Origin of the sequence: Psychrobacillus sp. AK 1817 (genome assembly GCF_008807035.1) — a bacterium.
Lineage (GTDB): Bacteria > Bacillota > Bacilli > Bacillales_A > Planococcaceae > Psychrobacillus > Psychrobacillus faecigallinarum.
The window spans coordinates 3,171,928-3,229,598 of record NZ_CP031739.1; the positions used below are offsets into that span (position 1 = coordinate 3,171,928).

Sequence of the window (57,671 nt, forward strand, 5' to 3'; positions counted from 1 at the left end):
TTAACTCGGTAGCAATGTTCTCAGGTATGATTTTAACACCGGCGTATGTACAAAATGTACGTGGCATTTCACCTCTTGACTCAGGTTTAATGATGCTACCTGGAGCAATTATTATGGGAATCATGTCTCCGATTACAGGGAAATTATTTGATCGGTTTGGACCACGTCTTTTAGCGATAATCGGATTAGTTATTACAGCAATTTCGACGTATGAATTGTCCACGTTACAAATAGATTCTTCATACTTATATATTATTTCTATTTATACAACTCGCATGCTTGGGATGTCTATGGTTATGATGCCTATCATGACCAATGGTTTGAATCAGTTACCAACACGCTTAAACCCGCATGGTACAGCTGTTAATAACACTGCTCAACAGGTTGCTGGTTCTATAGGTACAGCAGTTCTAGTATCAATCATGAATTATGTGACTACAAAAGAAGGGGAAAGTCTGATGTCTAAAGTAGACCCTGCTACTCTTACTGAGCAATCTATGGGATTATTAGGTCAACAAGCCCTCCTAGCAGGTATTCAATATTCTTTCCTTGTAGCATTGGTTATGAACATAATCGCATTAATATTAGCCTTCTTCTTAAAACGAGTAGATGTAAGCCCTGCTGCACTTCGTAAGCTAGAAGAAGAAAATCAAGTAGAAACAACAAAATAAAGTATATAATTTTGGCCTCCTTCTATATAGAAGGAGGCTTTTTATATGTAAGTGCAAAGTTCTATTTAGGTAATGGAAGTACGCTTAGCCCATAAAAAACAGGATTTAACTAGAGAAAAATAGGGTACATGAAAAATACAACAAAAGTAAAGGAGGACATACTATGAATCACTTAAAAGCACTTCTTATTAAATTTGTCATGATTGCAGTAGTCCTTATTGTGGTTTTGACGCTCATTTTTGATGTTCCATTTATGGATTCTATTTGGACTAGCTTAGTATTAACTGTATTAGCTTACATTTTAGGAGACTTTCTATTATTCCGTCTTGCGGCAAATCGCTCCAGTCAGAATGTCCGTAATATGATAGCGACAGGCGGAGATATTATTATTGCGTTTCTAACTATTTGGTATATGCAAGTTGCTCTAGTAGATGCCAACGGATCTATTGCACTTGGTTCATTTATCGCTGCGGTTATTATCGGTGCAGGCGAATGGTTCTTCCATAAATACTTGGATGGAAATGTAGTTTCTAAAAACACTCGAACAACAGCTGATTTAGAAGCAGATTATAAAAAATAACCTTAAAAAATCCCTTTCAGAAATTCGAAAGGGATTTTTTTAACATAAAGTAAGAAAAGACTTCTAGTGAAACAGGATTGTAGTAAAAAACTTCTGGATTGTAGTAAAATACGGCATGATTGTCGTAAAAAATGAAGGAATTGTCGTAAAAGGTGAGTGGAAACTTCTAGTGGAACTGGATTGTCGTAAAAACCGCTGGGATTGTAGTAAAATACGGCACGATTGTCGTAAAAAGTGAAGACATTGTAGTAAATAAGAGCAATCCTTAGGTAAATAGCTCTCAACAGTTGGTTTATTCCTCTGCAAATTATTTGAAGTTCTTTTAAAAACTTACTAGCCAAAACCTACAACAAAATAGAATCCACTTTATCAGGAATTAAAAATAAGGGCTATCCCCCAGAATGCGAGAATAGCCTTTAATTTGTATAACCTTCATAAATCTTCTGTAATCTCTCTTCGAATTGACTCATATGGACAATACGCGCTTCCCGTAAATATTCTTTCCCATCTATAAATAGAAGCAGCGCAGGGACTGAAAAAACAATGAACCGTTCTGCAATCTCTTCCACTTCTGCGGAATTGATATGTGCAAGCTGTATTTCCGGAAAATTTTCCATTAGTTTCCCGACCTGTGGTAAAAGGGCATGACAAACACTACAGTCTGTATGCGAAATATAAATAAAGGATAATGGATTGCTGGAAATGAAACTGTCCACAGCTTCAATTGTGTGCAACTCCTCGAAAGTTCTCATTTTGCTCCACCTTTCTGTGCATAGTTTAGCCACCCATTAGACAAAAGTAAAGAAATCTACAGGAAAACTCATTCTCCGTAAATCAACCTTGCTCTTCAACAGAGCTGTTAAAAGACTCACTTTTACTTTCATCAATTCCTACAGCTCAATACCCACTATTTCAAGCTAACTGTTTTTTATTTAGCTTACCTAAAGCGGTATATGGTAATTGATCGACGAACACTATTTCTTTTGGCAGTTGAAGACGAGAGACCCTTAGGCTAAGCCATTCTATTAAGATGTCCTTTGTTACATACTCAGTACTGCTCTTTAATTCTACATATGCTACTAATCTTTGGCCGTACTGCTCGTCAGGTATGCCAACAATAGCAACTTCCTCTACTGAGGGATGAAGTATTAATACTTGTTCCACTTCAATGGGATAAATATTGACTCCAGCAGAGATAACTAAATCGTCTGTTCTTCCACACAAGAAATAATAACCATTCGAATCTCTATAGCCCAAATCTCCGGTTTCTATCCAGGACGCACCTTTGTTTTTCATAGACCATTTATTTTTTATACAAAACTGACCAACCTGTCCTTCCTTTAACGGCTTCCCGTTGTGGATGGTCTGTAGTCGCACTCCTTTAACCAATCGGCCGATAGTGTAAGAGGAGTATTGTAAATCCTGAGGAGTAGCAATTATATTAAGCCCTGCCTCCGACGTTCCATAAAGGTTGTACAATACTTGCCCTAATTTGTTGTTAACCTCAGCTATCAGCTTAGCATTTAGCTTGGCTCCACCTGAAGCAATACATTGTAGAGAGCTTAAGTCATTGGAAGAAACCTGAAGTAATTTATGAATCATAAGCGGAACGACTGTGATTACTTCGACCTTATGCTCACTAATAATTTTACTTGCCTTTTCTGCTCGAAAGTTCTCGGAAATTATCGTTTTTTTCCCTAATGCAATAAACGTAAGCAATATAGCTATTCCATAACCATGGTATAGTGGCGTCGCTATATAAGCTGTTTGGTATTGCATTAACTTCAAGCGTTTTAAAAGGGTTAAAAACGGATTTAAGTAATTAAGAATAGAAGGTTTATGGATTGCTTCTTTAGGTGTACCAGTTGTGCCTCCAGTTAGTAAGACGAGACTACTTTTAGAGGACTTTTTGAGTGGTACTTCTCTCATTTTTATATTTTCATTAATATTGCTAGCAAAGTTACTAATAATAGCTTGATGGGATAGATGATGCTCGTCTATGAGTGAAAATGCTTCTTCATCGTGTATGTATAAGTCAAAATTATAGGCATCAACCAATTGTTTAAACTGATTCTTACTTATATCAGGATTAAGTAAATAAATGTTCGCTCCAAGGCGAGAAACAGCAAAAATAGATTGCACAAAATAGTGATGATTCTTACAGAGAAAGGCAACTCGTAGCTCAGTGCCTATATGGTAATTGTTTTTTAAATAAATCGAAGCTACTTCGCATTGCTTAGCTAGTTGGCTATAAGTAAAGCTTTCCTTGTCACTGACTAACGCGATTTTATTTCCATATTTTTTTTCCGCCAGTCGCACTAAAACCATTAAGTTAATACCTTCTGTATAAATAGTAGAGATTAAACTAAATAATCCAAGAGGTGAGAGGAGGCCCATCTTCCATAATACTTGTAATAAGGAACCAATCATTTGTTCAACCCTCTTTTCAGTAAAAGCCTAGGTAATATTTTTTCCAAAATTCTTCGACCAATCAACGAACCAATCTGACCAATGAATAGCCACCATGGCTTATAGATTTTGTTTTTGGTATACATGGATTTCGCAATAATATTCGCTACATGAACTGGACTCATGGCAGGAGTATTCCGGTAAGCGGCAGTAGGCTCGATCATTGGAGTCTTCACTAATGGAAGATAAATGGAGGTAGTCGAGATACCTTTCCCGTTTAACTCTGGAGCAGCTGAGCGAAACCATGTATCAAAGGCAGATTTAGATGCCTGGTAGGCTGCCCAAAAAGGTATAGGAAGAAGTAATGCATTAATGGTAGATACATTTATGATTTGTCCCTTATTCTTTTCTAATAAAGGAACTGTAGACAAGAGTAATTGAACCGGAGCAAAGTAATTAATAGCCATTGTTCGAGTAAAATCATGATAACGTTCTAAGGATTTTTCAATGGATCGGTTGATTGATAATCCAGCATTGCTCACAATAATATCTATTCCATCAGGTTGTCGATGTAAAAAGTATAACAGGTTGTCCATTTCTACTATTTCTCTCAGATCGGCAGAAAAGACACTAACTTTGGCATTGGATTGTTCAATTTCTGCTTTTATTAATAATAGTTGTTCCTCGCGTCTAGCTACTAAAATGAGGTGGGCGTTTATATCTTTTAAAACAAACGCTAGCTCTTTTCCAATCCCCGAGCTGGCTCCAGTGATAAGAATTGTTTTACCTTCAAGCTTCCTATGAAGTTTTTTTTCATTCAAAAGAGTTGAACAAAACAACAATTTTTCTATGTGGTTGTATCTATGCATTAAAACAATCCTTTTTATTAGAAAATTTAGATAGTTATATTTTAACACTTGGATTATAAATAAAGTATAAATAAAATTTAAAGTTAAGAAATGTTGACTTCTAAGTTTTATATATGATATTATTATCTCGAATTAAAGATATATGAAGTTGAGGTAACTTTGATATATATCTCGAATTCGAAATATAAGGGTTAGAATATTTGGCGTTCTAAAACTAGGAGGCTAATAAGTATGAGTTTATGGAATAAACTTTTTGGACAAAATAACAAAGAAAAAGAAATAGGAGGAAAAGAAATGTTAAAAATAGGTATTATTTTAGGGTCAACTCGTGAAGGACGCTTAAGTCCACAAGTAGGTAACTGGGTGAAAGAATTAGCAGACAAACGTGGAGATGCTCAATATGAGATTATTGATATTGCTGACTTCAAACTTCCATTATTAGGAGAAGCTGGCGGAGACGCTTCAGGTGCTGCTGCTTGGTCTTCAAGAGTAGCTGATTGTGACGGATTCGTATTCATCGTTCAAGAATATAATCACTCTATTACTGGTGCATTGAAAAATGCTTTAGATTATCTTCGTGTAGAATGGAACAACAAAGCTGCAGGTATCGTATCTTACGGTTCAGTAGGTGGAGCTCGTGCAGCTGAACACTTACGCGGAATCTTAGGGGAATTACTAGTTGCAGATGTTCGCGTACACCCAGCTTTATCATTATTTACTGATTTTGAAAATGGTACTGATTTCAAACCAGCTGCAGTTCAAGCAGATTCTGTAAATCAAATGTTAGACCAAGTTATTCCTTGGGCAACAGCTCTAAAAACAATTCGATAATAAGAAAAGCGCAAGCACCTATTACTGCCCCGACAAGCAAATGGGGAAAAGCGAGGAGGCAGTTCCTCAGCCACCGGAGCTTTTAACCATTTGACCTCGAGGGGCAAGGCAGCTTTTCAGTAAAAAATCCACACTTCTAGAAAATAGAAGTGTGGATTTTTTTGTGTTTAAAATAGCGATAAGAATGACTTTTATTTGAGTATAGGTAATTCTTCAGGTGGATGAGATAATTGATAAGTGGAGCACAAATAACTGCGAACAAAAGAAGAATGTGTCATAGTAGAGAAAACTAGTATTATTTTTGCAAAAGGAGTTCCAAATGTCTTATTTAGAAATTGGGAGAATAACGATTCCTGCGATATGGATAATTGTAATAGGAGCAGTCTTTATAAGTTCTTTTCTCTATCGAGTTGCTTTAAAAGAAAAAGTAGGAGAATGGGTTAGTAATGCATTTTTTACTTATATTCTTGTGTGGAAGCTATCCTATATTTTATTTAACTTTTCGTTAGTTAGCCAAATGCCGCTATCAATCGTTTATTTTAATGGAGGAACTAAAGGGCATTTTCTTGGTATCCTTGCAGTAATTATCTATGTGATAGTTGTTGCTAAAAAGAAACCCCGGCTATATATGGAGGTACCGTATTTTCTGTTGTTATTTTTTGCTACTTATGAATTCATGAACAATATAGCAAACGAAAATATTATAATAGCTATACTATTTCTAGTAATTATCATAATCCAAATTGTTTTACATAGAAAAAAAGCAGAGTGGATGAGGGAAGCATTTACACTGTTATTTGTTGTTCAGCTTTTGCTAGTCACTATAAATGATTCGATCTTTTCCATCAAAGCCTTCACTTTTATAGGCTTTTATTTACTTTCAATGTGGATTAAATTTTTCAGAGAATAAGGCAGTTCCATTTAATGTGGGCTGCCTTTTTATTTGTTTGTTCCTTTGTATATAGACCGGACAGACTTCTTTGCAATTTAAGGTCATTATCTTCAACATATCTTATGGTAACTTTTGTATATAATACACGACTAATGCAAAAAGGGGGGACAATTATTTGAAGGTAGCACTTTTAGTGATGACAGCTGTCCTAAATCTGTTTTATTGGTCCGGAGAAGGGGAGAAGATAGCATCTATAAAGAAAAAAGAACAATTGGATCAGTCTGTGATTAGACAAAAACCACCGAAGCTAGCTGTCACTATAGGAGAAATCCCCATTAAAGTCTTTCTGTCTGGCTATGGATGGAGTTACAAAGATTCAAATGGTGATTGGATGACAGTAGAGACCCATGCTATAGAACCTACGAGTGTAAAGAATATAGAGAAAGCACCTGTTGTCGAGGTGGGAGAAAAAATGGAATTCACCTTTGAGATCGCTCCTCAAAGCTTTGATGCTTTTCTATTAGAATCAGAAATTGGTCTAAAAGGGGAGCTATCCGAAATTAGTACTGGCGAACTGAAGGGAAGGGCTTCTTTTCAAGTAATCGCCGAGTGGGAGCAAGGAAGAGGTAGCTATTTGTTTTATGTAGATTTTCAATGAAGGAGCATTTGGATGATGCGTTTATTAATAATAGTCGTTCTATTGTTTGCTGGCTGTAATGTCGAGACTCCCCTCCAAGCTAAAACCTTTCAGACGTTTTATGAAGATGGAAGTACTGGACAAATGAAAACAATAGAAGACCAAGAAAAAGTCAATGAGTTCCTCCATTTAGTGAATGAGGTTGAATTTATACCGCATGAAGATCAGGAAGGAAGCGTTGGCTGGAGATACGCTGTTTACTTGTATGATGGAAAGACAGTTTTTAATACAGACTTATCTAATATCCAAAACCAAGTTTATCATTCCAAACCTAATATTATTCCATTGGTTGATACTTTTTATAAGGAGTTAAATATAGAAGAAAGCCCCATCACAGAATGATGAGGCTGGTTTGAACTATTAAGAAATAAAATATTGTTATCTTTTCGTACCTCGGAAGCCTGCTGCTTCAGCTTCTTCCTTGCTACAAAACATCTCTTCAGCAATTGTCATTTCGTAATATTGTTGTCCAGGTGTATGATAGATTTTTTCACCTTTAGAATTGATATTGCCTTTAATCGTACAACCAGCATCGTTGTTTTTTGTTGAATCTGTTTCAGTAACTTTTTCTGACTCCTCAATCGCCTCTTTATCGTAGCCTCTATCTGTTACATAATTCTCGACAGACCATATGCCAACCGCTTTTTGTTGAGCGGACTTTTGAATAGATTCGAACCAGTCAACATGCATTGTATTCGGGGCGTATATATATGCCACCCGAGCAAGTCCTTCTTTTAATAATTCTTCTTGGACACTCTTGCCATCAGCAGTGTAAATGTAGGCGAGGAGACGATTATACTTATCTCTATAAGAGACGTCAAACTCTAAGAAGACCGTATCTTGTCCCTCTAGTAGCTGTTTCGTAAAATCCTTTGCCTCCTGTCCAAAAGGCTGTACTCCAAGCTTTGGATGATTAGTTTCAGGAGTGTCTACCAATAAAAAACGAACATTTTCATTTGCACCGTTGTATTTTATTTTAATCGTATCTCCATCAATCACGCTGACTAACGGAAATTCTTCAAATTTAGATATATCGTGAATGGTACCTGGTGACGTGACCTTTGTTGGTTCTTTTTCAGTTTGTTGAGTTTCCTCAGTTGGTCCTGTAAATGGAGTTTCTTCCACTAGTTCATCTATACTGCTGCATGCCCCTAACAAAATGGTTAAGGACAACAAATACATAATCCATTTTTTCATATCAATTACCTCTCTCTTTCAATCGGTCACTATCTTAACATACAAATAAAAGGAAGAGGAAGAGAAAATGCAGAATACAGTACGTTAGACGTAGCTTTTTTCCATTAAAAATATATTTTATTTCCATTGAACGTTTTCTTTAAAAAGAGAGTCTAACAGATACGAAAGAGGGGGAGCGAAAATGGAGCACCTAGTTAGGAGAGCAATCGCTGGAGATGACGATGCTTTCTTACAGCTAATGCAAATACATCGTGATGTTTTATATAAAACAGCCTTCATCTATTTGAAAAATGAGCATGAAGTATTGGAGGCTCTTCAAGAGGTGACTTATCGAGCTTATACAAAGCGTCATCAAGTGAAGGAGTCATCTTTTTTTCAAACATGGCTTGTAAGAATACTGTTGAATTATTGCATGGATACATTGAAGAAACAAGGGAAGCTAGCATCCTTAAATGAATATGTAGAAAAAGAAGAAAATACTTCTAACCCAGATCTCAATTTAGCACTTCAAGCCCTGCCAACTGCACAGCGAGAGCTTATTCATTTAAAATACTTTAATGATTTAAAGGTTAGTGAAATAGCTAGAAGGCTAAAAATTCCAGAGGGGACAGTAAAATCAAGGTTACACCATACATTAAAGAAAATTCGTGTGTTCATGGGTGAGCGAGGGGGGATATTTGATGAGCGGTATAAAAAAGGTACAGCAATTAATGGATCAGCAGATGGAGGTAATCCAGGTTAGTCAATCTACTGGAAGTGCCATATTAAATGGTATCAAGCTAGCCCAGAGAAAAAAACAACGCAAAACAAAAATAGTTTTTAGCTTATCAGCAGTAGCCGTGCTGTTCCTTGGCTTTACCTTTATGACCCGAATCTCCCCAGCCTTTGCTCAGGTTTTTGAGAGCATACCTGGCTTAGGTGCTATTGTAGCAATTATTGAATACGACAGAGGGGTAGAAGACAGTGTTCAAAATAACTATTTTGAGGAAATTGGTGTATCCAACACAGAAAACGAGGTTACCTTTACATTAGACGGTGTCATTGCAGATGAAACTGGAATGTTACTTTCCTATACCCTAGAGTCTCCTCAATCCGTTAATGATTATCGCTTAGCTAATACTGTACTGCTACAGAATGAGGAAGAGTTGGGTCTTGTATATGTAACTTCAGATTTTGCGCAAGATGAACAAACCAATGAAATAAAGAACACGATTAGAATTTCTGATCCGAGTAGTGTAATCGATTATTCTAATCCATTCTTTGAATTAGAAGTGTCCGTTATAGGGCAGGAGGAACTAAAATTTGTAATACCTTTTACATTAAATAATAAAATAGCAAAACCAAAGAAATATAATATCAATCAAGAGGTGGTAGTAGCTGGGCAAAAGTTTACGGTTGAACAAGTGAAAATTTCACCCTTGCATGCTGCTATTGAGATAGAAACAGATAACCAAAACGATATGGTCATTTTTGATTTCCTTTCCATTGAATTGCAAGATGGAGATGGGGATATGTGGGGAAATGGATCTTCTTCCATTAGTGGTTTTGGGAGTGCAGATAATACGAAAAGAACGTTTTTTTTGGAAAGCAGTTATTTTCAGGAACCAAAAGAGTTATTTTTAGTCATTGGTGATTTAGTCGCTTTACCAAAGGATGAGCGAGAGGTCGTCATAGATTTTGATAAAAAAGAGGTTGTTTCTATGTCCGAGCAGTATCCGTTACAGCTTGAAAATATAAGCGAAGAAGGATTCGCAGTAAGACTAGATGAACATATACATTATAAGCACACTCTTTTTAATAATGGATTAGATACAAATGGAAAGAATATCGTGCTAAGCGTATCTAATAGATTCTCTGATACGGAGAATTTTCAAGTATTTACCTTAGAAAAAGGAATGTATGAAAATCCAGTGACCTTTGAATTGCAGGGATATCCTAATTATTTGGAGAATGATATAAGCATCAAGATAAAATAGGATGATAAGTAATGGAAGATATAAAAATAAAAAAACTTTTATGGATGTTTCCGATCGTGTTTCTTCTTCATGATGTAGAGGAAATTTTGACAGTAGAGAAATTTATTCTGCCACTTCCCTTTCAAGTAACAGAAGAAGAATTTGCGCTTGCCTTTAGCTTGCTATGGGTGATTGTTACTGTGGGATGTTTAGTCACTGCAGCAAATAAAAGATTTTTAGGGATGGCTCCTAGTTCATTTTTAATGCTGATGGTTGGAGGAATTTTTTTAGCGAATGGAATTGGTCATGTACTTCAAGGTATTTTTTTTCAAAGGTATGTGCCCGGCCTAATTACTGCAGTTATACTTTTAATACCGTTTTGCGTATATAGTATTCGTGTATTGCTAATAACTAAAATGATTAAGGGAAAACAATTACCTCTATATATAATGCTCGGATTTATATTACAAACCCCTTTTGCTTTTACAGCCTTATTGATAGCAAAGTATTTGCTAAGTTAAAAATTAATACCATTTAGTTTCTTTTTATGGGATAATTAGGTAAAAATATTCAGGAGGTTATATGGCACTTTTATTAGGAGTTTTATCTATGCTGTGTGGTTCTCTTTTGATGTCTGTAAAGGTTGAAATGCTTGATAATTCGTTCTTAATGGTTTACGGGGTGGGGCTATTTTTTTTAGGTGCAATGGTACTTAGCTCGAGGAAAACAAGGAGAGTAAAGAAGCCTGTTAACTCCAAAATAATTCGTATATTCATGCTAATTTTGGGGCCAGTCATTGTGCTAAGCGGAGTTTTATTAGGGGAATATCTTTTAATATACTTAGGTTCTTTACTATTTTTATTTGGAGCTATCTTTTTTATCCTGAAAATCGAGCTTTTGGAATGGAATGTTAAGCCACTAGTAATATGCAAATATATGATTATTTTTGGAATGATTATTGTGGTGAGTACAATTATAGGATTGCAAAATGAAAGCTTAAGGTCCTTTGGGTTTATTCAGTTAATATTAGGCGTTATTTTTGCCTTGATTGAAAGCGTGAAGGAAATAAAACCGCCTGCTAAGCAAATGCCATCTTAAGCAAAATAATATATTTTTTCTCCGAATGAGGGTACGCTAAATGTGTAAGGAAAAATGTGTACATAAGGAGAGATTCGCATGCAAGCAATTAAAGGGAAAACGGCATTGATTACTGGTGCAGGTCGAGGCATCGGTCGTGCAACAGCCTTAGCATTCGCTAAAGAGGGGATCAACCTTGGACTTTTGGGAAGATCAATAGAAAATTTAGAGGCAGTTGCAAGTGAATTGCAATCGTACGGTGTGAAGGTTTCTTTAGCTACTGCAGACGTTTCCAATATGGAATCTGTGAATGCTGCAGTTGAGAAAATTCGTGGCGAGCTAGGTCCAATTGAAATTTTAGTAAACAATGCTGGGATTTCAAAGTTTGGCAAGTTTCTTGAAGTAGACCCAGAAGATTGGGCTAAAATCATTCAAGTGAATGTCATGGGTGTTTACTATGTAACAAGAGCAGTATTACCAGATATGATTGAAAAAAATGCAGGAGATATTATCAATATTTCTTCTACTGCTGGCCAAAAAGGTGCTCCAGTCACAAGTGCTTATAGCGCCTCAAAAGCAGCAGTTATCGCACTAAGTGAATCATTAATGCTAGAAGTAAGAAAGCAAAATATCCGTGTAGTAACATTGACACCAAGTACTGTCGCAACAGATATGGCAGTTGAATTAAATCTTACAGATGGCAATCCAGAAAAAGTTATGCAGCCAGAAGACATTGCTGACTTCATGGTAGCCCAGCTGAAGATGAATCCAAGAATTCTACTGAAATCAGCTGGATTATGGTCAACTAATCCATAAATCTTAAATGAAGATCGTGATGAAAATCACGATCTTTTTTGTTTACGACAATATTGATATGGATTACTATAATCCCCCAATAGATTACGACAATACAGGCTTGAATTACTACAATCGCCCAATGGATTACTACAATCATTGCTTGGATTACGACAATCACTCCTCGAATTACTACAATCCCCTCAAAGTGAATTTCATTAAAACTATTTCTTTATTAATGTATAAAAAAAACATAAATATGGAATATTCTGATTCTATCTAGCATATAAATAAGTAGGTTTGTGTTTTTCTATAAAAGGGAGGAGACTTAAGAGCTAAATTATGTTCAAGCAACCTATTCCATAGGGGAAATTAATAGACAAGCATAGGGAAGATAGATAAAAAATATGAGATTACAAAATGGGGGACAATCTTGGTTAAATTAAATAAGCTTGGGATCATCTTGACTTCATCTGCATTGACCGTTGGATTATTTTCTACTACTGCTAGCGCGGCAACTACGGGATTGGGGCAGCCGGATAAACCGTTAGTTCAGGTAGCATCTTCAGAGGTTGTTTATACGAAGGAAGATTTGATTAAAAAGTTTCGCTCGTATTTTCCAAAGCAATTTGATTCATTAAAAAGTAGTGACTTTCAAATGAGTAGTGGCAGCTATTACTTCCCAGAGGATGAGACAACTCGATACAATCTAAGCTTTACTCAAACGGTTGAAGGAAAAAGAGTATATGGCAACGTGGGATTTGTTGGTGAAAATTTAGACATCGAACATTACTCGTACTCACCACCAATTGGATCGGATGCCTTATTTCCAGCGAAGGTTTCCAAGGATGAAGCAAGAAAATTAGCAGAAGACTTCGTTAAGAGTTTGTTGAAGGAAGACTCATACAAGTTAGAAAGTGATAACAATTATTATTATCCAACTCGCATTTTAACAGAGCCTATTAATTATTCCTTCTCCTTCTCAAAAACCAAAAATGATATTTCAATATCGGATAACCGCGTGGAAGTGACGATTCTTGGAAATGGTCAAATCACTAATTTTTACAAATATCCATCCAAACAAGAAAAGAACACTTTTGACGAAGTAAAAAACATTAAGTCTGAAAAGGATATATTAAGTAAATTAAAAGAAAATGTTAAAGTAGAGCTTCAATATCAGGTGAATGTGGATTACCAGTCAGGAGAGCGCACGGTTAAGCTGATTTATCAACCAACGGGTAATTTTATTGGGGTCCATGCTTCAACTGGCAAATGGTTAACTGCAAATGGATTGACAGATAAATTTCCTTCAAAGACAAAGGTTACAAAGATTGTAGAGAAACCTCTACCTGCAAAACAAAAGGGAATAACGGTAGAGGAAGCTAAAAAAGTTGCAGAAAAGCTCCTACAAAATAAATCAGATAAATTGAAGCTAAGCATCCAATCAATTGATGAGATTGAAAATTATAATGGTCAGACTGTTTACAGCATTCAGTACATGTATAACCACAAAAATGGTGGAAGTGGTGCTAGTATTGAGATTAATAAAGCTACTGGAGAAATTGTTCAATATCATAATATGATGGGATATTTACTTCAAGAGCTAGGAGAAAAGCAAGCGGTAGCAAAGCCAATTTCTCAAAAGGAAGCCTTAGCGAAAGCAACAGCTTTTATCAAAGAATGGATTCCTTCTTCCTTGCATAACTTTAGCATGCCAGTTGACGAGCCATACTATGATGAAGGAATGGGAACATTTAACTTCTCCTTCCCTCGAGTAGTAAATGGAATACTAGTAAATGGAGATATGATTAATGTAGGTGTTTCTGCAGATGGCTCACTAAGCAGCCTATATGTAAATGAACAAAAAATAGATGAGTGGCCTTCTGTAAAGGATGTACTTCCTGAGAAAGAGGCAATGGCAATCTTAAGTAGTTCTTTAAAGGTAAAGTTAAATTATACAAAGCAAATGCAAAAGAAGGATAATAAGCATTATGATTTACTGTATGTGCCTGTCTACAACGATAGCCTTTACAGTACACTAGATGCTAAGACCGGTAAATGGAGCAGCCTATATGGAGAGCAAAGCTCAGTGGTTGTTTCACACCCGACTGCTGAGGAAGAACTCAATTACTTAATTAGCACGAAGATTTTAGATGTGAAGGATGCCAAAACCTTTAATGGAGATGCTGCTATTTCAAAAGGTGATGCACTTAAAATTCTGATGAATTCTCTCACCTACTTCTATGAGGGAAGATATTATTATGAAAATGAAGCAATGGAGCAAACGTTTGATAATATCGATCCAAAGCATCCATTATATCAAGTAATTGAAAGAGCGGTTGGATCTGAAATTCTGAACGTAGAAGGCAAAAAATTTGATGTAGACTCACCAGTAACAAGAGAAGAACTTTCTACATGGTATATTAGAGTACTCGGCTTAGAGCATGCTGCAAAGCACTATGATATATACAAGGTAGACTTCGCTGATACAAAAAATATAAATCCTGATTACATTGGATATGTCGCTCTAGCAAATAAATACGGGCTATTTGAGACATCTAAAAATCAATTTAATCCTAAGCAAGAAGTGACATATGCGGAAATGTCGGTTTCTACTATTCGTCTAGCTCATGAGATTGCTAAAAAGGGAAGATATATTAATTATTAAATAATGCGAGCCCTCGTGTAAGCGAGGGTTTTTATTGTGGTCAGAGGTTTAAAATATTTACAATTGGGGTTGTTATAAAATGAATAAATGGATTACTTTTGATTTGGATGGAACCATTATGCAAAACCCTTTTGTTAGTCATGTGTTTCCAGAGATACAGCGTATCATCCATGAGAAAAAGAGAGATTCTGTAGATTGTGTAGAAGCATTTATCCTAGAGCATCAAACTCTATTGAGCCAGGGAAAATTTGTTGAGGCATATGACTGGGAACAAATTGTGAATTCATATACTAATAGCATAAACCTGAACCTCCCGATTAATGTGGAAGAGATAGTGAAAAAATATTGTATGCCAACCTCAATCTATCTCTTAGAAGAAGGAATTATAGAAGTTCTGCAGGAGTTAAAGCGAAGGGGATATTCACTGGCAGTTATAACAAATGGTTATTTAAAATATCAGCTGCCTGTATTGGATGCTTTAGGGCTTACTGCATGTTTTGATAAAATAATTACCCCTGATACAGCTGGCTATGCTAAGCCAGATACAAGGGTGTTTAAGGAGCTTCAAGCAGTTGTAGCACATATAGGAGATCGAATTGATCACGATATTATTCCAGCAAACCAGACGGGAGTAAGGACTGTATGGATCAATAGGAGCCTACCAAACCACTTCAAGCAAGTAAAGTCCAATGCAAGAGCGGGATCTGAAGGAATGGAGGATATTCTCCTAGCTAAGCTCGCAAAGGAATCAAATAATAATGTAATATCTCTCCCAAGCGAAGCTATCCCAACACACGTAATTTTTAGTATTACTGAGCTTTTGGATATTTTGACATAAGCCTCACTGTATTTGAAAAATTAATTAATTGCACTTATTAACAAAGATTGGTAATTTATATATTAGAAAATTAGAGTGGGGAGTAAGGGATATGGAGCAATTCATTCAACCGATTCAATACAACATCCTAAAGGAACAAGCAAAAAAGTTAGTGAATGGGCTTGGAGTTACTAAGGATAAAGCAGTTATCAAAGCTTTAAAGGAACTTGTCCAAGAAAAAAACAGTGAGGCCTTTACGGATTTAAACAAAGAACAGAAGCTATTAATCGATAAAATTTTAGACCTAGAGAACAAGGAACAGTTAGAAGCCTTTTTAAAAGAACTAAGAACTTTAGTAATTCCTTTTCCAGAGGTTTCGGAGCATACGATAAAAAAATTCTTTCCAAAGGATAAAAAACTAAAGGCCCCTAAACAAAGCGTAGAAGAAAGAATTGGTTCAGTCTATTTCTGTATCACCGATAATGGTACTAATCGAAAGTATATAATATACGAAAAAGATGGCCAATTACATGGAAGACGTGGAACATATGGTAACCAAGTGAAGAAAGGAATTTGTGCCATCTGTAATCACCTCGAAGACGTCACTATGTTTATGGTGAGTTCGAAAAAAGGAAATGAAGGAACATTTACGAAACAAGGAAATACCATTTGCGTGGATAGCATACGATGTAACGAAAATATTACAGACGCCTCTAAGCTAACAGAATTTTTAAGTGGTTTGAAATAATTTGAAATGCTCTTTGATGGAAGAAACTTTGTCAAAGAGCATTTTTTAGATGAAGGAGTAAGAGAAAAGATAATTCTTTTTAGGAGTTGGCATGAATTTCATTGCCTGCTCCTTTTTTCTGTTCTTTAATGTGGGACTAGACAATATACATGGTGTATAGGAATTATTGAGTGTGATAAAAGAGGTGCAAAGGGGATAAAAAGTATGTTTTCTAGGTTTTTTTCTAAGCAGAAGTTACGCATCTTCGCCCCTGTAAGTGGGGAGGTACTTTCTTTAGATGATGTTCCAGATCCGGTGTTTAGTCAAAGGATGCTAGGAGATGGAGTAGCCATCATGCCAAGTGGAGGAAATATTCATGCTCCTTGTAGTGGGACAATTATACATCTTGCTAACACAAAGCATGCTATTGGTCTACGAACAGACGATAATACAGAGCTTCTGATCCATGTTGGATTGGAAACTGTTTCCTTAGGGGGACAAGGCTTTACTGCTTGTGTAAAAGCAGGGGAAAAGGTGGAAAAAGGTCAGCTGCTACTAAAGGTGGATTGGGATTTTCTACAGGAGAATGCCGCCAGTCTGGTGACACCTCTTGTCATAACTAATAGTGCAGAAAAGACTGTTCAATTAGAACAAGTACAACATTGCGAACAGGGGAAAACGGTTTTGATGACCACTTTCTCCAATTGAACAAATTAAAAGAAATTTGGAGGTGAGCAGAGCTAGTTAATTGTTTTGGCTTAAGCAATCATTTTAAAGATTCCCTAAATCTATAAGGAGAATAGGAGATGTTAAACAATGAAAAGCTATATTCAAAGGCTCGGTCGTTCATTAATGCTTCCAGTAGCTGTATTGCCCGCTGCGGCTATATTGCTGGGGGTAGGTTATTGGCTGGATCCAACTGGCTGGGGAAGTGGTAATGTAGTTGCAGCTTTCCTTATTAAAGCAGGAGGAGCAATTTTAGATAATTTAGCAGTCCTGTTTGCGGTCGGAGTTGCAATTGGACTTTCCAAGGAAAGAGACGGCGCAGCAGCGCTTAGTGGTTTGGTTGCATTTTTAGTCGTAACGACTATGCTATCTCCAGGTACAGTTTCCTTGCTCCAAGGAATTGATGTAGGCGAGGTAGATGCATCATTTGAAAAAGTGAATAATGCATTTATAGGGATACTTTCAGGAATTATAGCTGCAGCTATGTTCAATCGCTTCAGTCATGTAAAGCTGCCGGACTTCCTTGCTTTCTTCAGTGGTAAGCGAATGGTGCCAATCGTTACTTCGTTTGTGATGCTTGCTGTTTCCGTAGCACTATTCTTTATTTGGCCAATTGTTTACGGAGGATTGGTTTCATTTGGAGAAACTATCAGCGGATTAGGTGCAGCAGGAGCAGGGCTGTATGGATTCTTTAATCGCCTTTTAATCCCAACCGGCTTACATCACGCGTTAAACGCTGTTTTTTGGTTTGATACGATTGGAATAAGTGACATTAAAAATTTCTGGTCGAGCTCTGGTGTCAAGGGCGTAACAGGAATGTATCAAGCGGGCTTCTTCCCAATTATGATGTTCGGTTTACCAGCCGCCGCTTTGGCTATGTACCATACTGCTAAAACAAAGCGTAAAAAACAAGCTGCCTCTTTAATGCTTGCAGCTGGATTTGCCTCATTCTTTACAGGCGTAACAGAGCCTCTTGAGTTTGCCTTTATGTTCTTAGCACCAGCATTATATGTGGTTCATGCAGCTTTGACAGGTTTGTCTTTATTTATTGCAGCTTCCTTCCAGTGGACAGCAGGCTTTGGATTTAGTGCTGGATTTATCGATTATTTCTTAAGCTTGAGCATTCCAATCGCAAATCAACCTTATATGCTGATTGTCCAAGGGCTAGTATTTGCGGTCATCTACTACTTCTTATTCCGTTTCTTAATCGTCAAATTCAATTTGAAAACTCCAGGAAGAGAAGATGATGAAGTTGAACAAGTTGAGGAAACATCAACTACTGACAATAAATTTGCAACGATGGCGACTAAAATATTTGCTGGTCTTGGTGGCAAGTCAAATGTAACATCAGTAGAGCATTGTGCTACTCGCTTACGCGTTGAAGTTAGAGATATGGACCAAGTGGATCAAATGAAAATAAAGTCATCAGGAATACATGGTATTAATGTTGTCGGTCCGAAAAGCATTCAAGTAATTGTTGGAACGAGCGTGCAGTTTGTCGCTGATGAAGTAGATAAACTTCGAAAATAAAGGTTGAAATTTGGCGTATCCAGTAAATTAGAAGTTGATTCACCTAAGTGTCTAGATGAGTAAACTCACATAGTAATAAATTGAAGACTGGCCGACTTCCTTTTGGGTCTGCCTCTCTTTTTTTCTATAAACCTAACGGGGGTGAGACGATGAAAAAGCGTTTTAAAATTACAGCTCAGGAAGGTATTCATGCTAGACCGGCTGCGTTATTAGTTTCAAGTGCTGCGTCTTGTCGGTCATCAATGGAATTGAGTTTCAATGGTAAGTCAGTAAGCTTGAAGTCAATACTTTCAGTTATGACCTTATCTATTCCTGTAAATTCAACCATTACTATTTCTGCTGACGGCGACGATGCTGCTGAGGCACTAGAAAAGCTAGCTGAAGTCATACTTTCTCATGGGATTGGTGAACTATGCGAGAGTTAAAAGGGATTCCAGCTTCAACTGGTGTCGCGATTGCAAAGGCGTATAGCTTTGTAGAACCAATTCTTTCATATGATCAAAACCATATCCAGGAGGCAGAAATAGAGGTAAATAGACTTAAAAACAGCATTGCTAGTACAAAGGAACAGCTCCAGTTAATATATGCAGCAACTCGTCAACATTTGGGAGAAGAAAAGGCTGCTATTTTTTCTGCCCAGCAGCTCGTTTTAGAGGATCCTGTTTGGATTGCGGCTATTATTGAACAAATCAATGAAGGGAAAAATGCAGAGACAGCTTTAACTGAGATTACAGACATGTACAGGGCGATGTTCCTCGCACTAGATAATGATTACATGAAAGACCGAGTTATAGATATTCAGGATGTCTCAAAGAGACTACTTGCCGACTTATTAGGAGTAAAATTGCCTGATTTGAGCTTGATAGATTCTGAAATAATTATAGTAGCAGAGGACTTGACTCCCTCGGTAACTGTTCATTTGAACAAGCAATATGTTAAGGGAACTATCACTAACATTGGGGGGACTACTTCTCATTCAGCAATATTGGCTCGTTCATTAGGAATTCCAGCAATTGTAGGTACAAAAACAGGGACCTTAGATATCGAAGATGGTACATTGCTTATTATAGATGGTGAAGAGGGAAGAATAATAATCGATCCACCAGAAGACGTAAAAATGTTTTATCTTACTAAACAAAAGGTATTAGAAGAAAGAGAAGAATTGTTGAGAAATTACTTTTCCATGTCTAGTGTTACGATGGACGGGCATCAGGTTCATCTTGTTGCAAATATTGGAGCTCCTGAGGATGGAGAAACAGTTCTTTCTGAAGGTGGGGAAGGTATTGGTTTATTTCGCACCGAATTTATGTACATGAATCGCAATAGACTACCAGATGAGGAGGAACAATTTGAAGCTTATCAAGCTGTAATTTCCAAGATGGAATACAGACCTACCGTGATTCGAACAATGGATATTGGTGGAGACAAGGCATTGCCTTACTTAGAGCTCCCAAATGAAATGAATCCTTTTTTAGGTTATCGAGCTATCCGGATTAGTCTAGATAGGCAGACAATTTTTCGTACACAGTTGCGAGCTCTCTTAAGGGCAAGCAAATTCGGAAAGTTAAAAATTATGTTTCCTATGATTTCCACACTGGAGGAGTTTAGGACTGCGAAGTCAATTCTATTTGAAGAAAAAGAAAAGCTTTTAAATGCAGGAGTTATTGTATCGGAAGACATAGAAGTTGGGATGATGGTGGAAACGCCTGCAGCTGTAATGATTGTGGATTTATTCGCTCAGGAGGCTGACTTTTTTTCTATCGGAACAAATGACTTGATACAATATATGTTTGCGGCGGATCGTTTGAATGAACAAGTATCCTATTTATATCAACCATATCATCCTGCAATTTTAAGAGCAGTTCAAAAGGTTGTAGAGGCAGCACATCTTAACGGAAAATCGGTAGGTGTTTGTGGAGAAATGGCTGGTGAGCAAATTGCTATACCTCTTTTACTTGCATTAGGCGTGGATGAGTTGTCGATGGATCCTTCGGTTATTTTGAAAGCTAGGTCACAAATAGCTAAATTGAATCACGAAGAATTAAGGAAGCATATGCAGCACATATTAACATTGGCAACGGATAAGGATGTAACAGAATATGTAAAATTACATCTCCTGTAATCTTACTTCTTTTCTTTTGCCTCTAAATATGTAATGATGAAATATCAGGTGGAAAAACTTGAACAGATTAGATCATTGTTAGGAGGAGATTGGAATGGAAGAAAACACTGGTAAAGTTGAGATTGGCGATATTTTTACTGTTATAGATGAAAATGACCAAGAACAAGATATTGAGGTATTAGGTTTGTTGGAAATTGAAGGAGATACTTATGCAGCTGTTGGCTTTGCGGATGAAGTACAAAAAGAAACAGATGAAGATTTCGATGTATTTTTCTTACGTATTGAAGGCGAAGACGAGCTAGCTAACATTGAAAGCGACGAGGAATTTGAAAAAGTATCTGCGGCATTTATGGCTGCTGAAGCTGAATAATTTTCTTTTCTACCCCCACTTAAACAGTGGGGTTTTTTTATTTATAAAATTATTGATAATAGTGCCTTTCAAATGGCAGTATTAACTATACTCTATCCAAATATTGTTCATTCACTTATTGGATTAACTTATCATAAACCCCACGGAAAGTGTCCGCCTAAGCGTAAATCAAATTATATAATAGAAATTATGAAAAATAATTCTTAAATGTAATTTCTTACAATTTGATACAATAAAGATAGAATTGTATATATTTTCAATTGTTTAAGGAGGAGAACCGATGAAACATGCACTTGTAATTGGTGGCACAGGAATGCTAAGAGAAGCAACTCTACGACTTCAAGAAAAAAAATTCAACGTAACAGTGGTCGCAAGAAATCAAACAAAGATGCAAAAACTTTTAGAGGAATCCTCAGGAGCACACACAATTACACCTTTATATGTGGACTATAGCAATGAGCAGCAATGGGAAGAAGAGATACAAAAGCTTATAAAGGAAAAAGGAGAAATTGATGTAGTTATTGCATGGGTTCATTCATATGCAAGCAAAGCTTTACCAACTTTAATAAAAGCAATGTCTAAGTGGGAGCACAACTGGAAGCTCTATCACATATTAGGGAGTAGTTCGAATGTGGAAGAGACTAGAAACGGCCTTCCAATTTCACAAAATTGCTCATATTATCAAGTCCAGTTAGGATTTATGCAAGAAGGCAATACATCCAGATGGCTAACACATTCAGAAATTTCGAAAGGTGTAATAGAAGCGATTACCAGCGATCAAGAAAAGCGCTCATTTCAAATAGGTCAGATAGAGCCGAACTGAGAATATAAAGCATAAAAAAACAATGAAGAAAGAGAAGAAGTGTTATGTCTAATAACTCTAATCAAATACGAGCAGACCTAGTTCCAGATTGTCAAAATTGTTTTGGACTATGCTGTGTTGCTTTACCATTTGAGGCTTCCTCTGATTTCGCCTGCAATAAAGACGGAGGAAGACCTTGTCGGCATTTACAGTCTGAATATCGTTGTGGTATTCACAGTGAGTTAAGAAACAAAGGATATCGTGGCTGTACTGTTTTTGAATGCCTTGGAGCAGGACAGAAAGTATCTCAGCAGACCTTTAAAGGAATGGATTGGCGAGATAATCCTAACATAGCTAATCAGATGTTTCTTGCCTTGCCAATTATGCAACAGCTACATGAAATGCTTTTATATTTGTCGGAAATTCTTTCTTATGATAAAACATCTTCTTTACACAAGGATGTCCAAGTATTGATAAATAAAACAGAAGAGTTAACATCCTTGGAAATAGAAAGTCTTTTAACGGTGAATATTCCTTTACATAGGGTGCTTGTAAATGAAATCTTGATAAAAGCAAGTGAATTAATACGCTATGAAGCAATGAGAAATGGCAGCAAAAATAAAAAAAATTCCCAGCTTTCAAAAAGAGGAGCAGATTTAATTGGGGCTAAGCTTAAGCGAGCGAATTTAAGAGGTGTCAGTTTTAGAGGCGCATACCTTATTGCTTCTGACTTACGGGAAGCAAATTTACGAGAAGTCGATTGGATAGGAGCAGATTTAAGGGATGTAGATTTAAGTGGAGCCGATTTAACTGGTTCGTTCTTCCTCACTCAAATGCAAATTAATGCGGCAAACGGAGATATTTCTACTAAGCTACCCGACAGACTAAAAATTCCTACTCATTGGAGAAAATAAAATTGTTTGAAGAGTATAATTTGAGATTGATTGATAGGGTCACCATATTAATATTTTGTCGGGTAAGTATATAGCTTTATTGCGATGTATCAATAAATATACAAACAAGCCCAATAAAAAAATAGCTGCTGCTAGAAAACTAAAGATACGATGCATAAATCATTGAAGAAAGGTGATGATAAATAGAAAGAAAGGATGATCCATATGGAAGATTATAAATTTGCGGAACTAGATAGCGAGCAATTACAAGAGCTAAGTGAACTGGAAGAAAGGCTTGGCGTTACTCTGATCGCTTATAATGCTGCTTTACACGAACCTACTATTATAAGTGATCAATCATCTCCTATAACTTAATGTGGTAAATGAAGGGAACATTTTCTAACTAGAATTTGTTCTTTTTTTATATAAGTCAAAGGATATAATATTTTTTTTAGTAATAAATAGAACGTACGTTTCATACAATGTTGTAAAAGGAGGAAACGGGCTTGCGTATTTTGGTATTAAAAGCTTTAAAATATCATCAATTAGTAGAGATGATTTATATAAAGGATAATGGGGAAATTAGCAAAAGAAGAATAAAGGTAATAAGTATAAAAGCTGATTCATTTCAAGCATATTGCTACTTAAGAAAAAAAAAGAGAACCTTCAAAATGAACAATATTTTGGCATTTGTCCCTCTAACAGAAAAAGAAAAGTATGTAATATAAGAAATGCTTAAACGATAGTATAAATGGCTTTCAAAAAACAAAAACTAGAAATAGGAGCAATTAAAAAAATTGCTCCTATTTCTAGTTCTTACTTTAAAAAAGTAGAGTGCATATTGAATGCACTCAGTCAATATTTGGATATAAGTGAAGCGTTTACGTTTGTTTGTCTATTTCCGTCATCGTTTGATAGTGTAACGGGCAGGTCAAAAATATGGTTTCTTAAGGTTACTAATGCACCTCTATTCAAGAAAACAATTGCCAGACCGCTATTTTGCCTTGTACCACGTGTCTCATAGTATTTTGGGATTGGTTTTCCATTAACGAATATTGCAGTCGGTTAATTTTATTTACTTTAACCGATTAAGCTCTGCATTATCCTCTTTAGACTGTGCCTCCTTAAATCTGTTTAATATTGTGTAAGAAAGACTTAAGTAGACCGACCTCTTATTAGGAACTGTTCGTTCCGTGAGTATAAGAAAGCATGTGTAAAGTAGAATAACACAGCCTCATTTTTTTCCTTAACATCAGTAGCCGCAGAAGTGCCAGTAGTTCCTCGACTACCTTTGAAACAGCAGCAAGGATAATTATCACATCCTAACAGCATTTCCATTAAAGGAACTTGTAAATTCATTTTCACCCCCTCTGTCACATCCTATTATTTTTTAATGTGTTGATAGAGGTCAAAGGACTACTTGTCTAAATTATTTTAAAGAATAAAGACCTTTTTTAATAAACTCCATACATTGGTTTATATTTTGTGATATTTCCTTGTAGTAAGTACTACTTTAAATTATATATTTTAAAGAGTTAATCATTTTATGCTATTTGATAAATTCTTTTTGAAACATTTACTTACTATTCCTTCTTCATTAATGACCTTCCTTTCCTCCCATATATTTAGAAGTCGTCGAGTGTAATGGTATTGCTTTGACATAAAACAATACATATAATAATATTCTTTTATAATAGATGGAAAATTCGGTAAAAGGAGGGCGTGTAATGGACATCACAAAAGAGTACGCTAGAAAGCTAGATAAAGAGGACACCCTGAAAAAATACCGTACAGAATTTTATATTCCTTCTGGAACTGTCTATATGGATGGGAATTCATTGGGGCTGCTTTCGAAAAGGGCTGAATCAGCAGTATTATCTCTTCTCGACTCATGGAAGAATTCAGGCATTGATGGTTGGATGAAGGGGCAGCATCCTTGGTATTATTTTGCGGAAAGGCTGGGAGGGATGTGTTCACCGTTAATTGGTGCTATGGAAGAGGAGGTCATCATTACCGGTTCTACCACCTCAAACCTTCATCAATTGATAGCTAGCTTTTATAAGCCCCATGGCAGCCGAACGAAAATATTAGTGGATGAATTGAATTTTCCTTCCGATTTATACGCGGTTAGTAGTCAGCTGGCGCTTCATGGATATGATCCAAGCGAGCATATGAAGATAGTAAGAAGCCAAGATGGCATGCTATTGGAGGAAGTGGATATTATCCAAGCAATGACAGAGGACGTGTCATTGATTGTTTTGCCGAGTGTACTTTACCGCAGTGGACAAATATTGAATATGAAGCTGTTAACAGAAGAGGCTCACAAAAGGGATATTTTAATTGGTTTTGATCTTTGTCACTCCATCGGAGCTATTCCACATGCCATGGATGAATGGGAAGTTGATTTTGCCTTTTGGTGTACATATAAACATTTAAATGGAGGACCAGGGTCAGTCGGAGGATTATATGTTAATCGTAAACACTTTGGAGTTGGCCCAGGACTTGCTGGTTGGTTTGGGTCAGATAAGGATAAGCAGTTTGACTTAGACATTAAAATGACGCCTGCTACTCAGGTCGGCTCATACCAAATAGGGACACCACATATTTTGAGTGCAGCCCCATTGTATGGTTCTCTTCAAATATTTCAGGAAACTGGCATAGCACGAATTAGGGATAAATCATGGAAACTAACAGAATATATGCGTTGTTTAATAGATGAACTGCTAAGTGAATATGCATTTCAGAATGTCTCTCCACTGGAGCAGGAAAGAAGAGGAGGACACTTATTTCTAATACATGAGGAAGCGGCAAGAATTTGTAAGGCATTAAAGGAAAAAGGCGTAGTTCCTGACTTCCGTTCCCCTAATGGCATTCGTTTGGCTCCGGTTGCTCTCTATAATACCTTTGAGGAAGTATGGGAGACCGTTCAATTTTTAAAGGAGATTATGGAAAAAGAGGAGTATTTGAAATTCTAAAATAAACGAGAAGTAATTGCCTAGGAAGGAGTGAGGAATTGTCCGAACAATTTGCTAAACAAGAGGATAATAATTCAAATGAAAAGGGGATTCATACTAACTTTCAGCAGGATATGACCTACGGTGAATATCTTCAGTTAGATACTATTCTGGCTAGCCAAAAAACCTTATCTACTCATCACGATGAAATGCTATTTATTATCATTCATCAAGTAAACGAGTTATGGATGAAGTTAATCCTACATGAGCTAACTAGTGCTATACAGGCTATTCAAGCTAATAATCTACAATCCGCCTTTAAAATGCTAGCGAGAGTAACGAAAATACAATCACAACTTATCCAAGCATGGGATGTGCTGTCTACATTGACCCCTGCTGAGTATTTAGAGTTTAGGGATCATTTAGGTAAGTCCTCTGGATTTCAGTCATATCAATATAGGCAGATTGAGTTTGCTCTTGGCTATAAAACAGCACATATATTGAAAATTTATGAAAAGGACACGAAGCTGCATGAACAGCTAGAGAAGGCATTTCATGCACCGAGCATTTATGATGTCTCGATTGAAGCTTTGTCGAGGGGCGGTTTTTTCATAAATCCTGCCCTTCTGAATAGAGATTATTCTATAACGTATTCTGGAGACAAGTCAGTGGCAGATGCATGGAAGACTGTGTACCAAAATGTCGATCAATATTGGGATCTTTATCAATTGGCTGAAAAGCTTGTTGATATTGAGGATTGGTTACAGCAATGGCGTTTTCGTCATATGAAAACAGTGGAGAGAATAATAGGCTTTAAGGTTGGGACTGGTGGTTCATCAGGAGTCAATTATTTGCGCAAGGTACTCGATCATCGATTTTTTCCGGAGCTTTGGGAACTAAGAACTGACTTATAGGAGGAAGAAAGATGTCTAAAAGATGGATAGACATTACACAACCGTTAACGAACCAAATTGCAACATGGCCGGGAGATACTCCTTTTCATTTTGAAGTGGCTCACACAAAGGAGCAGACAGGCTCTGTTAATATAGGTCAGATAACAGCTAGTGTGCATACTGGAACTCATGCGGATGCACCTTTTCATTTTAATAGTAGTGCGGCTACGATCGAACAGTTAGATGTTAATCATTACATTGGACCAGCCAAAGTAATAGATGTAACTGGAATACCATGGGTTGGTCAAGAAGAGTTAATGAATTTTGACCTAGATGGAGTTAGGCGGCTAATCTTAAAAACAAAAGAAAAGGTTCAAGTTGAAAAATTTCCAGAGGATTTTACCTTGTTAAAAGAAGATATTGGTGAGTTTCTACAGAACAAAGGAATATTCCTGTTAGGCTTAGATATTCCCTCAGTAGATGCAGCTGATAGTAAAGATTTACCGATACATCATACGCTATATAGGAATGGGGTACACATTCTAGAGAACTTATATTTGCAGGATGTATCTGCTGGAGACTATGAACTGATCGCTTTGCCATTAAAAATTGTTGGAGCAGATGGAAGTCCTGTTCGTGCTGTTTTAAGAAAAATGTAAGTGGATAATGTTTATATGTAGTAAAAAAGGATGGATAAAGCTGTTCCGCTTTTATCTATCCTTTTATTTTCTCGTAACGACAGTAAAATGTATGAACAATGGATGGCTGATTTCCGCTTTAGGTGGGCGCTTTCCGTAGGGTGAGCGATAAGCCCACTGAAGTCGTAGTCAGTCGCTACAATCATAGAGTGTAGCAAGAAGAAAGTAAGAAGGTTGCTTAATTATTTAAAGATTTTTCTTAACAATCCTGTCTTAAAATTTATTAGGAAATTGTTTTACGACTCCATTTGATAATGTATCAGCTAGCTGGATGATATGATCTAACCCCTTATCTAAAGCAACAATAGATGCATCCCAATCTTTTGCCAGTCTTGCCGTAACATCCTCTGTTATTAAAGCTAAATGCATTTCCAACATTTCCTTTAATTCTGCTTTTTGCCAATTTGGGTTGGCTTTGCTAAGGAACTCGGCTATGTCGTCAGCATTTTTATACCACTCTTTATTGTATTTTTCCAAATCAGCTTTGTTACCTCTTTTTGCCGCATCCACTACGTTTCCGGCGATGAGGATATGGTCCTTTAACAGCGCAGTCAATTTATTGCCTGCAGCTTCTCCATAATAAGTCTTGAAAGCATTCCCAATATCCTCCTGATTTTTTAATAACCTCGCTAGTACATTTTCTTGATCGTCCAGACCTTCCAAAGCGCTCACAATATAAAGTCTAGTCCACATGACATGTTCTGTCCAAAGCTTTCTTAAGTCACCCTTCAATTGACATGCTTCTTGGCTAAAACACTGTTCTTGGGATCCGGTTTCAGCTTTTGTAGTTAATGGTGAAACAATCAAAGCAATAGACATAAACAATAACGCTAACTTCAAAGAATGTTTTTTCATACTATCTGCTCCTTTTTAAAGAATTAGAAAAATGTCTTTATTACTTTGGTTTTTTTCTCTAATTTTATCCTTCTTAGCAAAAAGAGTACTTAAGCTTTATTCTTAAGTACTCCTTTTGCTATATTTAAAAGAACTAACCACCAAGGGAATCCTGATAGTTAATCACTTCGATCAGAAATAACTTCAATTATAAATGCAAAAATTATAGACCTTATTCTTCAGTTGTTTTTTCTCTATCCAAATTTGACAATCCTGTAAACTATCAGAGAAAATCACCTAGAAGAGTGAGAGAAATCATACTCTATCCTGTATTTTCTGTTTATACTTAAGATAACATAGTACGTAAGAAGAACAGAGGAGTGAGCTTTTTGAAAAAGATAGTTGTAGTTGGTGGTGGAATTACTGGACTTTCTGTGATGCATTATTTGCATCTGCTTAAAAATGAAAAAGCTTTAGATATGGAAATGACTTTAGTGGAATCGAATGATTATCTTGGAGGAAAAATCCATTCAGTTTATGAGGACGATTTTATCATGGAAGTTGGTGCAGACTCCATAGTAGCACGTCACGAATCAATATTGCCCCTTGTGGAGGAACTTGGTTTACAAAAAGAGCTAGTATATAACGCAACAGGAATTTCCTATATTTATACTAATAATGAGTTGCATGCAATACCAGCAGACTCAGTTTTTGGAATCCCTACAAGTGTGGAATCGCTAGAAAGTAGTTCACTTGTTTCTGGGGAAGGAAAGCAGGAGGCACTGAAGGACTTAGAGCTAACTAACGAAAGCTTTACAAAAGAAGACTCAATTGGTTCGTTTTTAAAATACTTCCTTGGAGAAGAACTAGTAGAAAAACAAGTAGCTCCAGTTTTATCAGGTGTATATTCAGGTGACTTGGACAAGCTAACCTTGGAAACAACTTTACCCTATTTAATTGATTATAAAAATAAGTATGGAAGCATTATTAAAGGGCTTGGGGCCAATAAGGAGCAATTCCAAAAATCTGCTAACAAAAAATTTATTTCATTTAAAAACGGTTTATCTACACTTATTAATCAAATAGAAGATGAATTAAAGGATTCTAAAATTATAAAAGGTGTTCATACAACAAAAATCGAGAAAAAAGGGGAAAGTGAGTACAGCGTATATCTGTCAGACGGACAAATAATAGAGGCAGATTATGTAGTGCTGACCACACCTCATCAAGTTGCACAAGAAGTGCTAAATAATGAACAACTGAATGAGGACTTCAGCAAGTTTAAAAATTCTTCGTTAATCAGCATATATCTTGGTTTTGATATATCCGATGAACAGCTGCCGGCAGAGGGGACTGGTTATATTGTTTCGGAGAACTCAAATGTGAAATGTAACGCTTGCACATGGACTAGTCGGAAATGGGAGCACACCTCAAAGAATAACAAGCTATTAGTCCGTATGTTTTATAAGAGCACTAATCCAGAGTTTTCAAAGATGAAGCATATGAGCGAGGAAGAGCTTGTAGAAGTGGCAATGCAAGATATTCAACATAGCTTGAAGCTTGATGGGAAACCTCAAGTAGTTGAAGTAACGAAATGGAACGATTTAATGCCAAACTATCATATGGCACATGCGGAGGCTATCAAGTCTATTGAGAAAAAAATGTCTACATTATTTCCTCAAGTCATACTTGCTGGTTGCTCATATTATGGAGTTGGTATTGGACCTTGCATTAAGAACGGGAAAGAAACAGCAAAACAAATTATTGAAAAATTAAGTTGAACACTTTAAAAAAGGACGTTTGTTAGAAGGAGGAATCCTTCTACAAATGTCCTTTTTAAGTTATTATTCGTACATACTTTAGAAAACTCTAGAACTCCAGTATGAATAGTAGTTAGCGTACAAGTGCTGAGCCGTTCTTTGCCTTTTTCAGTTGAACGACAATAATAATGCTTATAATCACGAGTAGAAACCAAGAGCTAATCTTCCCAATATGAACGATGGACCACACTTGTTCTTGGTTAGGATATTGCCAAGCACCTAAAAAGGTAGTGATATTCTCAGCGATCCATATGAAAAAACCAATTAACAAAAAGGATAAGACGATTGGCATTTTATAAACCTTTTCCTTTACTCGAAAGCTGACGACAGTCCGGAAGAAAACAATAAGTAAAAGAGCCTTTAAAAACCAGCGTATATCGAAAAAGTAATGATGTGTAAAAAAATTAAAATAAATAAGAGCGCCAATAATTGTAGCTGAAATAGAAGGTGGCCAATGATAGATATGTAAGTCGAACCTTCGCCAAGCTTGACAAATATAACTTGCGACACTTGCATACATAAAACCGCTATAAAGCGGTACTCCCCAATTTTGCTGTATGCATTCTCTGGATATGACCAAGATCCCATATAGGTTTTAAAGAGTTCCAATGCTAAACCTATTACATGAAATAGACAAATGACTTTAAACTCATCCCATGTCTCTAACTTTGAAATTAGCATAAATATTTGGCCAACTATACAAATAATAAGTATGAAATCATAGCGGGGCAGGTATGGTATAGAGACTATCTTAGAAAGAGCTAAAGCTCCAAAAATAATGACAGGAAATATGCATGAAATTGCTTGTAAATAGCCAAAATGTATAAAGTTTTTCACGTTCTCGCTTACCTCCTCTATGTAGAATTTTTTAAAGTTGTTATGTATTTTGCATGAAAGTAAACATGCATTATAGAAGGAGACGAAAAGTAATAATGTAAGTTTCCAAGGTAATAATAGTATATAAGGACTATGTTATTTGTATAATACTTAGAAAAAACTCCTACCTAAAGAATGAAATATGAGGTATAATATTCATCGTGAATTGGAACTATATAAAATAGCCATTTTAGGGGAAAGTTCGATAAAGGAGAATATGTGTGACTACTGAAAATATTAATGTAGATAGAAGAGTGAGAAGAACAAAGAAGATATTCAAGTCTCATTTTATAGATTTAGTGAAAGAAAAAGGATATAAAAATGTTACGATAACTGATGTTGTAGACAGAGCAGACTACAATAGAAGTACTTTTTATATATATTATAAGGATAAAGAAGATCTTGCCGAGGAGCTTGTAAAAGAAACTTTAAAGGATCTAGAATATGCCTTTCACAGTCCATTTTTAGGAAGTTCGGTAGTTGATTATGGTAAAATTATTCCTACCTCGAATGCTTTCTTCAGACATTTATATGATCATAGAAGGGTGTACAGTCTTTTATATATATCAGACACTATACCAGGCTTTCAAGAGAGTTTTTTAAATAAATTTAAGAAAATATTTTATGGTATTACTTATTTAGACCAGTCTAATGAAGTCATCGGGATTAAGCATTTTAATACTTATAAAATGTATGGGTCGTATGGAGTAATATTAGAGTGGCTAGAGGGAGGGTGTATAGAAACACCTGAAGAAATAGCAGATACACTTTTAGAAATATTTAAAACATCGGAGAGTGCCTTTAAGCTAGAAAAGACAGCTATTAGAAAATAGCTGTCTTTTTTGCTATATAAATATAGGACTTCTATATCTATTGCTCACTAAAGTATCTTTTATGAGCAAAAAAGTGGGCTAGTAACTAATGTCACTACCCACCTCTTTGGAAACTATATATTATATTTTCTTTTCTTTCTCAGAATCCTCAAGCTTTTTATCATCTTTTTCTTCATCATTGATGATGTCTCTTGTAGAAGTTTTAAATTCTTTTAAAGTTTGACCAACTGCTTTTCCTAGTTGAGGCAGTTTGGAAGGACCGAAGATAACTAAAGCTATAATTAAAACGAGTATTAGACCCGGGATACCTATATTTGGCATATTGTTTCCTCCTTGTCTGTAATATAAATGTTGACGCATGTTAACTATAACACATCATTACAGAAAAATGGTCTCTTCTAGCTTCGATTCGTTGACTAATCTATACCTATATAAGAGATTACACTAATTCTTTTGATTTTGTCGCTGATACTAATTGTCCGCCACCGTTTTTAAGGTATTGTACCATACCTTCTGTTGCTCTATAAGTAAGGGCAGCAGCTGTTGGTGTTGGATTAGTCGGTCCAAAGTGAGGGAAAGCAGAAGCTCCACACACAAATAAGTTTTCAGCATCCCACATTTGAAGATAATTGTTTACTGCAGATGTTTCTGGATTGTCTCCCATGATTGCTCCACCAGCGTCATGCTGGAATGTGAATCTTCCACCAAAATGTTCGGCCATAGGGATTACATCTATAATGTCAGCACCCATTTCTTTTACTACATCCGCACATTTCTCTACTAGGAATTCGTTACGCTTATGGTCCTCCGCAGTGTAGTCGAATGTAACACGAATTAATGGATCACCATTATCGTCTTTATAAACAGGATCTAGATCAAGGTAGTGATTTTTATTCGGTAAAATGGCTCTTTGAGAAACAACGGTTACATTTCTATGGAAGTAATGTAAAGAGTTTTTCTTGAATTCTTTACCCCAAGTTGGTGTTCCAAAAGGAGCAGGATTGTTAGCAATTGGTTCATTACCGAATAAGTGCATTTCAATTTGTCCACCATGGATAAACTCAACTCCATTATGGTCGAAATTATCTGCATTGAAATCGTTAAATGCAGAACCTAAAGAGCCAGTACCGATGAAGCTATTGAATTTCTCTTCTTCAAAGTAACCGATTGCTCCAGTAATAGTATGGTGATCTGTGTAGTTCTTCCCGATAACCCCGGTACCTGTTTTCGGATTATAAGGCTGCCCGATACCAGACAAAAGAAGTAGGCGGACGTTATTAAATGTATAGCTTGTTAATGCTACTACGTCAGCAGGCTGTTCAAATACTTCACCAGTTCTGATGTCCTTATACAATACTCCAGTTGCTTTGCCATTCTCATAAAGTACACGAGTTACTAAAGAGTGGGTACGCAATTCAAAGTTACCTGTTTTCTTAGCAGTAGGTATAACTGTAACGATTGGATCTGCTTTAGCTCCGTATTCACAGCCATAGTTACCACAGAAAGAGCAGTACTGACAAGCGTTTAGTGTTTCCCCATCTGGATTTGTATATGATTCGGATACGTTTGCTGTAGGAACGACAAATGGGTGATGTCCAAGTTTTTCAGCAGCTTCATGAAACATCTTCATTTGTTTTAGTTTCTTTAATGGTGGTGTTGGATAGTCAATTGAACGGGGACCCGCTAAAGGATCTACCTCCCCAGAAATACCAGCCATTTGTTCAAACTTGGAATAGTAAGGTTCTATTTCATCATAGGTAATGCCCCAGTCTTGAATAGTTACATCTTTTCCGATTTTACCTTCTCCATATTTTTCAATGGTTTTACTGCGAATTTCAAAATCGTAAGGGAAGTAGCGATAAGTTTGTCCACCCCAGTGGGCACCACCGCCGCCAGTTCCAGTACCAACAACTAATGCTGACTCATCGCGAACTGGACGAGCTTCGTCATTTAAAGTGTTTCGAAAAGTAATAGTATCCTTGTTTAATTTTTGCATTAACTCTTTACGAACGTTGTACTTTAATTCATCATGTCCGTGCAGATAATCCTCAATAGATCTTTCAACTCCACGTTCAAGACCGACCACTTTATAGCCTGCTTTTGTTAGCTCAGCAGCAACTATTCCGCCTGTCCAACCCATTCCAGTTGTTACAACGTCCACCTTTGGTAATTTTGTAACCATAACCTTAGTAACCTCCATTTTTTAAATAGCTTAGTGTTTATGTCCACCTAGACTTACAGGTGGTATTGATACGAATTCTTCTTTATCTAAATAGGCAGTGTACGACATTTGAGCTCCTGGGAATTCTTTCATCTTCCAGCCTGCCATATCCTTATTTCCTCCATATAGTGGATCAGCGAAACATCCTTGAAGTGTTGCAGATCTTAATGAATTAAAGAATACTGCAGAGTTGATAAATTGCATTTCTACTTCACCCATTTGGAATGCAGTTAAGATAGCAATTTGTTGTTCTTCCGATAGATCTTTGAATAGTGCTCCTTCATGCTGCTTCTCTGAAACCTCGTTTAGCTTGCGAACTCCTTGTAAAAAGATTTCACTGTTATCTAAAGGAATTTCTCCAGCCTTAAATGGACCTTTTCTATAGTCATCGGCATTACTTCCCCATGGGCTAGCTAATTGTTTATCGATAAAATACGGTGCTCCTAAAGCAATTGCTCCTGGGCCATGCTCATCTTCTGGATAGATAAGCTCAGTAGCAGCTGCAAGTGCGTCGAAATCCTTTTGACGAACAAAAAACTGGCGTGTCTCACTATAATCAACTGACTTATGAGCTGTTTCGACTCCAGATTTAGTAGTACTTTCTTTTCCGCCAACTAAGCTACCAATAGCTCCACCTAGTACTAAGCCTCCGACTGTAAGCCCTGAGCTTTTGATAAACTTCCGTCTCGAAGAACGTTTATCTAAAAAAGTTTCTTTGTTTTCTTGTTCTGACATATTTGTAAACCCCCTATTATAATTTGATTAATGGAATATTGAATGCCAATTGTAGATTAATAAAAATAAGCCTGTAAAAATTAGCAAACTGGCAATGAAATAGATTTGTACTTTTTCTGCCCAGCAAAGAACAATAATAGCTAAACCAATACCTGCGCCTAGTAATGCAAACCATGGGAAAGAACTATTAGAGAAATGAAGAAAAAGTGCAAAATCTGCTACTAAAAATAGAGCAAGTAGTACGTTATTTAATAAAACTAGTTCTTCTCTATTATAATTAGACATTATTATCCTCCTATATAAGACAAAATTTTCTTTAATATACTATTTCACAAGAACTATGTAACGAAAGAATTTTATCAATAATAAATATAATCTACAATCATTAATAAACTGATATTTGCCTACCTACACAACAGATTCTTTCTATTTGTCTAATTTTTAAATATAATTAATTATAAATTCGATTATATTGCCAATAAATTCAAAAAATACATCTTAGGTCTTAGTTGATTTCCTCCTGCAGACTGTTCAGTAAATCCTCTTAAATAAGAGATGATGAAGGAACAAAAAGAGAGCATCTTGTTGATGGGGTGGAAAAGTGGAGAAGACGGTCTATATTATATTAAGCGACACAAGTACATGGTTTTCTAAAATGATTGGAATGTATACGGGAAGAAACAGAAATCACGCGTCGATTGCCTTTGATGAGCAATTGAATGAGATGTATAGCTTCGGTAGAAAACAGAGATATAACCCAATTAATGGTGGCTTTGTTCAAGAAAACGCGAGGGGCGGGGTGTTTAAAAACGCCAACTGTTCTATTTTTCAATGCAAGATATCTTTAAGTGAATTTGAGCAAATGCAAAACAGAGTACTTGCATTTCGGGAGGAACAAGATAGGTATAAATATAATTTGCTTGGTTTGTTTGGAATTGCCCTTCGATTGAAAATTAATCGGGAAAATGCATATTTTTGTTCTCAATTTGTAGCTACGATTATGAATGAATCTTCTACTTTAAGCATAGACACTCCTACTTATTTAGTTCAACCACATCATATTGCAGAGCACCCAGCGCTTCACCAGATTTATGAAGGGCACTTTCAGTATTATTTTTTAAATAACAATTTAGGTGATGCATCTAAGTGGAAGGAACTTGCATATTAGCTACTTCCTTTCTCCTTTGCTAGAATATTTACTTTTACTTTTGGACAGAATGAAGACGAAGTAAAGTTTAAGCTTAGGAGGATGAAAGATGGCAAAGGATCATTCTAAAAATGAAACTAACCGCGAGACAGAGGATACACTGACAAATAGACAGGGGCATCCAATTACAAACAACCAAAATATAAGAACGGTTGGAAACCGTGGCCCAGCAACATTAGAGAACTATGATTTTATCGAGAAAATTAGCCATTTTGACAGAGAGCGAATTCCTGAACGTGTCGTTCACGCTCGCGGAGCTGGAGCACACGGGTATTTTGAAGCGTATGGAGCAGTCGGGGATGAAGACATTGCAAAATATACTCGGGCGAAGATATTTCAAGAAAAAGGTAAAAAAACTCCGCTTTTTGTACGTTTTTCATCGGTTATTCATGGAGGACATTCCCCTGAAACATTGAGAGATCCACGAGGTTTTGCAGTAAAGTTCTATACAGAAGACGGCAACTGGGACCTGGTTGGTAACAATTTGAAAATCTTCTTTATCCGTGATGCGATGAAATTTCCAGACATGATTCATGCTTTTAAACCAGACCCTGTTACTAATATTCAGGATGCAGAAAGATTTTTTGATTTTTGTGCAAGCTCACCTGAGTCATTCCACATGGTCACATTCATTTTTTCGCCTTGGGGTATTCCCGCAAACTACCGTATGATGCAGGGTTCTGGGGTAAACACATACAAATGGGTTAATAAAGAGGGAGAGGCAGTCCTGATAAAGTATCATTGGGAGCCAAAACAAGGAATACGCAATTTAACTCAAGCAGAAGCTGAAGAAATTCAAGCAAAAAACTTTAACCATGCTACGCAAGATCTATACGATGCTATTGAAAAGGGAGATTTCCCTGAGTGGGAGTTAAACGTTCAAATAATGAGTGATGGTGATCATCCAGAACTAGATTTTGATCCACTAGACGACACTAAGCTATGGCCTAACGATCAATTCCCTTGGATGCCGGTTGGAAAAATGGTTTTAAATCGAAATCCACAGGACTATTTCACTGAGGTGGAGCAGGTGGCGTTCGGTACAGGTGTACTAGTAGATGGCTTGGATTTCTCAGATGATAAAATGCTTCAGGGACGAACATTTTCGTATTCAGATACACAGCGACATCGTGTTGGAGCTAACTACTTACAGTTGCCAATCAATTCTCCAAAGAAACGTGTTGCAACCAATCAAACTGGCGGACAAATGGCATACCGTTTAGATAGAGGGCCCTTCCAAAATCCTCACATAAATTATGAGCCTTCAATTTTAGATGGCTTGCATGAGGCTGAACAAACTGGCAAAGAATATACTCCGATGATTAAGGGGAACTTAGTTAGAGAGTCGATAGATCGTCAAAATAATACGAAACAAGCAGGAGAAACTTACCGTAATTTTGAACAATGGGAGAAGACAGAATTGTTGTCTAATCTAATAAATGATTTATCTAAATGTGATCAAAGAATCCAAGACAAGATGATTTCCTTGGCAGAAGAAGCGGATGAAGAATACGGAAGACTTCTAAGAGAAGGTTTAAAAAATGCACCAAAAGGTGGCTCTAGTCAGCATCCGCTTGGAGATGTAGACGGTGAAAAAGCCCCACAGCAAGCAGTAGAAAATAGCCATGAATCAGATCCGTATTAATTAGAGAAAGACACACTTAAAATAGTGCTCAGGCTGTAGATATTCAAAGAAATTTGAAAATGTCTACAGCCTTTTCCTATTTATAATACATAGTAGGAAAACGTCAATTTTAAGGTTCAGTAGCTAGACTACCATAGGCTGAGCTAAGTCCGACTATCAATTTAAAATAGTGAACGGGACTTGTGATTTATACTTAGGTTTTCATTGAGCAATGATTTTAATAGTCCGAATATTGTTTAATTTGTTTTAGTGTAGTAAAGTAATATAAAAGCAAGTGGTTTACTAGGTAAAGTTTTAAGGCCTGACAAATAAGGAAAGTAATAAATAAACGATAAGGAGCTGCTAATATGTCAAAAATTTATATTATCCATGAAAATGATGAGTGGACAATTCATTTAACCAAACGATTAAAAGAGCTGGAGTTGCCTTATGAGACCTGGCACTTGGACAAAGGAATTGTGGACTTGACAATAGAGCCACCAAATGGCGTTTTTTATAATCGTATGAGTGCATCTTCTCACACTAGAGGACATAGATATGCACCAGAATTGGCAGGTGGCGTACTTACATGGTTGGAGCACCATGGTAGAACAGTATTCAATGGAACTAAAGCATTAAATCTAGAGTTGAGCAAAATCAATCAGTACACTGCGCTAGAGGCAAGTGGTATTCGAACTCCAAAAACAATTGCTGCTGTTGGTAAGGAACACATCGTTTCAGCAGCAGAAAAATTAGGGAAAGTCCCTTTTATCACTAAACATAATAGAGCTGGTAAAGGATTAGGGGTGCAATTGTTCCAAACAATCGATGCATTAAAGGAATATGTATATGGGGCACTTTTTGAAGAACCAGTGGATGGCATCACACTAGTCCAGGAGTATATCCAATCGCCAGAATCATATATTACTAGAGCAGAGTTTGTAGGGGGAAAATACTTATATGCAGTTAGAGTAGATACCTCGGAGGGCTTCGAGCTCTGCCCGGCAGACTCCTGTCAAATCGGTGATACGTTCTGTCCTGCTGGGGAAGAGCCAGAAGTTAAACCAAAATTTGAGATTAAAGAAGATCTAGATGAAGGTTGGATTGCTCGTTATGAAGCCTTTCTACAAGCAAACAATATTGACGTTGCAGGCATCGAATTTATTCGAGATAGTAACGGAGAAGTTTACACGTATGACGTCAATACAAATACAAATTATAATGCGGATGCAGAAGAAAAAGCAGGCAAATATGGAATGCTAGAGCTGGCTAAATTTCTAGGAGCTACACTTGAGAGCTTGAAGGCATTTAACTAATGAAGAAAAGGCTGGGACATGTTTCAAGCTACGTAAAAATGCTGTGAGTTGATTCTTGTAATAATCCCTAACGAGAAGGATATTTCTTTCTGAGTGAAATTCGTTTTGGTAATTATTAATTTCACTACAGATGTCCTCTTTTTACTTAAAATTATATACAGTTTTCACTTGGTATCGAAGAAATTTTAGTTGTTCGGAGCAAAGGCCGCGACTCTTAGGGGACAAGCGAGTGTGAGAGACTACAGGCTCGACCCGTGCCCCCAGGAAAGCGTCCGCTGTAGCGGAGAACACCGATGCTTGAAATTTTAAGGTGGGTTTTGTCCCAAGCTCATTTGGTTTTTAGAGAGAGAAATCTTCCTTTAAAATAGAGTAAATCTTCAAATCCTCATGGTTACCTCTTACCTTCATCCCTTTTCTCATAACTCCCTCATAGGACATGCCGGCTTTTTCCATAACACGTGAAGAGCCAATGTTTTTTACAAAGCATCTAGCCTGTATTCTTATTAAATCCATATGGGTAAATCCAAAATGGATTAGCTCCCTTGCAGCCTCTGTTGTTATCCCTTGTCCCCAGTATTCCTGGGAAAGGACATAGCCTATTTCGGCGCTATTATGTTTTGTCTGCCACCCTACATAGTCGATTGTTCCGATTAGCTTACCGTTTTCCTTATATTCAATTCCCCATGGGGAGATGCCTTTGTTTTCATACTGCTTCATAACAAAACGTATAAATCCCTTTGTATCTTCAATCGTACGGTGCGTATCCCAAGTCACATATTTGGAGACTTCAGGATTGGAGGCATATGTATACATATCCTTTGCATCCTCTAGCGTTATTTTTCTTAGAACTAGCCTCTGCGTTTCTAATCGAGGTAGATCCCCATAGATTGATTGAACTTCCACTATAATCGCCCCCCTTTTTGTTAGTTAATTCCATTATAAAATTTATTTTAAAAAAGGAAAGCAATATTTAGATGAGTAAATGTCATAATTCCTATTATTATAAAGAAACACGAACAATCGAGAAGAGAATAATAATATCCACATGCTTTCAAAGAGTAAAACATAATTGATTTCCGCTTTTAGGCGGAAGGCTTTCCATGGGGAAAGCGATACGCCATCCCCAATTGACAAAAGTTCGTGTTTTACTGGTAAAGTGCTATTTAGGAAATTAAATAAGATATAATAGTAGTAACAGAAAATTTAATAGAGAAGAGTAGGAGTATGAAAAAATTTGAGATTATCTTATTCGATTTGGACGGAACAATTTCTGATCCTAAAAAAGGTATAACAGCATCTGTCCAATATGGACTAGAAAAGATGGGAATTGTGGAGCCGGATCTTCAAAAACTAGAATGCTTCATAGGCCCACCCCTACAGGTTTCTTTTGCGGAGTATTACGGATTTGATGAAAAGCAATGCCAACAAGCCATTGAGTTTTATCGAGAGAGATTTAAAAAAACTGGTATGTACGAAAATAATCTTTACGAGGGAATTGGCGTGTTATTGGAAAGATTGAAGACAGAAGGGAAAAAGATTGTAATTGCCACCTCTAAGCCTACCGTTTTTGCAATTGAGATTTTAAAGTACTTTCAAATCGATGAATATTTTGATTTGGTGGTAGGTAGTGAACTAGACGGAACTAGGTCAGCTAAGGCAGAGATCATTCAATATATTTTAGACCAGTTCGAAGATTATACCACTGACAGCTTTATCATGATTGGAGATAGAAAGCATGATATTATCGGTGCTAATTTAACTGGCATCGATTCTATTGGAGTAACATATGGATATGGTTCGGCAGAAGAGTTAGAGAATGAGCATGCCACTTTTATTGTTGAGAGTATAAGAGAGTTAGAGAAACTACTTGTCTAAACAATATTAGAGAGGAAAGAAGATTGGCAAGGAAACAAATTATAAAAATTATTAGGGGTGTAGAATAATGAGTTTTGTTGCGTTGTTGATTAGTCTTTTAGTAGTTATCTTTGGTATAGCCATTTTAGCGGGTATTATTTATCTATTGATGAATGCGGCAAAGAAATAATACTAAGAGTTTTACTGTTTAAATAAGAAAAGCCTCAACGTCTATGTCTGCCCATCGATAGGCAAATATAGGCGTTGAAGCTAGACCAGAGCAGGCTGATTGTTAAATTCTAATCGGCCTAACCATTAATATTTATATGATTGTCCGCCATCAATTGTAATTACAGAAGCATTTACAAACTTAGACTCATCCGACAACAAGAATGCCACAACGTTCGCTACCTCTTGAGGTTTACCGAAACGTTTCATAGGATTGGCTGAAACAAATTCCTTACCTGCTTCTTCCCAGCCTTCTTCACCACCGATTTGTTTTAAAGAAGCTTCAACCATAGGCGTCATAATAGCACCTGGTGCAATCGCATTAATATTTATACCGAATTGACCATATTCAATTCCTGAGTTTCTAGTAAGACCGACTACACCATGTTTACTAGCAGAGTAACCAGATTGATTGCCGACTCCACGAATACCACCGACAGAAGCAGTATTTACTACAGAACCAGCTCCATTTTTTTTCATTTCAGCTAGCACATATTTTAAGCCATAAAATACTCCGTTTAGATTAACGTTGACTACCTTGTGGAACTCGTCGATACCGAAATCCTCTGTAAGGTTTTGTTTACCTTCAATCCCAGCGTTGTTGAAGAATCCATCTATACGTCCAAATTTGTTTACTGTTTCATCGACATAGTTTTTCACAGCTGACTCATCTGCAACATTTGCCGTAACTAGAAGCAATTCTGCCTCTGATGCCACTTCAAGAATTAGCTTTTTTGTTTCCTCTAAACCATTGCTATTTAAATCGACTAATGCTAGTTTAGCGCCATCTTTTGCTACAGTTACTGCCGTTACTTGGCCTAGACCTGAACCAGCTCCAGTAATAATTATTACTTTATCTTCAAAGCGTTTACTCATGATTAATCTCTCCATTTCTTTTATCTTTGATTCGTATATCTCGAATACAAGATAAATATATACCCTAAATTTTTGTAAATCAATAAATTTGCTCACAGTATATTGGCACACAATTAGGATTTATATACATTTGTCTCTTTGTTAATTTACAGACCTTTTAGTTTCCTTTTATAATAAGAGAGTTATACAATGATAGAAAAGTTAACCTGATCTTTTTAAATCGGGTTTTTATTCCATACAAAGTAGTTGTCTTGCTTTCGTGCCGTAATTTTCGATAGGTGCACTAGGCGGCGACTCCAGTGAAAACAAGCATATTTTGCTCTGTATGCTTTTGAGTAAGTACATATATAGAAAAGTTATCACTGCAAGGGCGCGAATGCGCTTTTCTTATTGGGAGGTACTAAAATGAAGTTAGTATCGTGGAACGTAAATGGGTTAAGAGCCTGTGTAAACAAAGGATTTTTAGATTACTTCCAGGAAGTAAATGCTGATGTCGTGTGTCTGCAAGAGACGAAGCTTCAAGAAGGTCAGATCCTCTTAGAGCTAGAAGGCTATGAGCAATACTGGAATTATGCATTGAAAAAAGGGTACTCGGGAACCGCTATCTTCACTAAGATAAAGCCTATTTCCGTTAAATATGGAGTAGGTGAATTTGAAACGGAGGATGAGGGACGTATCATTACGATGGAGTTCGAGGATTTTTACTTGGTAAATGTTTATACCCCAAATGCCAAACGTGATTTAACAAGACTCCCTTATAGATTAGAATGGGAAGACGAAATGCGAACATACTTAAAGCAGCTGGATACAGTAAAGCCCGTCCTCATGTGTGGAGACTTGAATGTTGCTCACGCCGAACTAGATTTAAAAAATGCTAAATCTAATAGAGGAAATTCAGGATTTACTATAGAGGAAAGAGGGAAAATGACCTCCCTTTTGGAGGAAGGGTTTGTAGATACATTCCGGTACTTCCATCCTGACAAAGAGGGTGCTTATACGTGGTGGTCATATATGAGTAAGGTAAGGGAGCGTAATATTGGTTGGCGCATCGATTATTTTATTGCTTCTCAAAAGTTAGTTCCTAGACTAAAGAGCGCTTCGATTGATTCGCATATTTTAGGCAGCGATCATTGCCCTATTTTGCTAGAAATAGAAGATAAAAAGTCGTGACAACCTCGTGGAATACTCAATATATTATGGGAAAGGATACAATCCCTGAATAAAATAGAGTACAATGTTTTTAAAATAGAAATTCTGGAGGTACCAATAGATGAATACTTTAGCTGTCCAATTAAATGAAAAGATGCAAAAAGAAAATCCAGCAATTTTTAATATGTTATCCGATTTAGGCAAGGATTTATACTATCCCAAAGGAATATTGAGTCAAAGTGCGGAGGCTGGGAAAAAAGCACACCGCTTTAACGCTACTATTGGAATAGCTATTGAAAATGGAGAGCCGATGCATTTTCGCCACATCCAAAATAAAGTAGATTATAATCCAAGTGACATTTATCCATACGCTCCGCCGCAAGGAAAGGAAGCACTTCGTTCTGCTTGGAAGGAAAAACTACTTATCGATAACCCCTCTCTTCAAGGAAAAACCTTTGGATTGCCAATTGTTACAAATGCATTAACCCATGGGTTAAGTATTGTTGCTGATCTATTTGTGAATCCGGGAGATGTGTTAATTACTCCTGATCATTATTGGGGTAACTACAATACAGTCTTTCAAGTTAGACGAGGCGGCAAGGTAGAAACATTCCCTCTATTTAACGGAGATGGGGGCTTTGATGTAGAAGGTTTCCGAGCAACACTTTTGAAGCAAACAGGAAAAGCAATTGTCGTGTTAAACTTCCCGAACAATCCTACTGGCTTTACTCCATCAATTCAAGAAGGAGAAGCAATAGTGGAAGCCTTGAAGGAAGCAGCAGATGGAGGCTTGAATTTAATAGTACTATTAGATGATGCTTACTTTGGTTTATTCTATGAGGATTCTATTAAGGAATCTCTTTTTGCTCTGCTTGCGGGTGCCCATTCTAATATCTTACCTATCAAAATAGATGGGGCAACGAAAGAAAATTATGTTTGGGGTCTTCGCGTTGGGTTTATCACCTACGCAGCGGGGCCAGATGTTTTAGATGCATTGGAGCAAAAAACTAAGGGAATTATCCGAGGTACAATCTCTAGTGGATCTCACATTTCACAAACGATGATCCTTGAGTCCCTTCAGTCAGATGAGTTCCCAAAGGAAAAGCAAGAGAAATTTAACATTATGCAAGGTAGAGCCACTAAAACAAAAGAAGTGCTCGCAAATGAAAAATTTGATGCTTACTGGACATACTATCCATTTAACTCTGGCTACTTTATGTGCCTAAAACTTCACAATCTAGATGCAGAAACGCTTCGATTACACCTATTAGATCAGTATGGAGTTGGTGTTATTGCTAGCAATAAAACGGATATCCGTGTGGCCTTCTCATGTGTAGAAGAAGAGGATATTGAAGAGCTCTTTAACCTCATTTATAAGGGCTGCCAAGATTTAACTAAATAATCATTTAAATAATGCTGGGACAAAACACATCTTATAAAATCAAAAGCCTCGGAAATTTTACGATTCGTAAAATTTTCGGGGCTTTTTTATCTACTTCTAAGCCGTTGATTTCTGCTACGTTGGAAGCTTATCAGGGGGCATGGATCGAGCCTCGCGCTTGTCCAGTAGCAGGTCTCTCCGAACAACTAGGATTTCCATCTACATTAAGTGAAACTCTATATATGTAAAACAAAAGCTTTAAGAGGAAGAAATGGCTGCGAGTTACTGTCAACGTAAAATAAACGGGTAGCCAATCTTGGGATTCATGCAAGCTCACTTTACGAAAAGAAAGCATATGCTTCCATGCATTTACATACCTTTGTTCGACTTTTAGCTAGGTGAAAATATACATAGGAAAATAGGGTTGAGAGGAGATAGTTTACTAGGCTGACACTTTCTTAACTTTAGAGAGATTTGAATAGTCATGGCCCGATAGAACAGGAAATTCTATTAACGTTACCTCACATTTATTTGTTAAATATGTGACTGTATTTCCTTTTTGGAGAATTAAAAATAATTTCTGCGCATATTTTGTACAGTATTGAATCTATTTTCTTTAGCTGTTCGGAATAATAAAGGGGGGAAAGGAAATGCGTAGAAGAAGAGAATCATCAGTCATATCTCAGATATTTGTGGGTAGCTGTATTGCTATGGTCGTGATATTTGGGCTTTATCTTATTGCAGACAAGGACAAGGAAGAAGTGCAGCCTGTTGTGCCACAAGAAGTGGAAGTCGTACAGGAGACTAAAACAGAAGAGCCGAAGATAGAAGGAAAGGTGACACCAAGTCCATCTAATCCCAATTTAAAAGTAGAATATTCTTCTAAGGAATGGGTGACTCATGGGGGAGATTACTATAATAGGAGGTATTCTATTCTCGATCAAATTACATCTGAGAATATTGGAGATTTGAAGCCGACATGGGTAACGAGCTTAGGTTCTGGGGCAGAGCCGAAGTATTCGGGGGAGGCAACTCCATTAGTCGTTGATGGAATTATGTACGTGGCGACTGGAGCAAATGACATTTTTGCTCTAGATGCAAAAACGGGAGAACAAATTTGGGCCTACGAACCTGATATTAGTCAAGAGATGGATACCGTTTGCTGTGGCTGGACAACAAGAGGTTTAGCAGTAGGAGATGGTAAAGTATATGCTGGTTTACTAGATGCTCGTCTAATCGCACTTGATCAAAAAACCGGGGAATTGCAGTGGGAAACAAAAGTGGCAGAATGGGAGGAAGGTTATACCGTTACTAGTGCACCTCTTTACTATAATGGTAAGGTCTATACTGGTGTAGCAGGTGGAGAATACGGAATTCGTGGTCGTGTAATGGCATATGATGCTGATTTAGGATACGAGGTATGGCGATTCTATACGATACCGGGACCAGGAGATGTAAATGGCGATTCATGGCCAGACAATGACTCATGGTTGACTGGTGGAGGCCCTGTATGGAACACTCCAGCTGTTGATCCAGAGCTTGGATATATTTACTTTGCTACCGGCAATACGGCTCCGGACTTAGACGGTAGTAATCGAGAGGGAGACAATTTATACGCTAACTCAGTTGTTGCGATAAATGCTGAAAATGGAGATTACGTTTGGCACTTCCAGGAGGTACATCATGATATATGGGATATGGATCCAGCAAACCCTGTTGTTTTGTTTGACGTAGAGAAGGACGGGGTTATGAGAAAGGGACTAGGGCAGGCAGGAAAAACTGGCTGGGTTTATTTTTTAGATCGTACAGATGGGACACCTCTTATTGGAATTGAAGAGAAGCCAGTTCCGCAACTGGCAGAACAAAAAACCTCTCCAACACAACCTTTCCCAGTAGGTGATGCTTTTGTGCCTCAAGGAGTTTTCCAGGAGGACGTGGATAAGGATCTAGGAGATGAATTTGAAGGTCAAATAGGAGATATTTTTACTCCTTTCTGGGAGGAACCAATTACGCTTAAGCCAGGTCCAGCAGGCGGAGCAAACTGGCCACCTTCAGCATATAATCCTGATACTGAATTGTTCTATGTTTTAGGGAATGATAATTATTTTTCATTTGCAAGACAGGAAGAAGAAGCTTTTGAAGAAGGCTCAATGTATATCGGAAGTATAATGCAGCCAGTTTCCAATGCGCCGGTTAGAGGAACAGTCACCGCGTTAGATGTGAAAACAAATAAAATTGTGTGGCAGCAAAACTGGGATGCACAAGCATATAGTGGGGTTTTAACTACTAAAGGGAACCTTGTATTTGTAGGTCATAACGATGGAAGACTCATTGCTTTTGACGCAAAAACAGGCGACCAATTATGGGAGTACATGATGGATGCAGGAGCCAATGCTCCTTCGATCACGTATGAAATAGATGGTGAACAATACATTTCAATTTATGCAGCAGGTAATGCTTTAGCGGGCTCGAAGCATGGAGATAAAATCTATACCTTTAAGCTTGGGGGCACTTTACCAGAAGGGCAAGTGATCGATGGCTCTGTTAAAGAAAAGGTAGACGTAATTGAAGAAACGGAAGGCGAGACGGTTAGCTCTGATTTTGGCCTTGGGGTATACACAAATAGCTGTATAGCTTGTCACGGAGATCAAGGTGCGAATGGACATAATGGGCCGAATCTACAGGATAGTAAATTCGCGGAAAATAGAGAAGACGTAATAGAGCGAATCACTAATGGAGGAACTTCTATGCCATCCTTTAAAGATACATTAACGCAGGAGGAAATTGACGCCGTTGCCGATTATGTCTTGACGGTCATATCCCCTTTAGGTAAATAATAAGATAGGCCATTTAGCCAGCCCAGTTTTGGGCTGGTTTTCTTGTGGGATAAAGGATTAAATGGTTTTGAGTGTTCAAAAAGGAAAAATTTTTATATGTAATTTTATAAATAGTAGTTTGCTACCTATTCATTAACACCTATTACATATTGATTGAAGCGACAAGAGGAAGATAGATAAGTCATCCTAAAAACGAAGCGTAAGCGACGGGGACCCGCGGAAAGTATCTTAACTAAAGCGGAAATCGGCTATTACTTTTTCGTAGAAACCAAGGAGCTTTCTCCTCGCTATTCTAGTGGTTAATTTTCCATGCAAAAGGGTAAATAGTGTATACTAAGTTCAATAGTTATGAGAAGGAGATCATCATGAGAAAAAAATATCCAGATGACAGTTTAGCATTACATACTGATTTATATCAGATAAATATGGTAGAGGCCTATTGGGCTGATAATATGCATGAGAGAAAAGCAGTTTTTGAATTATTTTTCCGTAAACTTCCTTTTGGAAATGGGTATGGAATTTTTGCTGGTCTTGAAAGATGTCTCGAATACTTAAGAGACTTCCATTTTTCAGAAAGTGATTTAGAATATTTACAAAATGGGCTTGGGTATCGTGATGATTTTATTGAATATTTAAAAACTGTTCGCTTTACTGGCGATGTTTATTCGATGAAGGAGGGGGAATTAGTATTTCCTAATGAGCCTATTATTCGAGTCGAATCAACTCTTGCTGAGGCACAATTAGTGGAAACTGCACTATTGAACATCGTAAATTACCAAACGTTAATCGCTACTAAAGGGTCACGCATCAAGCAGGTGGTCAAGGATGAAGTAGCAATGGAATTTGGTTCTAGAAGAGCTCAGGAAATGGATGCCGCTATATGGGGAACCCGTGCTGCATTTATTGGAGGAATTGAAGCAACTAGCAATGTACGTGCCGGGAAAATGTTTGGTATTCCAGTCGCTGGAACACACGCACATTCAATGGTGCAGGCATATAAGAGTGAATACGATGCTTTTCTTTCATATGCGAAAAGACACAAAGATTGTGTATTCCTAGTAGACACTTATAACACCTTGAAAACAGGTGTACCAACTGCTATCAAGGTAGCTAAGGAGCTAGGAGATAAAATAAACTTTATCGGTATTCGTCTAGATTCAGGAGATATTTCTTTCTTATCGAAGGAAGCAAGAAAAATGTTAGATGCTGCTGGATTCCCAGATGCCAAAATAGTTGTATCAAATGATTTAGATGAGTATACAATTTTGAACTTAAAAGCTCAAGGTGCCAAAGTAGACAGTTGGGGAATCGGTACTAAACTCATCACAGGTTATGATCAGCCTGCACTAGGAGCAGTATACAAAATTGTTTCTATAGAAAACGAGGCCGGAGAGATGGAGGATACTATTAAAATCTCGTCTACAACTGAAAAGGTGACTACTCCTGGCCAAAAAAGACTCTACCGTATCATTGATAAAGAAAATGGTAAAGCAGAAGGCGATTATATTACGATGCATGACGAGGATCCTACCCATGAGGAACGCCTAAAAATGTTCCACCCTGTTCATACGTTCGTTTCTAAATTTGTCACGAACTTTGAGGCAAAGGAATTACACGTAAAGGTTATAGAGAACGGGGCAGTCATATATGAGAATCCAGAGCTCACCGAGGTTCGTCAATATGCTCATGAAAATCTAGATTTACTTTGGGAGGAGTATAAACGATCTCTGAACCCAGAGGAATACCCAGTCGATTTAAGCCAAAAGTGTTGGGACAATAAAATGCGTAACATTCAAGAAGTGAAGGAAATGGAACATAATTTTATAGCACATAATGGAGGGAATTAAAATGTCTGATAAACAGAGAGAAATTATCGAAGCCTTGAAGGTAAAGCCTGAGATTGATCCGAAAGAGGAAGTTCGTATAAGTATCGATTTTATGAAAGACTATTTAAAGAAGCATCCATTTTTAAAAAGCATGGTATTAGGTATTTCTGGAGGACAAGATTCTACACTAGTTGGTAAGCTTGCCCAAATGGCAGTAGATGAGTTGAATGAAGAGTTGGGTGCAGGTACTTATACATTTATCGCTGTAAGTCTGCCATACGGTGTCCAATTTGATGAATCTGATCGCCAGGATGCATTAAGCTTCATCCAACCAAGCAAGCGTGTAACTATTAATATTAAAGAAGCAGTAGATGCGAGCGACCGTGCATTGAAGGAAGCTGGCATCACTTTAAGCGACTTTGCTAAAGGGAACGAAAAGGCGAGAGAACGTATGAAGGCACAGTATTCTATAGCAGCTATGCATAATGGAATTGTACTTGGTACTGACCACGCTGCCGAAGCAGTCACTGGATTTTATACAAAGTATGGAGATGGTGGAGTAGATTTAACTCCTCTTTTCCGTTTGAATAAAAGACAGGGGAAACAATTATTAAAACATCTAGGAGCACCGGAGCATCTTTATACGAAGATTCCGACTGCCGATTTAGAGGAAGATCGTCCTGCTTTACCAGATGAAGTTGCTCTAGGTGTAAGCTATGATGACATTGACGACTATTTAGAAGGAAAAACGGTATCACAGGAAGTAGAAGAAAAGATTGTTGGCTTCTACGACCGTTCCGAGCATAAACGACAGCTACCAATAACTATCTTCGATGACTTTTGGAAATAATAGAAGCATGGAATTTCTAGAGATAGAAATTTCATGCTTTTTATTGCGTTTTTAAAGGGGACCTATTTTAGTAATTTTTCTATTAAAACTGAATATTTATCGCTCTCCCCGCATACGCGTCCGATTACTCTTCTATTGTTCGTGTATCATCAACTAAATAGAAATTATGAAATTGATTGAGTTCCAAAATATATCCTTTTTAAATGAGTGTCGTCTAAATTAAGGTACAGCTTTATAAATTTTTAAAATAGGATTAAGAACTGGATACTAAATTCATATATTATAAATTTTACAGCAGAGATTTTAGACAGTTTTAAGCTAGATTTTGGATTCAAAAAAATTGGCAGAATATAACTCTTTATATAGGATAAGTAATTTTTAAATTGTTTTATCCTTTTATTTTCGTTATGCTTAGAGTGTATTATAAAAATTTTCTAACTAATCATTTAATGATAGTTTTGGGGGAAACCATATGAAGGATCAAGCACAGATTCAAGCAATTATTACTAACATAGAGAAAGTTATGATAGGGAAGAAAAGCATTGCGGAATTAGCAGTCATCTCACTTTTGGCAGATGGACATGTATTACTAGAGGATGTACCAGGAGTGGGTAAAACTATGATGGTACGAGCTCTTGCTAAATCTATTGGAGCAGAGTTTAAGAGAATACAATTTACGCCAGACTTATTACCATCAGATGTATTAGGAGTATCTATATATAATCCTAAGGAAATGGAATTTGAGTTTCGACCTGGACCTATTTTAGGAAATATTGTGTTGGCTGACGAGATTAATCGTACATCGCCAAAAACACAATCTGCGTTATTGGAGGGAATGGAAGAATCATCAATAACAATCGATGGTATTACTATGCCGCTACCAAAGCCATTTTTTGTTATGGCAACCCAAAATCCTATAGAGCATGAGGGTACATATCCATTGCCAGAAGCTCAGTTAGATCGCTTTTTGATGAGAGTGAAAATGGGCTATCCACATCCAAGTGAAGAAATTGAAGTGTTAAATAGATTAGAGCATGCCTCTCCTATTGACAGCCTTCAACCAGTCATTTCGTTGGAAGAGCTTATTCATCTTCAAAAGCAAGTGAAAAATGTTAGCGTGGATCAAACCATGAAGGGCTATATTGTAGACCTTGCTAATAGAACTAGAGTTGATACATATATTTACCTAGGGGTAAGTCCTCGTGCTTCTATTGCTCTAATGCGTGCTTCACAAGCGTATGCATTGTTACAGGGGAGAGACTATGTTATTCCAGATGATATTCAGTATTTAGTGCCATTTGTTTTTGGACATCGTGTGATCCTTCGACCAGAGGCAAGATATGATGGTATATCCTCTGAGGAAGTACTTTCTCGTGTTGTAAAAAGAACTTCTGTCCCTATAAAGAGGAAGGTAAACGGATGAATAGTTGGTTAGAGGGATTTAAGAAACTTAAAGGTATTGGTGGAGTCCTCCTTCTATTAGTGGTCGCTTTTGTTTACGCAATGTTCCAGGGAGGATTTGTGAGCTGGTTTCTTTTTTACCTCATTGTCCCTATAGCTCTATATTCGGTGCTCCTGTTTTTTTATCCTCTCTCCAAATTAGAGGCCGAGCGGACGATTGAAACACGAAAGGTATATAGCGGAGGAAAATTCTCTGCAACAATCAAGGTGACAAGAAATGATAGCTTTCCCTTGCTGTTTGTTTGGTTTGAAGAAAGAGTGAGTAATTCACTTTTGCATACAGGCTCTAAGAAACAGCTCATCTTTTGGGGTATGAAAAAAGAATTTACCTGGACATATGAAATTGAACATATGCCTCGTGGGGAGCATGTATTAGAAGGAACATCAATCGAAATAAGCGATTTGTTCGGATGGGTGAAAAAAAATGTATTTATTCCTAATACTAAAACCTTACTCGTCTTTCCAAATCTAGTGGATATGGTTTATATTCCTATCGAAACTAGGTATGATCAGGGAGCAGCGGCCTCAAGAATTCAGGTTATGAAGGATACTTCTATGGCTACGGGGGTTCGCTCCTATCAGCCCGGGGACCGAGTATCCTGGATACACTGGAAGTCATTTGCTCGTACTCAAACCCTTAAAACAAAGGAATTTGAGGATCGTCAATCACAGGATTTGTTTATATTAATCGATCGGACTTTGTCTCCTATGTTCGAGGACGTGGTAGATTTATCTGCATCTATTATGCAGGCGATTGTCCGTCACCAAGCTAGTAGCGCTTTTCTATCTATAGGGCAGAATCGTTTTTTCGTACAGAATGTAGAAAATGAGGAACAGCTTCATAGAGTGCTTTATCATCTAACGAAGGTACAGCCAGATTTAGACAAGCCAATCGATCAAGTAATATCGCAAGAGCCTACTTTGGCTCAAGCAACTTCATTGTTATACATTACTAGCGAGTTAACACATGAGTGGGTTGATGGGATACAACGAAATGCTGGAAACCTGCGAGTGTGTCGTTGTTTTGTCGTGAAAAATAAAGACGAAAAACCAAATAAAAATGAAAATGCCCTCTACCAGTATGCGAAAAGTAGAGGAGTTGAAGTTCATAATATTACGAAGGATCGTTTTGCCCAAGCGTTTATGGAGGTGAATCGCTCATGAAAGAAAGCTACCAGCAGAAAATAGTTTCTCTTCTCATTTATATATTTACTTGTCTTTTGATGGTGGAATGGTTAAAGCCGGTAATGGAATTGACAGATACAGACCATTTGTCATTGTTTGTCTTTTATTTGGCCATCTCATTCTTCTTTTACTTTATTAAATTGGATTGGAAGCTTGCTATACCTATTAAGTTATTATTTATATGTTGGATAATAGTTTATATATACACTGATTACTCCTTTTTCTCGAAGGTTTCTTTAGATTATCTTGGTGTAGAGCTTCTACATAACTTTTCTGCTATTTTTAGTCAAGAATGGGGAGCGATTACTGATCCATTCCGTACGTTTTTATTTTTTGTATTGCTTTGGATGACGACCTACTTATTAAATTATTGGATTAGAGTTCGGAAGACACTTCTGCTATTTTTTATCCTCACGGTATTATTTATAACCATTTTGGATGCATTTAGCCCGTATAGTGGTAAAGATTCCATAGTCACTACTCTAATATCTGGATTTATAATTATGGGATTATTGTACATTCAAAAGCTATTGGTAGAGAATAATATATCACTTATAGGTACTTTTATTACTGCTTCCATCGGCAGCTTAATACTGCTGCTTGCAATTAGCGGTATCACAGCTTATGCTTTGCCAAAAGCAGGACCAATCTGGCCAGATCCTGTTCCTTTTTTCACTACTTCTACTCTTGAAGTGGACGAGCGTGAGGGAGGAGTGAAAGGTACAGGCGGCATAAAGAAGGTTGGATATGGAGAAAATGATGAACAGTTAGGTGGTGCCTTCCAAAGCGATGATACGCCTATTTTTTGGGCAGATGTAAATACACAGCAATATTGGAAGGTAGAAACAAAGGACACATATACCTCTAAAGGGTGGATTCAGTCGGAGAGTGAGGTAGAGCTTCAAAACTTTGGAATTGGAGAGATATTTGAAAGCGATATACCACCAGGAGAAGATAATTTAACAACAGATGCCAACATAGTTATGGCACAAGATTTTCCGTTAATCCTTCAGCCATATGGCATTAAAAGCATACAAACAAATGAAGAAGCAATGTTTACACGAAACCCATTAAATCAAAAAATTTCGGTTCTTAATAGCTCTAATTCTAGTCTATGGGATTACAATGTTTCATTTAGTGAGCCTACGTACAGCCTGAAAGCGTTGCGTGCTACTAATACAGAGAGCTTGAATTCATTATCTAGTGATTTTGATAGATATTTGCAGCTACCAGATACATTGCCAGATAGAGTGAGAGAGCTAGCAGTTAGTATTACACAAGACAAGTCAAGCCTCTATGATAAGGCGAATAGTATTGAAAGATATTTTAGATCAAATAGTTTTAGCTACAACCAAACAATGGCTGCAATACCTGATAAGGACACCGATTACGTAGACCAATTTCTGTTTGATACGAAGGTAGGGTATTGCGATAACTTTTCTACATCTATGGTAGTTTTACTTCGTTCTATTGATATTCCAGCACGTTGGGTGAAGGGCTTTGCACCTGGGGATCGTACGAATATGGAGAATTTGGGAGATGTCTATGAGGTAACGAACAATAACGCACACTCATGGGTAGAAGCTTATTTTCCAAATGTGGGATGGATAACGTTTGAGCCAACGATCGGCTTCTCTTCAAGCGCTAATATTGTATACGATGTTGAGAAACAGACAGACGAACTACTAACGCCAGAAGAACAACAGGAAACTCCTAAGAGCGAAGGATTTAAAAAAGAGGATGAAGTGTCTTTCAGCTTTACAGCTTTTTTACAAACCATTATAGACTGGATAAGTGAGAAGAAAGTAACAATCCTTTGGTTTGTCATTATCCTTGGAATCTTAAGCTTATTTGCCTACATACACCGAGGCAAATGGTTGTCAAAGGTTTTAATCCCAACATCAAGGCTGCGAAAAAATGACTGGAATTCCTTCGAAAAAATGTATCATCAGCTGCTACGGCAATTGAGTCGTCGCGGCCTTGTAAGAGAGCAAGGTCAAACCTTGATGGACTTTGCACGAAAAGTAGACAAGGACTTTGGCGATACTCATATGATAAGGCTAACTAAAGCGTATCAACAAGGATTTTATGGTAACAATAAAACTGAACTCAATTACGCGTCAATTAGAGAAAGTTGGGAATATTTAATCAATCAGCTAAGCGGTTGATTTTAACCTCAACAACCTGTAAACTGAAGTCAAATTAAATTGACCAGTTGCCCTCGTATATGTCCGATAATATGGTTCGGATGTTTCTACCAAGTTACCATTAATAACTTGACTATGAAGGTGAATGCAGTCATGCCTTTTTTAGGTGGCGGCATTCACCTTTTAATGTAGTAAGCATAAACGCGTAGAAAGAGGATACTTTCGCACGCGTTTTTTTGTATACGTAGTGAATTGGCACAAATATTAGAAGAGGTGGAATGCATATGTCTTCAACTCCATTGTTGAAAGAGCAAGAAAAGATTGTTGTTCTAGATTTCGGTAGTCAATACAATCAACTAATCACACGTCGTATCCGTGAATTCGGAGTTTATAGTGAGTTACATCCTCACACAGTAACAGCAGAGGATATTAAGAAAATGAACGCTACAGGAATTATTTTCTCTGGTGGTCCAAATTCTGTTTATGACACTAACGCTTTTCACATTGACAAAGCAATCTATGACTTAAATATTCCGATTTTGGGAATTTGCTATGGAATGCAGTTGATGGCTTACCAATTTGGTGGAAAAGTAGAAAAGTCTTTTACAAGAGAATATGGTAGAGCTGAAATAGATATAAAGAATCCAACGACATTGTTTGGTGATCTTCCTTCTAACCATGTAGTGTGGATGAGTCATGGAGACCACGTGACAGCAGCTCCTGAAGGTTTTGAGGTAATCGCTACAAGTCCATCTTGTGACATTGCAGCAATGGCTAATGTTGAAAAAGGCTTATATGCAGTACAATTTCATCCAGAAGTTCGTCACTCTGTATACGGGTTAGAATTACTTCGCCAATTCGTATTTGATGTTTGTAAAGCAAAAGGTGATTGGTCAATGGAAAGCTTCATCGAGATGGAGATTGAAAAAATCCGAGAAACAGTTGGAGACAAAAAAGTTCTATGTGCACTAAGCGGCGGAGTAGATTCTTCTGTAGTTGCAGTGTTAATCCATAAAGCAATTGGTGACCAGCTGACTTGTATGTTCGTTGACCATAATCTACTTCGCAAAGACGAAGCAGAAGGTGTAATGAAAACCTTCACTGAAGGCTTCAATATGAACGTTATTAAAATTGATGCTCGTGAGCGTTTTATGAGTAAATTGGCTGGAGTATCTGATCCAGAGAAAAAACGTAAAATTATAGGTAATGAATTTATCTATGTTTTTGATGATGAGGCTTCTAAGCTAGAAGGTATGGATTTCCTAGCACAAGGAACTCTTTATACAGACATTATCGAGAGTGGTACAGCTACTGCTCAAACGATTAAATCTCACCATAATGTTGGTGGACTTCCAGAGGACATGCAATTCAAGCTAATTGAACCTCTTAAAACTTTATTTAAAGATGAGGTGCGCGAGTTAGGTTCAGAGCTTGGCTTAGCTGATGAAATCGTATGGCGTCAACCATTCCCAGGTCCTGGACTAGCTATCCGAGTATTAGGAGAAGTAACAGAAGAGAAACTAGAAATCGTGCGTGAATCAGATGCAATCCTACGCGAAGAAATCGCTAAAGCTGGTTTAGAACGTGATATCTGGCAATACTTCACTGTACTTCCTGATATCCGTAGCGTCGGTGTAATGGGAGATGCAAGAACTTATGACTACGCAATCGGTATTCGTGCAGTAACATCTATCGACGGCATGACCTCTGACTGGGCGCGTATCCCATGGGACGTTCTAGAAAAAGTATCTGTCCGTTTAGTAAACGAAGTAGCACACATCAACCGCGTACTGTATGACATTACGAGCAAGCCACCAGCAACGATTGAGTGGGAATAGTACTCTTCAGTAATATAATCTAAACAGGTTAAACGCAGTCATATCCATGTCTAGCCTAGTATGGTAAGAACTATCAGTGATTAACGTACAACTATTTATATTTCAAAAATTAAACTCTCTTTTAGTTATTTATAACAAATAACTAGAAGAGGTTTTTTTGTTTAGTTAAAATTAGGAACTTGATTGATGACTTTAAAGTCGTTTAAAAAATAATAAAATTTTTAAAAATGCGAGTCATTCTATTTAACAAATGGTCTATTATTGAAAAATTACCGATAGTAGACGACAATGGCATTCTAAAAGGTCTAATTACTATTAAAGATATTGAAAAAGTAATTGAGTTTTCAAATGCAGCAAAAGACCATCATGGTCGTTTACTAGTAGGTGCTGCGGTTGAAGTGAAGGAAACAGTTGGATTTTATACATCTCAAGCCCTAGTTTTAAATATATCTCAGGTCCATTAACAGGAATTCATTTGCACTGTAAGATAGAAATATAAAGTAGTGGAACGAATACACATAAAATAAAAAGTTTGATTTTCGATTGCTATCAGCAATTATGATGAAAGTTAAGGAGTGAGAATATGAAAAAGCTTTGGTTCTTTTGGTGGATTGCTAACACTTTTTGGGTTGTTATTTTTGCAGTAGGTACGGCTTTCGTTTGGTTAAGGGATGTTGATGGTGCAGGTGCAATTCAAACACTTGAGGCAAAATTAGCTGCATTTATAGTTTTATTAATCGCCTTTATACTTCCTTTAATAATTCAAGTTGTATGGCTAATTGTTAACTTGGTAATCAACAGTAATAAAAAAAATAAAATTCAGCAGGTTTAAAAGGGAATTATATATTTAAGAAACTAGCAAAATGAATTTACAAACGCGATTATAGAAAAAAAAACTTAGATTTTTAAACGACTTTATTGTTATATTTTTAGTGTAGCAAAGTACCTTACATCAAAAGTTAAACGATTATATTTTAACCCCGTTCTAAATTTAGAATGGGGTTATATTTATTTGTTCTTTTAAAATTAAATAACTTTATTGTCATTTTACATTAAAATGAATCAGCAAATTTTTTGTCGTAAAGATAAGTATAATGAATACCATTTGGCTAAGAATTATTTTAATAAGTTTTTACTGTTATATACAAGGTTAGGCAGTACAATAATAAAGTAAAAAGGTTTAGTTCAGTAAAGTAAGGTATATTATATTTGTTGAATAGATTCTCTTTAAAGACAAGAAAAGAAGGTGAATAAAGTGGGGAAATACCAATTGGATACCAAAGGTAAGGCAGTTGTGGCAAAGTATCATGAAAAACACAAGCCTGCCAAATTTGATAAAAAGCAGCAACTTGAAAAAATACGTGCGGAGTATTTGAAAAAGAAGCAAAAACAAACAGATA

At 37.0% G+C, this 57,671-nt stretch carries 57 protein-coding genes, 1 pseudogene and 1 riboswitch (2 of these 59 only partly in view); of the genes and pseudogenes, 44 read left to right on the top strand and 14 right to left on the bottom strand.

Features of this window, described 5'->3' with window-relative positions; genetic code table 11:
* Nucleotides 1–671, top strand: partial view of a DHA2 family efflux MFS transporter permease subunit gene (locus tag D0S48_RS15865; protein ID WP_225321633.1) — the end only. It extends 826 nt beyond the left edge of the window; 671 of the gene's 1,497 nt are visible here — the last part of the coding sequence; its start codon lies beyond the left edge, outside the window; it ends in the stop codon at nt 669–671.
* A 163-nt stretch (nt 672–834) separates the two neighbouring features.
* Nucleotides 835–1,251 (top strand): DUF2512 family protein, encoded by a 417-nt coding sequence (locus D0S48_RS15870; RefSeq protein WP_144540708.1) that lies wholly within the window; start codon nt 835–837, stop codon nt 1,249–1,251.
* 416 nt (nt 1,252–1,667) lie between these two features.
* Here the strand turns inward: D0S48_RS15870 and D0S48_RS15875 are convergent, their stop codons facing one another.
* The 3 genes from D0S48_RS15875 to D0S48_RS15885 all read right to left on the bottom strand — a co-directional run bounded on the left by D0S48_RS15875 (nt 1,668) and on the right by D0S48_RS15885 (nt 4,529).
* Entirely contained in the window at nt 1,668–2,003 is a 336-nt protein-coding gene (locus D0S48_RS15875) for a thioredoxin family protein (protein ID WP_151112632.1), read from the bottom strand.
* A 160-nt stretch (nt 2,004–2,163) separates the two neighbouring features.
* Nucleotides 2,164–3,681: an AMP-binding protein gene (locus D0S48_RS15880; RefSeq protein WP_151112634.1), complete on the bottom strand. Its 1,518-nt coding sequence runs from the start codon at nt 3,679–3,681 to the stop codon at nt 2,164–2,166.
* Complete coding sequence (locus tag D0S48_RS15885; RefSeq protein ID WP_151112636.1) at nt 3,678–4,529, bottom strand: SDR family NAD(P)-dependent oxidoreductase; 852 nt, start codon at nt 4,527–4,529, stop codon at nt 3,678–3,680. Before D0S48_RS15885 ends, D0S48_RS15880 begins: the two co-directional genes overlap by 4 nt.
* 231 nt (nt 4,530–4,760) lie before the next feature.
* Here D0S48_RS15885 and D0S48_RS15890 point away from each other — a divergent pair, with 231 nt between their 5' ends.
* The 4 genes from D0S48_RS15890 to D0S48_RS15905 all read left to right on the top strand — a co-directional run bounded on the left by D0S48_RS15890 (nt 4,761) and on the right by D0S48_RS15905 (nt 7,291).
* Nucleotides 4,761–5,360 (top strand): NADPH-dependent FMN reductase, encoded by a 600-nt coding sequence (locus D0S48_RS15890; protein ID WP_144540720.1) that lies wholly within the window; start codon nt 4,761–4,763, stop codon nt 5,358–5,360.
* Nucleotides 5,361–5,679: 319 nt separating this feature from the next.
* The gene (locus D0S48_RS15895) at nt 5,680–6,270 is read left to right on the top strand and encodes a hypothetical protein (protein WP_144540723.1); all 591 of its coding nucleotides are present in this window, start codon (nt 5,680–5,682) and stop codon (nt 6,268–6,270) included.
* Nucleotides 6,271–6,427: 157 nt separating this feature from the next.
* Nucleotides 6,428–6,910, top strand: a complete 483-nt coding sequence (locus D0S48_RS15900; RefSeq protein ID WP_144540726.1) for a hypothetical protein — start codon at nt 6,428–6,430, stop codon at nt 6,908–6,910.
* Between the two features lie 12 nt (nt 6,911–6,922).
* Entirely contained in the window at nt 6,923–7,291 is a 369-nt protein-coding gene (locus D0S48_RS15905; RefSeq protein WP_151112637.1) for a hypothetical protein, read from the top strand.
* 36 nt (nt 7,292–7,327) lie between these two features.
* Here the strand turns inward: D0S48_RS15905 and D0S48_RS15910 are convergent, their stop codons facing one another.
* Nucleotides 7,328–8,146: a thermonuclease family protein gene (locus tag D0S48_RS15910; RefSeq protein WP_144540731.1), complete on the bottom strand. Its 819-nt coding sequence runs from the start codon at nt 8,144–8,146 to the stop codon at nt 7,328–7,330.
* Between the two features lie 181 nt (nt 8,147–8,327).
* Here D0S48_RS15910 and D0S48_RS15915 point away from each other — a divergent pair, with 181 nt between their 5' ends.
* The 5 genes from D0S48_RS15915 (at nt 8,328) to D0S48_RS15935 (ending at nt 11,994) form a co-directional block, all read left to right on the top strand.
* Nucleotides 8,328–8,888, top strand: coding sequence for a sigma-70 family RNA polymerase sigma factor (locus D0S48_RS15915; RefSeq protein ID WP_151112639.1), 561 nt, complete (start codon nt 8,328–8,330; stop codon nt 8,886–8,888).
* Nucleotides 8,827–10,122 carry a DUF4179 domain-containing protein gene (locus D0S48_RS15920; protein ID WP_151112641.1) on the top strand — a complete coding sequence of 432 codons (1,296 nt, stop codon included), beginning with the start codon at nt 8,827–8,829 and terminating at the stop codon, nt 10,120–10,122. The genes D0S48_RS15915 and D0S48_RS15920 overlap by 62 nt, the downstream gene beginning before the upstream one ends.
* A gap of 11 nt (nt 10,123–10,133) precedes the next feature.
* The gene (locus tag D0S48_RS15925) at nt 10,134–10,622 is read left to right on the top strand and encodes an HXXEE domain-containing protein (RefSeq protein WP_151112643.1); all 489 of its coding nucleotides are present in this window, start codon (nt 10,134–10,136) and stop codon (nt 10,620–10,622) included.
* Nucleotides 10,623–10,683: 61 nt separating this feature from the next.
* The gene (locus D0S48_RS15930; RefSeq protein WP_151112645.1) at nt 10,684–11,199 is read left to right on the top strand and encodes a hypothetical protein; all 516 of its coding nucleotides are present in this window, start codon (nt 10,684–10,686) and stop codon (nt 11,197–11,199) included.
* A gap of 78 nt (nt 11,200–11,277) precedes the next feature.
* Nucleotides 11,278–11,994, top strand: coding sequence for a 3-ketoacyl-ACP reductase (locus D0S48_RS15935; RefSeq protein WP_144540746.1), 717 nt, complete (start codon nt 11,278–11,280; stop codon nt 11,992–11,994).
* On the opposite strand, the gene D0S48_RS20700 is transcribed toward D0S48_RS15935, so the two are convergent.
* Nucleotides 11,984–12,154: a hypothetical protein gene (locus tag D0S48_RS20700; protein WP_154309915.1), complete on the bottom strand. Its 171-nt coding sequence runs from the start codon at nt 12,152–12,154 to the stop codon at nt 11,984–11,986. The genes D0S48_RS15935 and D0S48_RS20700 overlap by 11 nt on opposite strands.
* A 252-nt stretch (nt 12,155–12,406) precedes the next feature.
* Between D0S48_RS20700 and D0S48_RS15940 the strand changes: the two genes are divergently transcribed.
* The 12 genes from D0S48_RS15940 (at nt 12,407) to D0S48_RS15990 (ending at nt 23,356) form a co-directional block, all read left to right on the top strand.
* Nucleotides 12,407–14,641, top strand: coding sequence for a PepSY1/2 domain-containing protein (locus tag D0S48_RS15940; protein WP_151112647.1), 2,235 nt, complete (start codon nt 12,407–12,409; stop codon nt 14,639–14,641).
* 79 nt (nt 14,642–14,720) lie between these two features.
* Nucleotides 14,721–15,479, top strand: a complete 759-nt coding sequence (locus D0S48_RS15945; RefSeq protein ID WP_144540752.1) for an HAD family hydrolase — start codon at nt 14,721–14,723, stop codon at nt 15,477–15,479.
* 91 nt (nt 15,480–15,570) lie between these two features.
* A complete protein-coding gene (locus tag D0S48_RS15950) occupies nt 15,571–16,206 on the top strand; it encodes a FusB/FusC family EF-G-binding protein (protein ID WP_144540755.1) in 636 nt (211 codons plus the stop codon).
* Nucleotides 16,207–16,410: 204 nt separating this feature from the next.
* Nucleotides 16,411–16,893: a PTS sugar transporter subunit IIA gene (locus tag D0S48_RS15955; protein WP_144540758.1), complete on the top strand. Its 483-nt coding sequence runs from the start codon at nt 16,411–16,413 to the stop codon at nt 16,891–16,893.
* 108 nt (nt 16,894–17,001) lie between these two features.
* Nucleotides 17,002–18,441 carry an N-acetylglucosamine-specific PTS transporter subunit IIBC gene (gene nagE, locus D0S48_RS15960; RefSeq protein WP_151112649.1) on the top strand — a complete coding sequence of 480 codons (1,440 nt, stop codon included), beginning with the start codon at nt 17,002–17,004 and terminating at the stop codon, nt 18,439–18,441.
* 149 nt (nt 18,442–18,590) lie between these two features.
* The gene (locus D0S48_RS15965; RefSeq protein ID WP_144540764.1) at nt 18,591–18,866 is read left to right on the top strand and encodes an HPr family phosphocarrier protein; all 276 of its coding nucleotides are present in this window, start codon (nt 18,591–18,593) and stop codon (nt 18,864–18,866) included.
* Nucleotides 18,854–20,563 (top strand): phosphoenolpyruvate--protein phosphotransferase, encoded by a 1,710-nt coding sequence (gene ptsP / locus D0S48_RS15970; protein ID WP_144540767.1) that lies wholly within the window; start codon nt 18,854–18,856, stop codon nt 20,561–20,563. Before D0S48_RS15965 ends, ptsP begins: the two co-directional genes overlap by 13 nt.
* Nucleotides 20,564–20,657: 94 nt before the next feature.
* Complete coding sequence (locus D0S48_RS15975) at nt 20,658–20,933, top strand: DUF1292 domain-containing protein (RefSeq protein WP_151112651.1); 276 nt, start codon at nt 20,658–20,660, stop codon at nt 20,931–20,933.
* A 280-nt stretch (nt 20,934–21,213) separates the two neighbouring features.
* Complete coding sequence (locus D0S48_RS15980) at nt 21,214–21,756, top strand: SDR family NAD(P)-dependent oxidoreductase (RefSeq protein ID WP_151112653.1); 543 nt, start codon at nt 21,214–21,216, stop codon at nt 21,754–21,756.
* 44 nt (nt 21,757–21,800) lie between these two features.
* Nucleotides 21,801–22,649, top strand: coding sequence for a pentapeptide repeat-containing protein (locus D0S48_RS15985; RefSeq protein WP_151112655.1), 849 nt, complete (start codon nt 21,801–21,803; stop codon nt 22,647–22,649).
* A 204-nt stretch (nt 22,650–22,853) separates the two neighbouring features.
* The gene (locus D0S48_RS20705; protein ID WP_191963819.1) at nt 22,854–23,003 is read left to right on the top strand and encodes a hypothetical protein; all 150 of its coding nucleotides are present in this window, start codon (nt 22,854–22,856) and stop codon (nt 23,001–23,003) included.
* A 131-nt stretch (nt 23,004–23,134) separates the two neighbouring features.
* Complete coding sequence (locus D0S48_RS15990; RefSeq protein WP_151112657.1) at nt 23,135–23,356, top strand: transcriptional regulator; 222 nt, start codon at nt 23,135–23,137, stop codon at nt 23,354–23,356.
* Nucleotides 23,357–23,783: 427 nt separating this feature from the next.
* Here D0S48_RS15990 and D0S48_RS15995 read toward each other — a convergent pair whose 3' ends face one another.
* Nucleotides 23,784–23,987 (bottom strand): hypothetical protein, encoded by a 204-nt coding sequence (locus D0S48_RS15995; RefSeq protein WP_151112658.1) that lies wholly within the window; start codon nt 23,985–23,987, stop codon nt 23,784–23,786.
* Nucleotides 23,988–24,355: 368 nt separating this feature from the next.
* On the opposite strand from D0S48_RS15995, the gene kynU reads away from it, so the two are divergent.
* The 3 genes from kynU to kynB all read left to right on the top strand — a co-directional run bounded on the left by kynU (nt 24,356) and on the right by kynB (nt 27,134).
* Entirely contained in the window at nt 24,356–25,603 is a 1,248-nt protein-coding gene (gene kynU / locus D0S48_RS16000) for a kynureninase (protein WP_151112660.1), read from the top strand.
* A gap of 113 nt (nt 25,604–25,716) precedes the next feature.
* On the top strand, nt 25,717–26,496 hold the full coding sequence (kynA, locus tag D0S48_RS16005; RefSeq protein WP_151113849.1) for a tryptophan 2,3-dioxygenase: 780 nt from the start codon (nt 25,717–25,719) through the stop codon (nt 26,494–26,496).
* Between the two features lie 11 nt (nt 26,497–26,507).
* A complete protein-coding gene (gene kynB, locus D0S48_RS16010) occupies nt 26,508–27,134 on the top strand; it encodes an arylformamidase (protein ID WP_144540782.1) in 627 nt (208 codons plus the stop codon).
* Between the two features lie 252 nt (nt 27,135–27,386).
* Here kynB and D0S48_RS16015 read toward each other — a convergent pair whose 3' ends face one another.
* The gene (locus D0S48_RS16015) at nt 27,387–28,028 is read right to left on the bottom strand and encodes a glycosyltransferase (RefSeq protein ID WP_144540785.1); all 642 of its coding nucleotides are present in this window, start codon (nt 28,026–28,028) and stop codon (nt 27,387–27,389) included.
* A 368-nt stretch (nt 28,029–28,396) separates the two neighbouring features.
* Here D0S48_RS16015 and D0S48_RS16020 point away from each other — a divergent pair, with 368 nt between their 5' ends.
* A complete protein-coding gene (locus tag D0S48_RS16020) occupies nt 28,397–29,788 on the top strand; it encodes a protoporphyrinogen oxidase (protein ID WP_144540788.1) in 1,392 nt (463 codons plus the stop codon).
* A gap of 112 nt (nt 29,789–29,900) precedes the next feature.
* Here D0S48_RS16020 and D0S48_RS16025 read toward each other — a convergent pair.
* Nucleotides 29,901–30,664, bottom strand: a pseudogene (locus D0S48_RS16025) (DUF817 domain-containing protein).
* Between the two features lie 260 nt (nt 30,665–30,924).
* Here D0S48_RS16025 and D0S48_RS16030 point away from each other — a divergent pair.
* The gene (locus tag D0S48_RS16030) at nt 30,925–31,536 is read left to right on the top strand and encodes a TetR/AcrR family transcriptional regulator (protein WP_191697842.1); all 612 of its coding nucleotides are present in this window, start codon (nt 30,925–30,927) and stop codon (nt 31,534–31,536) included.
* Nucleotides 31,537–31,656: 120 nt separating this feature from the next.
* On the opposite strand, the gene D0S48_RS16035 is transcribed toward D0S48_RS16030, so the two are convergent.
* From D0S48_RS16035 to D0S48_RS16050, 4 genes are all read right to left on the bottom strand, one after another.
* Nucleotides 31,657–31,857, bottom strand: a complete 201-nt coding sequence (locus D0S48_RS16035) for a twin-arginine translocase TatA/TatE family subunit (protein WP_144540803.1) — start codon at nt 31,855–31,857, stop codon at nt 31,657–31,659.
* Between the two features lie 118 nt (nt 31,858–31,975).
* Nucleotides 31,976–33,718 carry a GMC family oxidoreductase gene (locus D0S48_RS16040; RefSeq protein ID WP_144540806.1) on the bottom strand — a complete coding sequence of 581 codons (1,743 nt, stop codon included), beginning with the start codon at nt 33,716–33,718 and terminating at the stop codon, nt 31,976–31,978.
* 30 nt (nt 33,719–33,748) lie between these two features.
* Nucleotides 33,749–34,492 carry a gluconate 2-dehydrogenase subunit 3 family protein gene (locus tag D0S48_RS16045; protein WP_151112664.1) on the bottom strand — a complete coding sequence of 248 codons (744 nt, stop codon included), beginning with the start codon at nt 34,490–34,492 and terminating at the stop codon, nt 33,749–33,751.
* A gap of 27 nt (nt 34,493–34,519) precedes the next feature.
* Nucleotides 34,520–34,777, bottom strand: a complete 258-nt coding sequence (locus D0S48_RS16050; protein WP_151112666.1) for a hypothetical protein — start codon at nt 34,775–34,777, stop codon at nt 34,520–34,522.
* A 316-nt stretch (nt 34,778–35,093) separates the two neighbouring features.
* Between D0S48_RS16050 and D0S48_RS16055 the strand changes: the two genes are divergently transcribed.
* The 3 genes from D0S48_RS16055 (at nt 35,094) to D0S48_RS16065 (ending at nt 38,639) form a co-directional block, all read left to right on the top strand.
* Nucleotides 35,094–35,660, top strand: coding sequence for a hypothetical protein (locus tag D0S48_RS16055; protein ID WP_151112668.1), 567 nt, complete (start codon nt 35,094–35,096; stop codon nt 35,658–35,660).
* An 88-nt stretch (nt 35,661–35,748) separates the two neighbouring features.
* Nucleotides 35,749–37,344 carry a catalase gene (locus D0S48_RS16060; RefSeq protein ID WP_151112669.1) on the top strand — a complete coding sequence of 532 codons (1,596 nt, stop codon included), beginning with the start codon at nt 35,749–35,751 and terminating at the stop codon, nt 37,342–37,344.
* Nucleotides 37,345–37,691: 347 nt separating this feature from the next.
* The gene (locus D0S48_RS16065) at nt 37,692–38,639 is read left to right on the top strand and encodes an ATP-grasp domain-containing protein (protein ID WP_144540820.1); all 948 of its coding nucleotides are present in this window, start codon (nt 37,692–37,694) and stop codon (nt 38,637–38,639) included.
* 339 nt (nt 38,640–38,978) lie between these two features.
* Here D0S48_RS16065 and D0S48_RS16070 read toward each other — a convergent pair whose 3' ends face one another.
* Complete coding sequence (locus D0S48_RS16070; RefSeq protein WP_151112671.1) at nt 38,979–39,542, bottom strand: GNAT family N-acetyltransferase; 564 nt, start codon at nt 39,540–39,542, stop codon at nt 38,979–38,981.
* 321 nt (nt 39,543–39,863) lie between these two features.
* Here D0S48_RS16070 and D0S48_RS16075 point away from each other — a divergent pair, with 321 nt between their 5' ends.
* The gene (locus D0S48_RS16075) at nt 39,864–40,514 is read left to right on the top strand and encodes an HAD family hydrolase (RefSeq protein ID WP_151112673.1); all 651 of its coding nucleotides are present in this window, start codon (nt 39,864–39,866) and stop codon (nt 40,512–40,514) included.
* Nucleotides 40,515–40,808: 294 nt separating this feature from the next.
* Here D0S48_RS16075 and D0S48_RS16080 read toward each other — a convergent pair whose 3' ends face one another.
* A complete protein-coding gene (locus D0S48_RS16080; RefSeq protein WP_151112675.1) occupies nt 40,809–41,597 on the bottom strand; it encodes an SDR family oxidoreductase in 789 nt (262 codons plus the stop codon).
* Between the two features lie 405 nt (nt 41,598–42,002).
* Here D0S48_RS16080 and D0S48_RS16085 point away from each other — a divergent pair, with 405 nt between their 5' ends.
* The 12 genes from D0S48_RS16085 to D0S48_RS20710 all read left to right on the top strand — a co-directional run.
* The gene (locus D0S48_RS16085; protein ID WP_151112677.1) at nt 42,003–42,767 is read left to right on the top strand and encodes an exodeoxyribonuclease III; all 765 of its coding nucleotides are present in this window, start codon (nt 42,003–42,005) and stop codon (nt 42,765–42,767) included.
* Nucleotides 42,768–42,867: 100 nt separating this feature from the next.
* Nucleotides 42,868–44,148 (top strand): aminotransferase class I/II-fold pyridoxal phosphate-dependent enzyme, encoded by a 1,281-nt coding sequence (locus D0S48_RS16090; protein ID WP_151112679.1) that lies wholly within the window; start codon nt 42,868–42,870, stop codon nt 44,146–44,148.
* Nucleotides 44,149–44,777: 629 nt separating this feature from the next.
* Complete coding sequence (locus D0S48_RS16100; RefSeq protein ID WP_151112683.1) at nt 44,778–46,964, top strand: outer membrane protein assembly factor BamB family protein; 2,187 nt, start codon at nt 44,778–44,780, stop codon at nt 46,962–46,964.
* A 365-nt stretch (nt 46,965–47,329) separates the two neighbouring features.
* Nucleotides 47,330–48,811, top strand: a complete 1,482-nt coding sequence (locus D0S48_RS16105; protein WP_151112685.1) for a nicotinate phosphoribosyltransferase — start codon at nt 47,330–47,332, stop codon at nt 48,809–48,811.
* Between the two features lies 1 nt (nt 48,812).
* Nucleotides 48,813–49,640: an NAD(+) synthase gene (gene nadE, locus D0S48_RS16110; RefSeq protein ID WP_151112687.1), complete on the top strand. Its 828-nt coding sequence runs from the start codon at nt 48,813–48,815 to the stop codon at nt 49,638–49,640.
* A gap of 472 nt (nt 49,641–50,112) precedes the next feature.
* Complete coding sequence (locus D0S48_RS16115) at nt 50,113–51,063, top strand: AAA family ATPase (RefSeq protein WP_144540845.1); 951 nt, start codon at nt 50,113–50,115, stop codon at nt 51,061–51,063.
* Nucleotides 51,060–52,265, top strand: coding sequence for a DUF58 domain-containing protein (locus D0S48_RS16120; RefSeq protein WP_151112689.1), 1,206 nt, complete (start codon nt 51,060–51,062; stop codon nt 52,263–52,265). The genes D0S48_RS16115 and D0S48_RS16120 overlap by 4 nt, the downstream gene beginning before the upstream one ends.
* Nucleotides 52,262–54,454, top strand: coding sequence for a DUF4129 domain-containing transglutaminase family protein (locus D0S48_RS16125; RefSeq protein WP_151112691.1), 2,193 nt, complete (start codon nt 52,262–52,264; stop codon nt 54,452–54,454). The genes D0S48_RS16120 and D0S48_RS16125 overlap by 4 nt, the downstream gene beginning before the upstream one ends.
* 33 nt (nt 54,455–54,487) lie before the next feature.
* Nucleotides 54,488–54,589: riboswitch (purine riboswitch) on the top strand.
* A gap of 128 nt (nt 54,590–54,717) precedes the next feature.
* On the top strand, nt 54,718–56,271 hold the full coding sequence (guaA, locus tag D0S48_RS16130) for a glutamine-hydrolyzing GMP synthase (RefSeq protein ID WP_151112693.1): 1,554 nt from the start codon (nt 54,718–54,720) through the stop codon (nt 56,269–56,271).
* A gap of 227 nt (nt 56,272–56,498) precedes the next feature.
* Entirely contained in the window at nt 56,499–56,735 is a 237-nt protein-coding gene (locus D0S48_RS21200) for a hypothetical protein (RefSeq protein ID WP_151112695.1), read from the top strand.
* A 119-nt stretch (nt 56,736–56,854) separates the two neighbouring features.
* Nucleotides 56,855–57,103: a DUF3923 family protein gene (locus tag D0S48_RS16140; protein ID WP_151112697.1), complete on the top strand. Its 249-nt coding sequence runs from the start codon at nt 56,855–56,857 to the stop codon at nt 57,101–57,103.
* Between the two features lie 423 nt (nt 57,104–57,526).
* On the top strand, nt 57,527–57,671 hold the 5' portion of the coding sequence (locus D0S48_RS20710; protein WP_186318291.1) for a hypothetical protein. The gene runs 5 nt beyond the window's last position; the window shows 145 of its 150 coding nt (coding positions 1–145); its start codon is at nt 57,527–57,529; the stop codon falls past the right edge of the window.

Coding starts and splice junctions, on each gene's coding strand:
- D0S48_RS15870 (WP_144540708.1), top strand. CDS start 835: ATGAATCACTTAAAAGCACTTCTTATTAAATTTGTCATGATTGCAGTA.
- D0S48_RS15875 (WP_151112632.1), bottom strand. CDS start 2,003: ATGAGAACTTTCGAGGAGTTGCACACAATTGAAGCTGTGGACAGTTTC.
- D0S48_RS15880 (WP_151112634.1), bottom strand. CDS start 3,681: ATGATTGGTTCCTTATTACAAGTATTATGGAAGATGGGCCTCCTCTCA.
- D0S48_RS15885 (WP_151112636.1), bottom strand. CDS start 4,529: ATGCATAGATACAACCACATAGAAAAATTGTTGTTTTGTTCAACTCTT.
- D0S48_RS15890 (WP_144540720.1), top strand. CDS start 4,761: ATGAGTTTATGGAATAAACTTTTTGGACAAAATAACAAAGAAAAAGAA.
- D0S48_RS15895 (WP_144540723.1), top strand. CDS start 5,680: ATGTCTTATTTAGAAATTGGGAGAATAACGATTCCTGCGATATGGATA.
- D0S48_RS15905 (WP_151112637.1), top strand. CDS start 6,923: ATGATGCGTTTATTAATAATAGTCGTTCTATTGTTTGCTGGCTGTAAT.
- D0S48_RS15910 (WP_144540731.1), bottom strand. CDS start 8,146: ATGAAAAAATGGATTATGTATTTGTTGTCCTTAACCATTTTGTTAGGG.
- D0S48_RS15915 (WP_151112639.1), top strand. CDS start 8,328: ATGGAGCACCTAGTTAGGAGAGCAATCGCTGGAGATGACGATGCTTTC.
- D0S48_RS15920 (WP_151112641.1), top strand. CDS start 8,827: ATGAGCGGTATAAAAAAGGTACAGCAATTAATGGATCAGCAGATGGAG.
- D0S48_RS15925 (WP_151112643.1), top strand. CDS start 10,134: ATGGAAGATATAAAAATAAAAAAACTTTTATGGATGTTTCCGATCGTG.
- D0S48_RS15930 (WP_151112645.1), top strand. CDS start 10,684: ATGGCACTTTTATTAGGAGTTTTATCTATGCTGTGTGGTTCTCTTTTG.
- D0S48_RS15935 (WP_144540746.1), top strand. CDS start 11,278: ATGCAAGCAATTAAAGGGAAAACGGCATTGATTACTGGTGCAGGTCGA.
- D0S48_RS15945 (WP_144540752.1), top strand. CDS start 14,721: ATGAATAAATGGATTACTTTTGATTTGGATGGAACCATTATGCAAAAC.
- D0S48_RS15950 (WP_144540755.1), top strand. CDS start 15,571: ATGGAGCAATTCATTCAACCGATTCAATACAACATCCTAAAGGAACAA.
- D0S48_RS15955 (WP_144540758.1), top strand. CDS start 16,411: ATGTTTTCTAGGTTTTTTTCTAAGCAGAAGTTACGCATCTTCGCCCCT.
- nagE (WP_151112649.1), top strand. CDS start 17,002: ATGAAAAGCTATATTCAAAGGCTCGGTCGTTCATTAATGCTTCCAGTA.
- D0S48_RS15965 (WP_144540764.1), top strand. CDS start 18,591: ATGAAAAAGCGTTTTAAAATTACAGCTCAGGAAGGTATTCATGCTAGA.
- ptsP (WP_144540767.1), top strand. CDS start 18,854: ATGCGAGAGTTAAAAGGGATTCCAGCTTCAACTGGTGTCGCGATTGCA.
- D0S48_RS15975 (WP_151112651.1), top strand. CDS start 20,658: ATGGAAGAAAACACTGGTAAAGTTGAGATTGGCGATATTTTTACTGTT.
- D0S48_RS15980 (WP_151112653.1), top strand. CDS start 21,214: ATGAAACATGCACTTGTAATTGGTGGCACAGGAATGCTAAGAGAAGCA.
- D0S48_RS15985 (WP_151112655.1), top strand. CDS start 21,801: ATGTCTAATAACTCTAATCAAATACGAGCAGACCTAGTTCCAGATTGT.
- D0S48_RS20705 (WP_191963819.1), top strand. CDS start 22,854: ATGGAAGATTATAAATTTGCGGAACTAGATAGCGAGCAATTACAAGAG.
- D0S48_RS15995 (WP_151112658.1), bottom strand. CDS start 23,987: ATGAATTTACAAGTTCCTTTAATGGAAATGCTGTTAGGATGTGATAAT.
- kynU (WP_151112660.1), top strand. CDS start 24,356: ATGGACATCACAAAAGAGTACGCTAGAAAGCTAGATAAAGAGGACACC.
- kynA (WP_151113849.1), top strand. CDS start 25,717: ATGACCTACGGTGAATATCTTCAGTTAGATACTATTCTGGCTAGCCAA.
- kynB (WP_144540782.1), top strand. CDS start 26,508: ATGTCTAAAAGATGGATAGACATTACACAACCGTTAACGAACCAAATT.
- D0S48_RS16015 (WP_144540785.1), bottom strand. CDS start 28,028: ATGAAAAAACATTCTTTGAAGTTAGCGTTATTGTTTATGTCTATTGCT.
- D0S48_RS16035 (WP_144540803.1), bottom strand. CDS start 31,857: ATGCCAAATATAGGTATCCCGGGTCTAATACTCGTTTTAATTATAGCT.
- D0S48_RS16040 (WP_144540806.1), bottom strand. CDS start 33,718: ATGGTTACAAAATTACCAAAGGTGGACGTTGTAACAACTGGAATGGGT.
- D0S48_RS16045 (WP_151112664.1), bottom strand. CDS start 34,492: ATGTCAGAACAAGAAAACAAAGAAACTTTTTTAGATAAACGTTCTTCG.
- D0S48_RS16050 (WP_151112666.1), bottom strand. CDS start 34,777: ATGTCTAATTATAATAGAGAAGAACTAGTTTTATTAAATAACGTACTA.
- D0S48_RS16060 (WP_151112669.1), top strand. CDS start 35,749: ATGGCAAAGGATCATTCTAAAAATGAAACTAACCGCGAGACAGAGGAT.
- D0S48_RS16065 (WP_144540820.1), top strand. CDS start 37,692: ATGTCAAAAATTTATATTATCCATGAAAATGATGAGTGGACAATTCAT.
- D0S48_RS16075 (WP_151112673.1), top strand. CDS start 39,864: ATGAAAAAATTTGAGATTATCTTATTCGATTTGGACGGAACAATTTCT.
- D0S48_RS16080 (WP_151112675.1), bottom strand. CDS start 41,597: ATGAGTAAACGCTTTGAAGATAAAGTAATAATTATTACTGGAGCTGGT.
- D0S48_RS16085 (WP_151112677.1), top strand. CDS start 42,003: ATGAAGTTAGTATCGTGGAACGTAAATGGGTTAAGAGCCTGTGTAAAC.
- D0S48_RS16090 (WP_151112679.1), top strand. CDS start 42,868: ATGAATACTTTAGCTGTCCAATTAAATGAAAAGATGCAAAAAGAAAAT.
- D0S48_RS16100 (WP_151112683.1), top strand. CDS start 44,778: ATGCGTAGAAGAAGAGAATCATCAGTCATATCTCAGATATTTGTGGGT.
- D0S48_RS16105 (WP_151112685.1), top strand. CDS start 47,330: ATGAGAAAAAAATATCCAGATGACAGTTTAGCATTACATACTGATTTA.
- nadE (WP_151112687.1), top strand. CDS start 48,813: ATGTCTGATAAACAGAGAGAAATTATCGAAGCCTTGAAGGTAAAGCCT.
- D0S48_RS16115 (WP_144540845.1), top strand. CDS start 50,113: ATGAAGGATCAAGCACAGATTCAAGCAATTATTACTAACATAGAGAAA.
- D0S48_RS16120 (WP_151112689.1), top strand. CDS start 51,060: ATGAATAGTTGGTTAGAGGGATTTAAGAAACTTAAAGGTATTGGTGGA.
- D0S48_RS16125 (WP_151112691.1), top strand. CDS start 52,262: ATGAAAGAAAGCTACCAGCAGAAAATAGTTTCTCTTCTCATTTATATA.
- guaA (WP_151112693.1), top strand. CDS start 54,718: ATGTCTTCAACTCCATTGTTGAAAGAGCAAGAAAAGATTGTTGTTCTA.
- D0S48_RS21200 (WP_151112695.1), top strand. CDS start 56,499: ATGCGAGTCATTCTATTTAACAAATGGTCTATTATTGAAAAATTACCG.
- D0S48_RS16140 (WP_151112697.1), top strand. CDS start 56,855: ATGAAAAAGCTTTGGTTCTTTTGGTGGATTGCTAACACTTTTTGGGTT.